Raw genomic sequence first — 57,671 nt, 5'->3', positions numbered from 1 at the left:
CAATGTTGTTGTGGTTGTGGGGCATCAGGCCGAACAGGTAAAGGCTGAGGTGGCCCGGGCATATCAAGTGGCTTTTGCCGTTCAAAAATCACTGCTTGGAACCGGAGATGCGGTAAAGGCAGCTATTCCTCACCTGGCAAAAGCTGTCGGCCATGTGGTTGTCCTCTGTGGTGACGTACCGCTTATTCGGGCGAAAACCGTTGAAAAACTGGTTGATTTTCACCTGAACAATGAAAACAGATTGACAGCCCTTGCAGTTAAGGTTGACGAACCTGCAGGATATGGTAGGATGATTCTGGATGCCCAAAGTAAACTAATGTCCATCTGTGAAGAGGCGGATGCTTCCATGGAAGAGAAAAAAATCAGCTTGGTTAATTCCGGTATTTATTGTATTGAAAGGCAGTTTTTAATCTCGGCCCTGAATCGGTTGAATCGGGACAATGCCCAGAATGAATACTACCTGACAGATCTTGTAAAAATCGGAGCGGCAGATGGGGTCAAAATGGGAGTGCTCACGGCTGAAGACCCAAGGGAGGTTCTTGGCGTTAACACCCTTGTGCAGTTAAAAAAAGCAGATGTGTTGTGCCGGGAACGGGCGGATGTGTGAATTGTCTTGACTTTGTGAAAGGCTATGAATATAAATGAATAAATGTTTGCGAGGAATGGAAATTGGATAATGAACTATTAGATAATAAGTTTGCCGATATAGACGAAAAAGTCGATTTTTTAATTGAACTCTGCCAGACATTTCAGTTGGAAAATACAGAGTTGAAGGTTAAGGTCGAGCGTCTTGAAACGGAACTAAATAAGAAGAATGAAACAGAAGAGCAGTATGCTGAACAACAGGCGGTAGTCAGGTCAAAAATTGATGGGCTTCTTGAAAAACTCAATAATTTTTCCGATACTCCTTAGGGAGGTTTGAGTGACAACGGGGGCTCAGTCTGGTAAAGATACTTCATTGGATGAGATCGTTAAAATTGAGCTTTTTGGTTTGGAGTTTAAGTTCAAGTCTGAAAGTTCAACAGTTGATTCCAAAGAGGTTGCCGAATATTTAAAGCGTCATGTTGTAAAGGCAGAAGATCAATTTGAATTCAAATCCTCGGATAGGAACAAGCTGGCAATACTACTTCTTGCTGCCATGAATATATCCAAGGACTTTCAAGAGTTGAAGTTGGAGCATTCGAAGCTTGAGAACTATGTTTATCAACGGATGACGTCCCTTATCGAAAAGATAGATGAGGGAATCAAATAAAAAGCTCTCTGTCTATGTGTTTAACAAGTTGTACCCCTGCAGTGTTTGTGATTGTATGATGTCCTTTGTCCTAATGCTACAGAACAGGGTATCCACCCTGACACTGTTGTGCAAGTTCCACTTGAATGGAAAAGCCTTAAGGTGTTATTGGAAGCCCATTTTTTTGAACCCTTGGTTCAAAGACTAAAGCAACACGGCATCATGTGGGGGTACTTGAACAACCATCCTTCTTGTCCTTGTCTTTCAATCCTTATCCTTCCCTACATCTCGTAAATATGCGGTTTTCACATCGCTTTTAATCTTCTGTTATTCCCTTTGGTAACGGAGGTCAAAGAGCTGGATTGCTGCGCTATCCCCGGGAGAACAACAGTCCATCGGGTGACTGATACTAATATTTAGGAGATTGTTAAATGGAATTTATTGTGGTTCTTTCATCAGCAGCAGGGCTTGCATCGGGTTTCGGTGCAGCATACTACCTCACTTTGAAGCGTGCCCGGATAAAGGCCGCAGCCGTTTTGAAAGAGCAGGCATTGATCATTGAAAATGCGGAAAGAAAGGCAATGACGCTTCTCAAGGAGGCACAGATAGAGGCCAAGAGCAGGCTTCTTGAAATGAAAAGCGCTTTTGATGTGGAAACAGAGGGAATTAGAGCTGAACTCAAACAGGAAGAAAAGCGTTTGCTCTCAAGGAGCGAAATCATTGATCACCGCCATGAAAAATTCGAGCGGCGGGAAATGGAATTGCAGGCAAAGGAGAATGAACTTAGTGCCAGGGTTGAGGCCCATGCCCAAAAGGAAGCCACCTATGCCAGCTTGGTCGAAGAAACTACGCGTGAGTTGGAACGGGTGGCAAGTCTGACAGCAGATGAGGCAAAGACGATTCTCTTGAAATCCATGGAAAACGAGGCCAACCATGAAGGTGCAAAGCTTGTGAAGCGTATCATGAGTGAGGCTACGGAAAATGCTGACAAAGAGGCCAAAAAGATTATTTCTACGGCTATTCAGCGGTATGCCGGTGATTTTGTGGCTGAGAGAACCGTCTCGGTGGTTCAGCTTCCAGGCGATGAGATGAAGGGCAGGATCATTGGCCGGGAGGGAAGGAATATTCGGGCCCTTGAAGCTGCCACGGGCATAGATCTAATTATCGATGATACCCCCGAAGCGGTCATTCTCTCGGGCTTTAATCCGGTCCGGAGGGAAATTGCAAGGATTGCCTTGACACGGCTCATTGCCGACGGCAGGATCCACCCTGCAAGGATAGAGGATGTTGTGGCAAGGGTGACTGAAGAGGTGGATGTTACGATCAAGGAGGCGGGAGAACAGGCAGCCTTTGATCTTGGGGTTCATGGTGTCGCTCCCGAGTTGATCAAGGTGATCGGTCAGCTCAAGTTCAGAACCAGCTATGCCCAGAACGTTCTCCAGCATTCGGTTGAAGTGGCCTTTCTGGCCGGAGTAATGGCGGCGGAGCTCGGTCTTAACATCAAGCTTGCCAAACGCATGGGGCTTTTGCACGACATCGGCAAGGCTGTTGACCATGAGGTTGACGGACCCCATGCCTTGATTGGCGCCAAGCTTGCAAGAAAGTACGGTGAAACAGATGCCGTTGTTAATGCCATTGCCGCCCACCATGAAGATAAAAGACCTGAAAGTGTTTATGATTACCTTGTCCAGGCTGCAGATGCTCTGTCGGGCGCAAGGCCCGGTGCAAGAAAAGAAACCCTTGAAAATTACGTCAAGCGCCTCGAAGAGCTTGAAAGGGTGGCGAATTCCTTTGATGGTGTTTCCAATACCTATGCCATACAGGCAGGCCGAGAGGTTCGGGTGATTGTTGAGAGTGACAAGATTTCCGATGCCAATGCAGGTATGCTCAGTCGTGATATCGCAGCTAAAATCGAAGAAACACTGACTTTCCCTGGCCAGATCAAGGTTGTGGTTATCCGGGAGACACGTTCGGTGGAATATACAAACAAATAAGGATCAGATGAATAAAATGAGTGTTCTGGACATATTGAATCAGCGTGGATTCGTAGAGGCAGTGACCCATGAGGATGAGCTGAAGGAGTATCTGGATAAAGAAGGGGCCACCTGTTATATCGGGTTTGATCCGACAGGCCCGAGTCTCCACGTTGGGCATCTGGTGACCATCATGGCCCTTGCCCATATGCAGCGGAACGGCCACAGGCCCATTGCCCTCGTGGGCGGGGGGACCGGTTTGATCGGAGATCCCAGTGGTAAAACCGAGATGCGCAAGGTGATAACCCACGACCAGGTCAATGAAAACAAGCAAAGTATCCAAAAGCAGCTTTCAAGGTTTCTTGATTTTGAAGATGGCAAGGCCATGCTCCTTGATAATGCCGACTGGCTTACCGGGCTGGAGTATATCTCTTTTTTAAGGGATATCGGGCGTCATTTCAGTGTGAACAAGATGATCAAGGCTGAAAGTTACAGGGTGCGCATAGAGTCCGATGAGGGATTGAGCTTTATCGAGTTCAACTACATGCTCCTACAGGCCTATGATTTCATGCAGCTTTGCCAGGCCCATGATTGCCGTTTGCAGATGGGGGGCAGCGACCAGTGGGGTAACATTGTTGCCGGAATAGATCTGGTCCGAAGAACCCAGTCAAAGACTGCCTTTGGTATCACCTTTCCCCTGATCACTACCAGTAGCGGCATCAAGATGGGAAAAACCCATAAGGGCGCCGTGTGGCTTGATCCGGAAAAAACGTCTTCCTATGAGTATTACCAGTTCTGGGTCAATACCGATGATGCTGATGTGGCAAAATTCATGGCGCTTTTTACCTTTTTGCCCATGGCAGAGATCGATCAGGTAAAGGGAATTGAGGGGGCCAAAATGAATGCGGCCAAGGCTATTCTTGCCCATGAAGCCACGGCCATTGCCCATGGCCTTGCGGCGGCAAACGAAGCCTTTGATGCAGCTGCCACTGTTTTCGGTGCACCCTCCATTCCTGAAAATCTCTGTCCCTCAAGCCACATACCCAGGGATGGGGATGGGAATCTTCGTGCCGCAAGTAGTATGCCCTCGTCCACCGTTGATATCGAACGTTTAAAGCGCGGGATTGCTGCCGTGGATCTCTTTGTTGAGACGGGTCTGTCAAAATCCAAGGGGGATGCCAGGCGCCTCATCAGTCAAGGCGGCGGTTACCTTAACAATGACCGGATTGAGGCCTTTGATACCCTCATTCTTGATAGTGACTTCAAGGACGGAGAGATCCTTTTACGGGCCGGTAAAAAACGGTATCATAAAATAATTGCATGATCGCTAAAAAAGGTGTTGACAGGGGGGCTTGGTTTTTATATAAACAGTCCCCGTTGCAGTTGTTCATGTGACTGACTCTTTTTTTCAACGGAAAAAAATAATTTGACCAAATGAAAAAAAGAGTTGACAAGCTTCGGTCGAACAGATATAAAGACCGAGTTTGTGCCGCCCCGAAGGGGTGGATGATTTACCAAAAGTGATTGATCTTTGAAAACTGGTTAGTGACAAAAGAGACGAAGCGTGTCTTTTGAGTGCTGTGAAAGCACACAAAAGATATTCAAAGAATTTAACTGGAGAGTTTGATTCTGGCTCAGAATGAACGCTGGCGGCGTGCTTAACACATGCAAGTCGAACGAGAAAGGGACTGCTTGCAGTCCTGAGTAGAGTGGCGCACGGGTGAGTAACACGTGGATAATCTACCTTTGAATCCGGGATAACTGTTCGAAAGAATCGCTAATACCGGATGAAGTCAGTTTTTCCTTGGAAGGATTGATGAAAGACAGCCTCTTCTTGAAAGCTGTTGTTTGAAGATGAGTCCGCGCACCATTAGTTAGTTGGTGGGGTAACGGCCTACCAAGACATTGATGGTTAGCTGGTCTGAGAGGATGATCAGCCACACTGGAACTGACACACGGTCCAGACTCCTACGGGAGGCAGCAGTGAGGAATTTTGCGCAATGGGGGCAACCCTGACGCAGCAACGCCGCGTGAGTGAAGAAGGCCTTTGGGTCGTAAAACTCTGTCAATGGGGAAGAAGTTACTTCATATTAATAGTATGTCGTATTGACGGTACCCATGAAGGAAGCACCGGCTAACTCCGTGCCAGCAGCCGCGGTAATACGGGGGGTGCAAGCGTTATTCGGAATTATTGGGCGTAAAGGGCACGCAGGCGGTCTTGCCAGTCAGATGTGAAAGCCCGGGGCTCAACCCTGGAAGTGCATTTGAAACTACAAGACTTGAGTACGGTAGAGGAAAGGGGAATTCCTGGTGTAGAGGTGAAATTCGTAGATATCAGGAGGAACACCGGTGGCGAAGGCGCCTTTCTGGACCGAAACTGACGCTGAGGTGCGAAGGCGTGGGTAGCGAACAGGATTAGATACCCTGGTAGTCCACGCAGTAAACGTTGTATACTAGGTGTAGCGGGTATTGACCCCTGCTGTGCCGGAGCTAACGCATTAAGTATACCGCCTGGGAAGTACGGTCGCAAGACTAAAACTCAAAGAAATTGACGGGGGCCCGCACAAGCGGTGGAGCATGTGGTTTAATTCGACGCAACGCGCAGAACCTTACCCAGACTTGACATCCTGAGAATCTGTTAGAGATATTAGAGTGCCTTCGGGAACTCAGAGACAGGTGCTGCATGGCTGTCGTCAGCTCGTGTCGTGAGATGTTCGGTTAAGTCCGGCAACGAGCGCAACCCCTATCTTCAGTTGCCAGCACATCATGGTGGGAACTCTGAAGAGACTGCCCCGGTTAACGGGGAGGAAGGTGGGGATGACGTCAAGTCCTCATGGCCCTTATGTCTGGGGCTACACACGTGCTACAATGGTATGTACAACGGGCAGCGAACCTGCGAAGGTGAGCGAATCCCTGAAAGCATATCCCAGTCCGGATTGGAGTCTGCAACTCGACTCCATGAAGTTGGAATCGCTAGTAATCGTGGATCAGCATGCCACGGTGAATACGTTCCCGGGCCTTGTACACACCGCCCGTCACACCATGAGAGTTGATTGTACCCGACGTCATTGGGCCAACCCTTCGGGGGGGCAGGTGCCTAAGGTATGGTTGATAATTAGGGTGAAGTCGTAACAAGGTAGCCGTTGGGGAACCAGCGGCTGGATCACCTCCTTTCTAAGGAAAGAAATACAATACAGAAGACATGCAAGTCTTCGTCACTAACCGGTTTTGAGGGATTAATTCTTTTGGGCCTGTAGCTCAGTTGGTTAGAGCGCACGCCTGATAAGCGTGAGGTCGGTGGTTCGAATCCACCCAGGCCCACCATAGTGGGGGATTAGCTCAGCTGGGAGAGCGCCTGCCTTGCACGCAGGAGGTCAGCGGTTCGATCCCGCTATCCTCCACCACTATTAATTCTTTGTTCTTTGACAATCTGTTGAAAGTTAAAATGAAACAACATGACCCAGAGGAATGGTCGCGTTCGGATAATATCTGGACAAGGGATTCCAATGGTGTTGTATCGTATAACAAACAGGAATAGAAGCTTTTGTAATTTTTTTTACAGGGGTGAAATTTTCTGTGACGTTGTATCTGTATATTTGCATTAAAGCGTTTAAACTTAATTTGTGGTTTTATAGTGGCTAAGCTATAAAGGGCAAACGGTGGATGCCTTGGTGCCGGGAGGCGATGAAAGACGTGGAAAGCTGCGATAAGCTTCGGGGAGTTGCTTAACAAACTTTGATCCGGAGATTTCTGAATGGGGAAACCTGTCATGGTAAATACTGTGACATGTTCAGGTGAATACATAGCCTGATCAGGCCAACGGGGAGAACTGAAACATCTTAGTACCCCCAGGAAGAGAAAGTAAAAACGATTTTCCTAGTAGCGGCGAGCGAACGGGAAACAGCCCAAACCTGCCATGTGTGATAGCCCGAAGGCGTTGCATGTCAGGGGTCGTGGGATCTGAATTGTACCTGTTTCGGAAGGTGCGGAGAGTTACAAAGGTGATGTGTAGTCGAACGGACTGGAAAGTCCGGCCATAGCAGGTGACAGCCCTGTAGACGAAATGTATCGCTCTCTCTTTTCAGACACCCAAGTACTGCGGAACACGAGAAATTCTGTGGGAATTTGTGAGGACCATCTCATAAGGCTAAATACTACCCGGCAACCGATAGTGAACCAGTACCGTGAGGGAAAGGTGAAAAGTACCCCTGTGAGGGGAGTGAAATAGTACCTGAAACCGTTTGCCTACAAGCAGTGGGGGCTATGGCATTAGCCATAGTGACCGCGTGCCTTTTGCATAATGAGTCAGCGAGTTACTTAATGTAGCAAGGTTAAGCCGTGAGGTGTAGCCGCAGGGAAACCGAGTCTTAACAGGGCGGCAAGTTGCATTGAGTAGACCCGAAACCAGGTGATCTAGCCATGGCCAGGTTGAAGCGCGAGTAAAATCGCGTGGAGGACCGAACCCATATAGGTTAAAAACTATTGGGATGAGCTGTGGTTAGGGGTGAAAGGCCAAACAAACCTGGAAATAGCTGGTTCTCTCCGAAATATATTTAGGTATAGCCTCACATGTTTCTCATCGGGGGTAGAGCACTGGATGGGCTAGGGGTCTCACCAGATTACCAAACCTAACCAAACTCCGAATACCGATGATGTAAAGTGTGGGAGTCAGCCCGCGGGAGCTAAGTTCCGCGGACGAGAGGGAAACAACCCAGACCGCCAGCTAAGGTCCCCAAGTCTATGTTAAGTGGGGAAGGATGTGGAAATGCCCAGACAATCAGGAGGTTGGCTTAGAAGCAGCCATCCTTTAAAGAAAGCGTAATAGCTCACTGATCGAGTGGTTCTGCGCCGAAAATGTAACGGGGCTCAAACATAGCACCGAAGCTGCGGATAGAAATTTATTTCTATGGTAGGAGAGCGTTGTGTAAGTATTGAAGCGTGACTGTAAGGTCATGTGGAGTTTACACAAGAGACCATGCTGACATGAGTAGCGATAAAGGGGGTGAGAAACCCCCTCGCCGATAGCCCAAGGATTCCTGAGTAAAGCTAATCTTCTCAGGGTTAGTCGATCCCTAAGCCGAGGCCGAAAGGCGTAGGCGATGGAAAACAGGTTAATATTCCTGTACCACCGAGTTATCGTTTGAGAGAAGGGGGGACGCAGGAGGGCAAGTCATCCGTCTGCTGGAATAGGCGGTTCAAGCTGGTAGGCTTAAGGAGCAGGCAAATCCGTTCCTTTTTAAGGCCGAGAAGCGATGAGGAGGGATCTGATCCCATAAACTGTCTGCACCCATGCTGCCAAGAAAAGCCTCTATCGAGATAACAGGTGATCGTACCAAAACCGACACAGGTAGGCAGGGAGAGTATCCCGAGGCGCTTGAGAGAACCCTGGTTAAGGAACTCGGCAAAATGATACCGTAACTTCGGGATAAGGTATGCCCCCCCGTGTTAGAAGACTTGCTCTTCAAAGCGTGGGAGGGTCGCAGAGAAACGGCGGTAGCGACTGTTTACTAAAAACATAGGACTCTGCAAAGTCGTAAGACGAGGTATAGGGTCTGACGCCTGCCCGGTGCCGGAAGGTTAAGGGGATTTGTTAGCGCAAGCGAAGCTTTGAACCGAAGCCCCGGTAAACGGCGGCCGTAACTATAACGGTCCTAAGGTAGCGAAATTCCTTGTCGGGTAAGTTCCGACCTGCACGAATGGCGTAACGACTTCCGCACTGTCTCAACCAGGGACTCAGCGAAATTGGAATGGCGGTGAAGATACCGTCTACCCGCGAAAAGACGGAAAGACCCCGGCACCTTTACTACAGCTTGACATTGGATTTTGGTACATGATGTGCAGGATAGGTGGGAGACTTTGAAGCGGGCACGCAAGTGTTCGTGGAGTTACCCTTGAAATACCACCCTTCATGTACTATGGTTCTAACGTGGGTCCCTTACCGGGATTACGGACAGTGTCTGGCGGGTAGTTTGACTGGGGCGGTCGCCTCCCAAAGAGTAACGGAGGCGCGCGAAGGTTCCCTCAGGCTGATTGGAAACCAGCTTAAGAGTGTAAAGGCATAAGGGAGCTTGACTGCGAGAGAGACATTTCGAGCAGGTAGGAAACTAGGTCTTAGTGATCCGGCGGTTCTGTATGGAAGGGCCGTCGCTCAACGGATAAAAGGTACGCCGGGGATAACAGGCTTATCGCCCCCAAGAGTTCACATCGACGGGGCGGTTTGGCACCTCGATGTCGGCTCATCACATCCTGGGGCTGGAGCAGGTCCCAAGGGTTTGGCTGTTCGCCAATTAAAGTGGTACGTGAGCTGGGTTTAAAACGTCGTGAGACAGTTTGGTCCCTATCTTTCGTGGGCGTAGGATATTTGAGGAGATCTGTTCCTAGTACGAGAGGACCGGAATGGACGAACCAATGGTGTTCCTGTTGTCGTGCCAACGGCATTGCAGGGTAGCTAAGTTCGGAACGGATAACCGCTGAAAGCATCTAAGCGGGAAGCCAACTTCAAGATTAGATATCCCATCACATAAAGTGACTAAAGACCCCTTGAAGACTACAAGGTTGATAGGCCGGGTGTGTAAGCACAGTAATGTGTTCAGCTAACCGGTACTAACAGGTCGTGAGGCTTAGCCACTAACTACAAACCCTTTTAGGTTTGAACGCTTTAATGCGGATATACAGAAAATACTTTCAACAGATTATAGATTGCCAAGTTTAATCCGGTGGCAATGGCAGAGGTGCCACACCCGTTCCCATCTCGAACACGGAAGTTAAGACCTCTAGCGCTGATGGTACTGCAGGGGAGGCCCTGTGGGAGAGTAGGACGCCGCCGGGTTATTTTTATAAAGCCCTGATCATACGTAAATGTATGATCAGGGCTTTTTTTATTTGAAAAAAGGCTTCTGTTTTTTTGGGGTTTCCTCCGTGGATGACTTCTGTGCTTTGTCTGTGTCAGCTTTGAGAGATGTACCTCTAACCCTTTCATGTCAAAAGGGCAAAGCCGAAGCTCTGCCCTATCTTAAATGGTTAAGTTGATTTGATTTCGTTACAACCTGCACTCTGCTTTTTTCCCTATGCAGGAATTAGAGTAGTATCCAAGAACGAGAATCGTAAGAATTATTCCTATCATATTATACCTCAACTTTGTTTTTATGGTTTGGATTGCTCAGGGGAGTCAGAGCCTGAAAGAGGCCCTTCATCCATTCAGTATCATCCCGCTACATCAATGCCAGGATCACAGCCAAGATTTTTATCCGGTGATTCACATTCAAAGTTCTTGTGTCTGGTATCTAAATGGCCTTCGCTTTTTTCGTTGTCGTTTTCTATATAGTTTTCATCTCGATTGTTCGTCATAATATCACCTCATCTATTCTGATACTTTTCATTTTTAGGAAGTTCATTGCTGTTCATTAATACAAAAGTATGAACTGAAAATATATATTTCAATACAAGAGGAATAGGGGTCTAATGATGGTATAAACCCCTCATTCGCATGTAATCTGATTTTTAATACGAGAATGAAGTTCCCAAGAGAAGGGGATACAGGGGCAAGGCTTTTTTTGAGGTAGTGCGAAGAAGCAGGCCTTTTCTCCACCACGAAAAAATTCTGAAACCGGAATTTCTTGTCCAAGGAGAAAAAATGTTCTAGGCTTTTCTGCAAAAAGGGTCAGCATCAGATTGAATTCTTGTTGTGGATGTTTATTTTGTTTAATCCTACATGATAATCCGACCAATGGATGTGCTGGATTTAAAGAGCGTTTTTCTCACGAATGATTAATAGAACGTGTAAATAAGGAGATGATACGATGAAGAGAATAAAAGTATTTTTGGCATTGGCAGTATTTTTTATATTGCTATCCGCTACCCCAGGATTTTGTGGTCAACCCTATCATCATAAAGGTGGAGGTATGGCATTAAAGACAAATTTCTCTGATATGGACACTGATGGTGATGATTTGCTTAGTTTTATAGAGTTCAAGAGTGCTTTCCCTTCTTCTGAACAAAAGGCCTTTGATTTTTTAGATAGTGACAAAGATGGAATGCTGAACCATGATGAATGGCACACCTTTAAGGAAATGCACAAAGGGATGGGAATGCATGATAAGAAAGATTTTCATGCTGAAGGCTTGCCTGATCCATCCGGTTTCAATGCCCTTTTTTCGGACATGGATAGTGATAAAGATGACCTGGTTAGCCCCATGGAATTCAACGCCCATTTCCCGGACGCATCTGAAAAGACAAAGGTTTTTGCTGCAATTGATCTTGACGGAAGCGGTGCCCTGGACCAAGGCGAATGGTCTAAATTCAAAAAGGCCCACAGTATGAAACTAAATGATTAATGGGCCGTTTTTTTTCCAGGTCGATGAGTCTTTTTTTGATGTTCAGGCCGTGGGCAAATCCGGATTAAACTCCCAACTGTCCTGGATTTCGAATTGTCGGCTGCCCTCACCGGTGTTGAGATGCAAATGGGCCAGTCCCTTTTCATCCCCGGCCAGGGTGATGTTGCAGAACCGGGTTTTGAATATGGTATAATACATGAGTTCTTCTTGTTTATTGGTTCCAAAGACAGAGGGCGGCATATGCCCTGTAAGGCCGCCATTTTTCCGCCTGTTTCAATATCTCTTTTCTCCCGGGTCGTTTGCCGTTTTTTTCCAGGGCCTTGATGATCCCAAGGTCTGCGGCAGGAAAACTATCCACCATACCCAGACTCCTCATGGCCACGTAATTCACTGTCCATTCCCCAATTCCCCGGATGGCAGAAAAATCCTTTTGAAAAGTCTCAAAGGGCTGGTTGGGGTTCAGGGAAAATACATTGTCCAGCAGTCCCTGGGCAATATTGGTGATGGTGGCCTGCCTGACACCGGTGATGCCGATGCCCTCCAAACTGGTTTTTACCAATTCCTCGGGACCCGGGAAAAAATAGTCTAATCCAGGGGGGAAATTTTTTTCCGTCTGAGGTCCTGCTTTTTTTGCAATGCGTGAGGCCAGTGTGGAAGCGGCTTGTACTGAAATCTGTTGGCCCAGAACAGCTCGGATACAAAATTCAAATGAATTAAAGGCAATGGGCAGCCGGGGGACATGACCGTCAGACATCCCTTTGGACAGGAGCTTGTCCTTTATGAATTTTTTATTGATGGGGAAAAAATCGGTATTCAGGTCGAACATCAGGCGGACCCGGTTGTAGATTTCCATATAGCACCGGATATCATCACAGTAAATGGTCAGTTCAATCGCTGATTTTCCGGGGTTATCCCTGACGATGAAGTATCCTTTTGACCGATTTGTTCTGAACGTCCTGGAATATCTTTGATCTTCAATGTCTTCCACGCCCTGTATGGCTCTAAATTTCATGAATTCAATCACTTGGGAAAAATCTAACGGTCTGGCATAGGGCAGCAGCAAGGTAGTGTTTCCGTCTTCGGAATTGTCCCTTTCCTTTTTTATCGCCGACGGCGTAATACCAAAAATTTCTTTGAAACCCTGGTTGAACTGACGGATGGAGCCGTATCCCGAGGCAAAAGCGATGTCGGTAACGGGCTTGTCTGAAAACAGGAGCAATTTTTTTTGCAAAAAGGGCTCGGTGGTACCTGGCAATCTTGACCGGCGGCACACCTAAGTTTTCAATAAACAGTTTCCGCAGGTGACGGTCCGAGACCGCCAGTTCATTTGCCAGATCCGTAATGGTGTTGGTGTTTAAATATCCGTCATAGATCATTTTCAAGGCCGTCTGAACAATAAGGGTGCCCGAAGCATTACCATTGTAATAATCCAGGTGTATATCCGGCCGGCAACGGAGGCAAGGTCGGTAATACTGATCAAGGGCCTCGAATATATCCTTAAAATAGACCACATTCTCCTCTTTAGCCGTGGGGGCGGGGCAGGAGGGACGGCAGAAAATTCCCGTGGTTTTCACCCCGAAAAAGAATTTCCCATCGAAATTTTTATCCTTTGTAATTCTGGCTATTTTGTATGCATCATTCATTTTATTTTTTTTGCCAGCCCGTTTTCCAGAAACAGATCATTTCCATAATTTTATTCATTTCTTAAATTTTTTCAATAGATTATAAACTTAGGGACTCAGAAATAAATAATTTCTCAATCTTGCTTGTCTTTCAGCTCTTCTTCTGCGTTGCATTAAAGGGCACATATTTCAATATGCTCCCTTTGATACGCCTTGAATACGAGCTGAAATCCTGCACCATATTTGTGGAATTATTTACATCTGAGCCCCTTACCTGGTGACGACGACCTGAAACAGGTAATAAATTTATCACGATGGAAAAGGATATGCTGGCGGTTTTCGGAAGTGACTTTAAAAATACACCTGAAACTCAATACTTCAAGTGAAACAATAGAGGGTCGGATTTTTGCAGTACCTGGGCTGCCCTGGTCAGGGTTTTTTATGGGAAAGGCGTTCTTTGCTGGACATGCGACAGTTGACAGTATATGTAAATAGACTTAACCAAGTTATCTGCCTGGGTCTAACGCCTGCGGCAAATGTGACAAAAAACCTTGAGGAGGAATTTAAAATGAAACCGGTACCAACAAGGATCGTTTCCCTGATGCTGGGGGCTTTTCTTCTATCAGCTTTTTCGGTTCTGTCCGGAAGCGCATCGGCTAAGGAGGTCAACCTGACCTACAGTAATTTCTTTCCCCCAAGTCACGTCCAGAGCAAGCTTGCGCAATCATGGTGTGAAGCGGTTGAAAAACGCACTAATGGCGAAGTCAAGATCTCCTATTACGCCGGGAATACCTTGGTCAAAGCAGCTCAGATTTATGATGGGGTTGTTACAGGAAGGACAGATATCGGGATGTCCTGCCTCCTCTATACCCGGGGACGTTTCCCGCTCATGGATGTCATTAACCTCCCCTTTGGAAATCCCAGTGGTCGTTTTGCAACGGCTGTGTTCAATGAACTGTACGATCAATTTAAACCGGCCGAACTTTCAGACACCAAGGTCATGTTCCTCCATGCCCACGGACCCGGATTGATTCATACCCAGAAAAAAGAGGTTAAGACCATGGCAGATCTTAAAGGCCTCAAATTAAGATCTCCCGGTTCCGTTGCCGGAATGATCAAGGCCCTTGGGGCCACACCTGTTTCCATGCCCATGCCCGAAGTGTACCAGGCCTTGCAAAAGGGCGTTGTGGAAGGCGCTGTCTATCCCGAAGAGACCAACAAGGGATGGAAAATGGGCGAGGTTACCGATTATACCATCGCATGCTATCCAACGGCATACTCGGTTGGCTTTTTTGTTGTCATGAACCAGGCCAAATGGGATGCCCTGTCCGATGGTGCAAAAACTGCCATCCAGGCCATTAATCACGAATGGGCTGCAAAACATGGTGCTGCATGGGATGAGAGCGATTACGAGGGGGTGACTTTTTCCCTTGGCCTTGGCAACGCCATGATCGGTATTGCACCGGATGAAGCGCTTCGCTGGAAAGAGGCAGTGACCCCCGTGTTTGATACCTATCTTGAGAAGACTGAAAAACGAGGCGTTCCCGGACAAGAGGCTCTCAAGTTTCTCAATGATCGCCTGGATACTTATAATCAAGGGAATTTTGAGAGTAGTTATCTCTAATTGTCAATTTGTTCGTATTTATTTGTCAGCGTTAATTTGTTTAAAGCGGTTTCAGATCCCCATGGGGGCAGCCCGATCCAATAGGTTTTTATGCTCAGATCAAGGGTGCGGGTCTGAAGCCGTTCGACGGTATGATAGAGGAAAAATAGATGATTAATCGGTTATCTGGATTTATGAAAATGGTTTCCGGCGTCATGCTGATTGCCATGATGCTTGTTACCTGCACGGATGTGGTGGGCAATTTTTTTGACGCTCCGGTGTTGGGATCAGAAGAGATTGTTTCGCTCATGGCAGCACTTCTCATCGCCTTTGTGCTTCCTGCGGCCCATGGAGAAAAAGCCCACATCGGGGTGGATATTTTTTATCTTACGTTTTCTTCCCGGGTGAAGAGAATTCTCAACACCCTGCTTTCTGTTCTGATGGTCGCCTTTTTTGGGCTCATGTCCTGGGAGTGTTTTAATTACGGAGCTGAATTAAAGCGAATTGGCCAGGTGTCGGCCACCCTGGAATTGCCTACTTTCTACGTTCTTTATGCCGTGGCCTTTGGATGTACTGTCCTGACTTTGGTGGTTGCGGCAAAGCTTGCAGGACTTGTGCGGGGGAATTGCTATGAATGAGTACACCCTGGTGGGGCTTTTGGGGGTTGTCGTTCTGTTGATGCTCTTTTTCATACGGCTTGCCGTTGCCTATTCCATGGCTGTTGTCGGGTTTGTCGGGTACTGGTATCTGACCAATTTCAAAGCGGCCGTCTCTCTTTTATCCAGGGACATGTTTGACGTGTTTTCCTCCTATAGCCTTGCCCTGGTTCCCCTTTTTGTATTCATGGGGTTCATTGCCTACTATGCCGGGGTGAGTGCAAAGCTCTACGATGTGGCCAACAAATGCATTGGCCGGGTCAGGGGAGGGCTTGCCATGGCAACGATTGCCGCCTGTACCGCCTTTGGAGCGATCTGCGGTTCCACCACTGCAACTGCAGCTACCATGGGTACGATTGGTTTACCTGAGATGCGGCGTTATAACTACGGCAACAGGCTTGCCACGGGTTCAGTTGCCGCAGGCGGGGGGATTGGTGTTCTCATGCCGCCCAGCGTGGTTCTTATTATCTACGGTATCCTCACCCAGCTTTCCATCGGCAAGCTGTTTATTGCCGGTATTATTCCGGCCTTTCTCATTGCCGGGCTTTTTATCGTGGCCATTGTTGTTTATTGTGCCATCTATCCAGACCAGGGACCCAGGGGTGACGCCTTTCCCATCAAAGAAAGATTCCTTGCCCTTTTTGAGATTTGGGAGACAGCTATAGTCTTTCTTGTGGTCATGGGCGGGATGTTTTTCGGGTTCTTCACCCCGACCAAGGCTGGAGCCGTGGGTTCGTTTGCTCTTCTTGTCATTGCGGTTGTTCAGGGAAAGCTTTCCTGGCGCAATTTTAAAAGTGCCGTCTATGATACCCTGAAGACCTCGGCCATGGTGATCATGCTAGTTGCAGGAGCCACTATCTTTGGTCATTTTCTTGCCCTGACCCGTATTCCCATGGAGGGAGCCAACCTTGTTGCCACCCTTAACTGGCCGGGGTGGGCCATTATTTCGTTGATCTGTTTAATCTATCTGGTGGGCGGTTGTTTTATCGATGCCCTGGCTCTGATTACACTGACCATCCCCATTTTTTATCCCATCGTTTCTGGCCTTGGTTATGATTTAATCTGGTTTGGGGTCATCATCGTGTTGATTACCCAGATGGGAATTATTACCCCGCCCGTGGGTGTTAATGTCTACATCGTAAAGGGGCTCTCCCCGGATGTACCCATGGAAGAGATTTTCATTGGGGTGATTCCTTTTCTGATTGCGCTGATTGTGGGTACGGCGATCATGATTGCCTTTCCCGCCATTGCCACATTCTTGCCGGATATGATCGGGTAGGGCGATTATTGAAATATGTACCCTTTGATGCAACGCAGAAGACGAGCTGAAAGACAAGCAAGATTGAGGATTTATTTATTTCTGAGTCCCTTAGTCCCCTTTCGAGATTGGCTGTTTACATGAGGGTTATCCCTTGCTTTTTTTTGTTAGGCTTGGAAAGGGGGCAAGTTGTTGTGTAAAAGCACAATAACATAAGGGTGACCCTGCCCCCGATTATCAAAGTTAAAACCCGAAAGTTGGGTTATTCATTGGCAATCGCCACGGCCAGAGCAGGACCTTTGCCCTGGCCGAAGTTACTGAACTATTCTTAGAAAATTGATATCAGCATTCGTGTTGCCACCACAAGCAAGAGGATGGCAAATACCCGTTTGAGTTTAGGAACGGGCAGGCTGTGGGCCAGGCGGACACCCAGAGGTGCTGTGAGTACGCTTGCAGATAAAATACCGGCAAGGGCTGGAAGATAGATATAGCCAATGGAATAGGCTGGAAGCCCGACTTCGTGTATGCCGTTGTAGATGTATCCCAGGGTTCCGGCGATGGCAATGGGAAAACCAATGGCTGCCGAAGTACCGATGGCCTCATGGACCGGTATGTTGCACCACATCATAAAAGGCACGGACAGGGTTCCCCCGCCGATCCCCACAAGGCTTGATACCCCGCCAATGATATTGCCCACGCCGAACATGCCTGCCTTGCCAGGGATGTGCCTTGATGGTTTGGGTTTCTTGCTGGTGATCATCTGTATGGCCACATAATAGAGAAACACCACAAACATTCCCCTTAGAAACGATCCTGAAAGTCTTGCTGCAACGCAGGAACCAAGAAAGGTGCCCGTCAGAATGCCGGGTGTGATCTGCCGGACCACCGGCCAGTGGACCGCCCCCCGCCGGTGGTGGGCCATGAAACTTGAGACCGATGTAAAAATAATGGTGGCCATGGATGTGCCAAGGGCAAGATGCATGATAAATTGTTCCGGGATCTGCTGCCAGGTGAGGCTTGCTACCAGCATGGGAACAATTATGAGACCACCGCCTATGCCAAGAAGCCCGGACAGAATCCCGGCACAGGTACCGAGAATGAGGTAGACAACAATAACACTCAACATAACAACTCCTTATCTTTATCTGTTCTAATGGCCTTTTCTCTGAAATGTCCACCCAGGCATCGCCAGTGGAGACGTTTCAACTTTTATTGTGGCCAGGGCAGAGACCTTGCTCCGGCAGGCCGATTAGTAAAAAAATGGAGTTAACTTTTATCATGATTGATGAAATATTGGTAGTATCAATAATTGATTCTGTTCTCACTGTCAGAACAGGAGAAAAATTGTTTACAATTTTGTAATGAATCATAAAATAATGGAAAAAAAATCTTAATTACTTGATCTTGGGTCGATTAAAATGCTATCCAAAGAAGTCATTTGCACTGATGTTAATCTGAATTGGAAAATTAATCCCCATGATGACTGCTCAAAATATTGCTGACTTTAAAATGGATACGTCCAGGGAGATTATTACCATCGATTCCCACACTGCTGGCGAATCCACCCGTCTCATTGTCGGTGGTGTGGGCCCGGTTGCCGGCAACACCCTGTTTGAGAAACTTGTGACATTCAAGCGAGAGTTGGACCCTGTTCGCTGTCTTCTCACCCAGGAACCCAGGGGTGGAAGCGGTGTGCTTGCAGCCCTGGTCACTGAAGGGGTAACCCCGGGGGCTGATTTCGGACTGATCTACATGGATGCAAAACGCTATCCCTACCTTTGCGGTCACGGTACCATCGGCGCCGTTGTTACCCTGGTGAAAACAGGGGCCATCAAGGTCGCAGAAGGGGAAAATCCTATCATCATTGACACCCCTGCTGGCCCCATGACAGCCACGGCAATTGTAAACGGTCAACGCCTTGTATCCGTTGCCATCTCCATGGTGCCGGCCTTTGTTCACAGCACTGGAAATATCGTTGATGTACCGGGCTTTGGATCGCTTTCGGTTGATCTTGTCTATGCCGGCGGGTTCTTTGCCATGGTTTCATCCAGGGATACTGGCATTTCCCTTGGGGTTGAAAACGGTAAACGTCTGGTTGATCTGGGGATGAAGATCATTGATGCCGCAAACGATCAGCTCAGGGTCTTCCACCCTGAACGACCCGACGTCACCACCGTGGATGTTGCCGAGTTCTATGACCCAGACATGCACGAAACCATGGAGGGGCGCAATATCGTTGTCTATGGCGAGTCCCACATGGACAGATCTCCCTGTGGCACAGGTACCACGGCAAAGCTTGCCCTGCTGCACCACCATGGACGAATAAAGCCCCACCAGACACTGACCAACTACAGTCCCCTGAACACCTCATTTGAGGCTGAAATCATCGACCTTAAAAAAGTGGGCTCCTTTGACGCCGTTGGTGTTCAAATAAGGGGGAATGCACACATAACCGGGGTTCACCGTTTTTTCCTTGATCCGGATGACCCTTTTCAACAAGGATTTATGCTCTGATGACCACGTTCGTTGTCCCTGATCTTATTTTCATTAATGCAAATGTCAGAACCCAGGACCCTGACCAACCCGTTGCCCAGGCCGTTGCCGTAAAGGGCCGGAGAATTGTTGCGGTGGGAAACACCCAAACCGTAAAGGCCATGGCCGCTGACCATACAGAAATCATCGACCTTGGCGGACGCCTCATGCTGCCCGGGTTCACAGATGCCCATTTCCACTATTTTGACTGGGCCCTGAACAACGATAGTATTGATCTTTCCACGGCCGCCTCGTTTGGGGAGATGGCCGAGATGGTCCGTCAAAAGGCTGTTGCAGCAGGTCCCGGGGCGTGGGTGACCGGTAATGGATTCAACGAAACCGACTGGCCGGAAAACAAGATCCCCGACCGGGACGATCTTGACCGCCAGGCGCCGGATAATCCCGTATGTATCTGGCGGTGTGATCTTCACTTGGCCGTTGCCAACTCCAAGGCCCTTGCCCTTGCCGGAATTGATGACAAAACCCTGGATCCCCCCATGGGAGTGATTGCCCGGGACAAAAATGGTCGGGTCACCGGGGTACTCCGGGAGCTTGCCCCGAATTTAATTAAAAATGTCATTCCTGAACCCGATGAAAAAAGCCTGCTTGACATCATGGAACAGGGGTTTGGGTTTCTTCATTCCCTCGGTATTACCGGTATCCACGACATCAGACTCATGGGCGGTCTTGACGGACCTGCGTCATTAAGGGCCTGGCAGCGCCTCAGGGAGGAAAACCGCCTCAACATCCGGTGCCATGTGTCCCTGCCCGGTGAGATGACCAATGAGGCCATTGCACTTGGGCTGCGAACGGGCATGGGGGATGATCTTTTACGCATCGGCCATCTCAAGTTTTTTGCCGACGGTGGAATGGGTGCCCGGACTGCATGGATGAACGATGCCTATCTTGATGCTGAATGCGGCATGCCCCTTACCCCGGTTGAGGAGCTGGATGACAAGATTCAACGGGCAGACAAAGCAGGTCTTAGCGTCATGGTTCATGCCATCGGCACCCGTGCTAACCGGGAGATCGTGGCCATATTCAAGCGCATCCACGACCTGGAACAATCGGCCGTACGGGTTCCCCACAGAATAGAACATTTGCAGATGGTTGAGCCGGAAGATATGGACCTGCTTGCCACCCTGGGTAACGTGATTGTCTCCTGTCAGCCAAACAACCTGAGTCTTGACATCTCCATGATTGAGCAGTCCGTGGGGGAAAGAAGTGGTTTCACCTACCCCCTCAAGCGAGTTCTTGATAAAAAAATCCCCCTGATTCTCAGCTCAGATGCACCGGTGTGCAACCCAAAACCGGTCTGCGGTATTTTTTCAGCCGTGAACCGTACCCGCATGAACCGGACGCCTGTGGGCGGTTGGCACATGGAGCACGCCTTGACTGTTGACGAGGCCGTAAGGGGGTATACCATTACCCCTGCTGTTGCCGCATGTCAGGATGACAGCCTTGGGAGCGTTACGGTGGGAAAATTTGCCGATCTCATCGTTCTTGATCAGAATCTCTATGGGATGGACCCCCTTGATATTGCCGATGTCAAGGTTGATATGACCGTTTTTAACGGCAAAATCGTCCATAATCGAGGGAAGAGTAAAAATTAATCGGTACCACATCAAAGGAGTTCGGATAGAAATATTATGAACAATAAAAACTGGAAACCCTGGGCCCTTCTTTCGCCATCCCTTTCGGCAGTTTTTCTCCTTCTGGTGGTTCCTGTCTGTTTTGTGGTGGTGTATAGTTTCTGGTTAAGGGCACCCAACGGCAGTGATATCCCAGCATTTCAGATGGGAAATTACGCCAAATTTTTTGCAGATACCTTTTATCCATCGTTGCTGCTACGTACCATCAGGGTTGCCCTTGAGACGGTGTTTATCTGCCTTGCCATGGGGTATGTGCCGGCCTATTTCTTCTACAGGACAGAATCCCGTTTTAAGCCGGTGCTCATGATTCTCATCATGTTGCCCTTCTGGATCAGTTTTATCATAAGAACCCTGAGCTGGATAAATATTCTTGGGGATTCAGGGTTGATCAACCATCTATTGATGAAGGTGGGAATTATTTCATCGCCCCTGTCCATGCTCTACAACGAGGGAGCCGTGCTCATGGGGCTTCTCCAGTATCTGCTTCCGTTCATGATTCTCAATATCTATGTGAGCCTTGACGGGATCGACAAGAGTCTCACCGAGGCTGCCACAAGCCTTGGCTGTACTGAATGGCAGGCCTTCAGGGAGGTGACCCTTCCCTTAAGTCTTCCCGGGGTGTCTGCCGGATGCCTGCTGGTCTTTGTGCTCACCTGCGGCACCTATCTGCCCCCCATGATTCTTGGCGGGCCGGGAAATGAGATGATCGCAAACCTGATTTTCAAGCGCATTATCGGCACCTTGGACTGGCCCTTTGGATCGGCCATATCCACCATTCTTCTCGGTCTTCTCGGGGTGATTGTCTATACCTACAACCGTTATCTTGGCATCAACCAGATATTTAAAAGCCTGAGGTGATTTGCATGAAAATTTTTTCAGGATGGTCCCTGATCCGGGGCTATACGCTGCTTGTTTATTTATGGATGTTTACCCCCATTGTGGCCGTGGTACTTTTGTCGTTCAACCCCCAGCAGTTTGGATCCTTTCCCATGGACGGCTTCAGCCTCAAATGGTATGGAAAGCTGCTCCACAACCCCACCATTTTAACGGCCTTTAAAAATTCCCTGGTGCTGGGTTCACTTACGGCCGTTTTTGCCACAGCCATTGGTATCCCTGCAGCCATGGCCTTTGTACGGTACGATTTCTGGGGCAAGGAGGGCCTCAACACCCTGTTGCTTGCGCCTATCATGATTCCCGAGGTGGTCCTGGGGGTTGCGCTCCTGCTCTTTATCCGGTGGCTTGAGCAGCCCAAGAGTTTTCTGCTGCTGCTCATCGGCCATGTGGTGCTCACCCTTCCCTATGTGCTGCTGGTGGTCCAGGCAAGGCTTGTGGGCATACGAAGAGAGTACGAGGAGGCAGCCCTTTCCCTGGGTGCAAATCCATTCCAGACCTTTATGGAGATAACCTTTCCATTGCTTGCTCCGGCGGTTTTTGCCGGTATGCTATTTGCCTTTACCATCTCGTTTGACGATGTAACGGCGACACTCTTCTGGGCAACGGCTAGAAACCAGACCGTTCCTGTTCAGATTTTCGGGATGCTGAGAAATTCCATCAGTCCTGAAATTAATGCCCTGGGGGCTGTGATGATTGTTCTCACGGTTTCCCTGCCCCTTGCCGCCGGCTATCTTTCCCGGAAATTTGCCAGGGGCAATTAATCTGTTATGAACTTTGGGGGCGGATATCTCTTCCTCCCCGGCTTGGATCTGAAAGGTCCATTATCAACACCCCAACTAACAAGGAGGTTCTTTTCATGGAAAAAAGGTTAAAGCAAGATCTTGATACGGTTCGTCAGGCATTTGACGAGAAAAAAATTTCACGAAGGGAGTTTGTCAAGTACCTGGGCATGGCAGGCGCTGCAGCAGGGCTTGTTGGCGGCCCCTTTGGTGCGATCAGGAACGCCTTTGCCTCAAAATCCATCACCTTTCACGGCTGGGGCGGAACCGTGGCCGAGGCCTTTGTCAAGTATGCCTTTACTCCCTACACCAAGGCCACGGGCGTGACAGTGGTCAATGCCGCCTTTACAGGCATGGACGCCTTTTTAACCCAGGTTAAGGCCTCTATTCCCCCGGGAGGAGAGTTCAACCTTGCCCATTTGAGTGCCGTATATGATTATGCCCGGTACACGGAGCTGGGATTCGGCGTAGCCCTTGACGAGGCCAAAATTCCAAATCTTGCCAATGTCATGCCCAAAATGGTTAATACCCTCAAGGACATTTCCAATGGCACCCTTTCTGCTGTGCCCTATGATATCGGCCAGACCGGCATTGCCTACAATACGGAAAAAATCTCAAAGGCCGATGCTGAAAAATTAGGAACCAAGCTGTTATGGGACAAGAATCTCAAGGGGAAGATTTCCAGCTGGGGTGCTGATTTCAGGACAAACATGTGGTATGCAGCCCTTTATACCGGTCAGGATCCCAACAATATTACCGATGTCAATGCCGTTTGGGACGCCCTGAGAGAGCAGAGAAAGCTTATTAAAAAGTACTGGGAGTCAGGGGCAGAGCTGATGAGCCTTCTGGCCAATGGTGACATCCATGCCACCACGGCCTATTCCGGACGGGTTGCCACCCTCCAGAAACAGGGACATCCCATTGCCTACATGGCGGTTCCCAATACCTATTCCTGGATGGAGTATATCTACGTGCTCAAGGGGACTGACCTTAATGTGGCCCAGGATTTGCTTAACTTCATGCTGGATCCTGAGTGTTCCATCGCCGTTGCCGAGGCCCAGGGCTATCCATCAAGCCTTGATCCGACCAAGGTTCCCATGCCCGAGGCCGTTCAAAAACTGCCGGCCTATGATCCCACGGGAAAGCTGGACGGCTTTTTGTTTGCCAAGCCTGCCTATTGGAACAGCCACCAGGTCGAGTGGTCTGAAAAATGGGACAGGGTTAGAGCAGGGGCCTGATCCGAGATTAAATTAGAAACAGGGCCCGTATGTACTTGGGATAAATTTTAAATTGTTCCCAAGTACCGGGGGAAATTTTTCCCCCGCGGGTTCTGAAGTTCAACCCTTAGCCTGCAATTTTTTGGAGAAAGATGTCGAAAAAAGAGAAAGATCCCGCATTTGTGAAGTTCAAGGGAATTGTGAAGCGTTTTGGAAAAGTGACTGCTGTTCAAACCATGGATCTTGATATCCCAGAGGGGTCCCTTGTGACCTTGCTTGGCCCGTCCGGTTGCGGCAAGACAACCCTTTTAAGGATGCTTGCAGGCCTTGAGAGTCCCACCGAAGGCGATATCATTATCAAGGGAAAACGGGTCAATGATACACCCATCCACAAACGAAATCTTGGCATGATTTTCCAGAACTATGCCCTCTTTCCCCACAAGACCATTTTTGACAATGTCGCCTTTGGGCTTAAATACAGAGGATTTCCAAAGGATGAGATGAGAACGAAGGTCATCAAGGCCTTGGAGATGGTGCGGCTTCCCGGGGTGGAAAACCGGATGCCCTCCCAGCTTTCAGGCGGTCAGCAGCAACGTATCGCCCTTGCAAGGGCCATCGTCATTGAGCCGGATGTGCTGCTCATGGACGAACCGCTGTCCGCCCTTGACGAGAATTTAAGGGAAGAGATGCGACGGGAGATCGACAATCTTCAACAGGTCCTGGGGGTGACCACCTTGTTTGTCACCCACGACCAGAGGGAAGCCTTATCCATGTCCGACAAGATCATTGTGATGAAGGACGGGAAAAAGCAGCAGGAGGGTACCCCCATTGAGGTGTACAATAATTCGGTCAACCATTTTGTGGCCGACTTTCTGGGCCATTCCAATTTTTTATCCGCCGTTGTTGAGTCCAATGAGGATGAGATGGTAAAGGTCAGGCTCGAGGACAAGACAAGCTTTTTGGCCAGGTCTTCGGAACCCTTCCTTGCCGGTGACAAGGTGGACATCGTGGTCCGTGCCCAGAAGTTTCTCCTAGGGCATCGGTCTGACTATAATGGTGAAGAGAACATGAACCTTCTCTTTGGTCGCATCAGTGATCGAAGCTACATGGGCGGAGAGGTGAGTTACTATGTGGAGCTTCCCAACGGCCAGGTCATCCATGTGATCAACCTTGTGAAACGAAACCCCTTTAAACAGGGTGATGAGGTTCATATTTCGGTTAACCCGGAAAACTGCCGCCTTTTAAGGGCCAGGCCCAAAGCATAGGTTCGGGTGTTGAGCTGGAGATATTGATTCGGCCGGAGCAGATACCCTGCTCCGGCCATGTTGTTTAGTCGATTTTTACCAGGGGAACCGTTGTCACCGGAATCCCATTGTCATTGCAGCAAACGGTTTCAGGCCAGGTGAATTCGGGGTCCATGGCCTTGAAGTAGTCCAGGGAGTAGGGCAGAAGCTCTATCTTCACTGTTTCCCTGTCCGTGGTAAATCGTGTGGAAATACCAAAATCCACCTCACCGATGTCTGTCCTTATAATATAACCCGGGATTTCCCGTCCGGAGCCTTCCCGTCTGACCCGGGTGGCAATATCAAAAATATCGTCGACTTTAACCTTGTTTTCGCCGTTCATCCGGTTTTGGATCTCCAGACCTGCCAAATAAACGTGGTGGAACTGCATGCCGAATCCACGGCTTGTGTATGCAATTTTCTGAATCTCATCTTCATTGTCATTGACCCCTGTGATCAGGGCAACATTAAAGTAGGTGGTGATTCCTCGTCGGTAAAGGGCCTGGGTTATTTGTTGCTGTCGTGGGGTGAGTTCGTCCGCACACACCACCCAGGTTTCAATTTCTACCCTCAACGGATTGGCAACGGAAAGGCAGTTGAGCCTTCCAAGGGTTTCCACAAGTCCAGAGGTGTAGGTGTCTGGATGATGAACAAAGTCAAGGGATCTTATCCTGAGGCTGTTCACATGCTGGACTTCTTTCAAGGTTGTGGCAAGTTGTCGTATCCGGGCGGCGGACTGGACTGGATCCTTGGTTTTTGAGACAAGCACCACATCAAAGATATCCCGCTGGCTTTTGATGTAGTCGATGTCAGCATCGGTGAAGTTAACGTCAAGCTCCACCCTTGTTTTATGAACCCGGGCAAGGGTGGTTGAATTTACGCGAACGATGGAAGAGCCAAGGCCAGAATGCTCAAGGAGCAGGGCTTTTGAAAGATTGTATCTTTCCATGTCAAACACCCTGTCTGTTCCAGATTTGATCCGGGCAGGGCGGGATCCCATGAACAGAGATTCATCCCCGATTTTGGCCATGTATCTTACATCAATGGTCCCCTCGTCGTTCCTGCGGATCACTTCAAGATCGTTTGCAACCGGGGCAAACCGGTTGAAATAATCCGGAGTGTAGGGGGTTCTAAGCCAGATGAAGTCGGGATTTTCCTTGTCCTGTTCAACGGCCCAGCCGCTGGTGTTCCAGTCCATTTTGCCAATGGGGGTTGCCGTGCATATTCTGGGAATGCTCCGGTCTGAGGCATGGGCCCGGAGGTAACGACCCGCCTGAATTCCCTTGGAAAGCGGAGACCAGTATACGCTGTTGCCGTGGATGGGGCTGCATGGGATGTAAATATAGTGGATCTCTGCACCTGCGCCCCTCAATGCCTGGAACAGGGTCACAAGTTCTGGTCCATTGTCGTTGCATCCTTCAAGAAACGGTGTCTGGACATAGACGCCAATGCCGCCCGCCACAAGATCGGAGATGATGGAAAGACTCTGGACCGATACCTCATCTGGATGGATAAAATGGGTGGCCACCTCAATGCGCTTGCCCTTCTGCATCAGTTCCAGGTTTTTCGCTTTCAGGTAGTTGAGCCATCGGCTGTTATCCTTTAAAAAAAGCTGGGGGTAGTAGGCAATAGATCTGGTGGCAAGCCTGAGGGTCTCAACATGGTCTATCTCTTTTAACTCCTGGATGGCCCGTTCCATGTTGTTGCGGTTGATAAAGGGATCCCCGCCGGTGATGACGATCTCCTTGATGGCAGGTGAATTCTTGACATGGGCCACAGCTTTTGAAACATCGTCAACCCCGGGATTCTTTTCGTTTCTTGAGTCCTTGTGCTTTCTGAAACAGAATCGGCAGTAAACCGGGCAGGTCATGTTGAGCAGAAAAATGACCCGATTCTGGTACATCTGTTCGAGCAGCCCCTGGTGGAACTGGCCGATCCAGGTGTTTGTGTGTCCCACGGAGTTGAGTTCCTCCTTAAAGGGTAGGTACTGGCAGGCAACGCTCTTTGAAACCCGCATCTGGCGAACCGTATGCATGGAGAACCGCACAGGGTAGGTCTCAATGACCTGATTGATATCAGCTGTGTCCTCTGGGGGAATGACCTGGTTGGCAAGACGTTCGACCTGAGTTTTATCTTTGACTGTAATGAGCTGTTCGCCTGGAATGATTTTTTCAAGAACAGGCAGAAGAACAATGGCAGGCAGTACAACGCCATTGATGGAGACAGGATTGTCAACGGTTGAGTCGGCCTTTTCAAGCTGTAGGAGCAAGGTTTCGATGAAATCCCGGCTTTTGCCCTTAAATCCGGCAGCATAAAGCAGGTTATTATAGCAAGAAAGTTCTGGTCCCTTGGATACAAGATCAAAAAAAGATCTGCCCAGAAGGTTCTCGGCTGTGAAGTTTTCCAGAAAGTCGATGATGGCCGTTTCGATTTCAACAAAAGAAATCTCTCGTGTTTCACCTGAATTGCTGAAGGTTACACCACAGCACCGGTCAAGTTGTTCCATTCGCGTTGCTCCTTGTCTTAGCTATTAGTTTGATTCTATTGACTAATGGCTCTATACTATTCATCTGCTTAAATCAATACTAAATTGCAGCATTAAAAACCGGATAGAACCGGCTTGGCCAGAGCATGATATCTGCCTTGATTACAACGAAATTTGAAGCTTTTTCTTATGGTGAAGCTTTGGTTGGAATTTTATCTATAAAGGTGTGTAATCTTCGGTTGATCAGGGTGACTTCTGTCGATTATTCGTAGGTCATTCCTTGCTCGGCTGGTCTAAACCATAGATGCTTTGGAGGTGACCCATGCAACAAAAAATCCGCAGTTTTGTTATCGTGTTGGGTGTTTTTATGTTTGTTCCCGGCTGCTTTTTTCAGCCCACTCCTGTTCGCCTTGACCAATCAAAAGTCAATTCAACCTTTGACCATGGTTTGGATCTGCCCTTTGCCCAATATCTGCAACGAACAAGACAGATGGTTGAAAAGACCCGGCAGGACCTTAACGGACCGGACAGGGAAAAGATCGTTGCTGCCAATACGCCGTTTGAGCTCGTTCCTGATCCGGTTCTCTTCCCAAAAGAACCGGACGGAAAGTATGCCAGGGGTGTTCTGCTGATCCATGGGTTGTCTGATTCTCCCTACCACATGCAACCCATTGGTGAACACCTCAGGAACAGTGGTTTTCTGGTCCGGGCTATCCTGCTGCCAGGACATGGTACCGTGCCAGGCGATTTGACCCGTGTCACATTTGAAGCCTGGGTCAAGGCGGTTGACTATGGTGTAGAACGGATGAAGCCCCTGGTGGATCAGATCTTCATCGCAGGCTTTTCCACGGGAGGTTCCCTTGCCGTTTACCACACCCTTGTCCATCAAGACGTTCATGGGTTGCTGCTTTTTTCGCCGGCCTTAAAGGTCAAGAGTTCCATGGCTTGGATGGCGCCCTGGCTCATTTATTTTAGACCCTGGATTGACATTGAACAGGATGAGGATTTTGCAAAGTACGAAAGTTTTGCCACCAATGGTGCGGCGCAGATCTACCGATTGACCCGGGCCATTGACAGGCAGGTGAAAAGGGGTGATGCCGGGTGCAGGATTCCGGTGTTTGCGGCTTTAAGCTATGATGATAATACGGTTGATGCAGGAGCGTTCATTGACTTTTTCAACACCACCATGACCCATCCCCAAAGCAGGGTTATCCTTTATAGCGGCCACCCCCTGGCAGGGTTTGCTGCTAATCCCAGGGTTACCCAGGTCAACAGCCATTTAAATAGCGAGGATGGGACATTGATTGTTGATTTTGCCCACACTTCGATTCCCTTGCCTCCAGAGGATACCCACTATGGGCAAAACGGGACCTACAAAAATTGCCTTCATTACAAGCCCGGATCAACCCAGCGGGATCGCTGTCTGGGGGCCGAAAGTCGGGTAAAGGGAGAAACGAGTGATGACAATCTTAAAAAATATGACATCCTCCAGCGGCTTACCTACAATCCCCTGTACGAGGAAATGCTGATTCAGATGGATAGATTCCTTGATCAGGAATAGGTCAAGATGGTTAATGACAAGAAAAAAAGGGGCAAATCAATCCTTTTGGATCTTTTTTTAAATGGATGGAATGTTGTGATTAAGCCTTGCAACGGTTTTTGTGCTGTTTTTTGTGAAAAGCCTTAAATTGACTCAATTGAAATGGTATTTCAGTTAAATTAGACTGTTGGATAGCTTTACCTGGCCCTTAGAGCCCGGGAAGTTATAAAAAAATGGGGATGATTAAAAAAAACCTTTGACAAGAAGTTCAAACCCATGTAGAACCGCTGAGTCTTTGTGAGACGCGAACGTTTTTCACAACGCTTCTTACAAAGACTTTTTTGTGTTCAGGATCTGGAATACAGTTCCTGGAAGTTGATCTTTGAAAACTGGTTAGTGACAAAAGAGACGAAGCGTGTCTTTTGAGTGCTGTGAAAGCACACAAAAGATATTCAAAGAATTTAACTGGAGAGTTTGATTCTGGCTCAGAATGAACGCTGGCGGCGTGCTTAACACATGCAAGTCGAACGAGAAAGGGATTGCTTGCAATCCTGAGTAGAGTGGCGCACGGGTGAGTAACACGTGGATAATCTACCTTTGAATCCGGGATAACTGTTCGAAAGAATCGCTAATACCGGATGAAGTCAGTCTTTCCTTGGAAGGATTGATGAAAGACAGCCTCTTCTTGAAAGCTGTTGTTTGAAGATGAGTCCGCGCACCATTAGTTAGTTGGTGGGGTAACGGCCTACCAAGACATTGATGGTTAGCTGGTCTGAGAGGATGATCAGCCACACTGGAACTGACACACGGTCCAGACTCCTACGGGAGGCAGCAGTGAGGAATTTTGCGCAATGGGGGCAACCCTGACGCAGCAACGCCGCGTGAGTGAAGAAGGCCTTTGGGTCGTAAAACTCTGTCAATGGGGAAGAAGTTACTTCATATTAATAGTATGTCGTATTGACGGTACCCATGAAGGAAGCACCGGCTAACTCCGTGCCAGCAGCCGCGGTAATACGGGGGGTGCAAGCGTTATTCGGAATTATTGGGCGTAAAGGGCACGCAGGCGGTCTTGCCAGTCAGATGTGAAAGCCCGGGGCTCAACCCTGGAAGTGCATTTGAAACTACAAGACTTGAGTACGGTAGAGGAAAGGGGAATTCCTGGTGTAGAGGTGAAATTCGTAGATATCAGGAGGAACACCGGTGGCGAAGGCGCCTTTCTGGACCGAAACTGACGCTGAGGTGCGAAGGCGTGGGTAGCGAACAGGATTAGATACCCTGGTAGTCCACGCAGTAAACGTTGTATACTAGGTGTAGCGGGTATTGACCCCTGCTGTGCCGGAGCTAACGCATTAAGTATACCGCCTGGGAAGTACGGTCGCAAGACTAAAACTCAAAGAAATTGACGGGGGCCCGCACAAGCGGTGGAGCATGTGGTTTAATTCGACGCAACGCGCAGAACCTTACCCAGACTTGACATCCTGAGAATCTGTTAGAGATATTAGAGTGCCTTCGGGAACTCAGAGACAGGTGCTGCATGGCTGTCGTCAGCTCGTGTCGTGAGATGTTCGGTTAAGTCCGGCAACGAGCGCAACCCCTATCTTCAGTTGCCAGCACATCATGGTGGGAACTCTGAAGAGACTGCCCCGGTTAACGGGGAGGAAGGTGGGGATGACGTCAAGTCCTCATGGCCCTTATGTCTGGGGCTACACACGTGCTACAATGGTATGTACAACGGGCAGCGAACCTGCGAAGGTGAGCGAATCCCTGAAAGCATATCCCAGTCCGGATTGGAGTCTGCAACTCGACTCCATGAAGTTGGAATCGCTAGTAATCGTGGATCAGCATGCCACGGTGAATACGTTCCCGGGCCTTGTACACACCGCCCGTCACACCATGAGAGTTGATTGTACCCGACGTCATTGGGCCAACCCTTCGGGGGGGCAGGTGCCTAAGGTATGGTTGATAATTAGGGTGAAGTCGTAACAAGGTAGCCGTTGGGGAACCAGCGGCTGGATCACCTCCTTTCTAAGGAAAGAAATACAATACAGAAGATACGTTTTATCTCGTCACTAACCGGTTTTGAGGGATCAATTTAATTGATTCTTATGTTCTTTGACAATCTGTTGAAAGTTAAAATGAAACAACATGACCCAGAGGAATGGTCGCGTTCGGATAATATCTGGACAAGGGATTCCAATGGTGTTGTATCGTATAACAAACAGGAATAGAAGCTTTTGTAATTTTTTTTTACAGGGGTGAAATTTTCTGTGACGTTGTATCTGTATATTTGCATTAAAGCGTTTAAACTTAATTTGTGGTTTTATAGTGGCTAAGCTATAAAGGGCAAACGGTGGATGCCTTGGTGCCGGGAGGCGATGAAAGACGTGGAAAGCTGCGATAAGCTTCGGGGAGTTGCTTAACAAACTTTGATCCGGAGATTTCTGAATGGGGAAACCTGTCATGGTAAATACTGTGACATGTTCAGGTGAATACATAGCCTGATCAGGCCAACGGGGAGAACTGAAACATCTTAGTACCCCCAGGAAGAGAAAGTAAAAACGATTTTCCTAGTAGCGGCGAGCGAACGGGAAACAGCCCAAACCTGCCATGTGTGATAGCCCGAAGGCGTTGCATGTCAGGGGTCGTGGGATCTGAATTGTACCTGTTTCGGAAGGTGCGGAGAGTTACAAAGGTGATGTGTAGTCGAACGGACTGGAAAGTCCGGCCATAGCAGGTGACAGCCCTGTAGACGAAATGTATCGCTCTCTCTTTTCAGACACCCAAGTACTGCGGAACACGAGAAATTCTGTGGGAATTTGTGAGGACCATCTCATAAGGCTAAATACTACCCGGCAACCGATAGTGAACCAGTACCGTGAGGGAAAGGTGAAAAGTACCCCTGTGAGGGGAGTGAAATAGTACCTGAAACCGTTTGCCTACAAGCAGTGGGGGCTATGGCATTAGCCATAGTGACCGCGTGCCTTTTGCATAATGAGTCAGCGAGTTACTTAATGTAGCAAGGTTAAGCCGTGAGGTGTAGCCGCAGGGAAACCGAGTCTTAACAGGGCGCCAAGTTGCATTGAGTAGACCCGAAACCAGGTGATCTAGCCATGGCCAGGTTGAAGCGCGAGTAAAATCGCGTGGAGGACCGAACCCATATAGGTTAAAAACTATTGGGATGAGCTGTGGTTAGGGGTGAAAGGCCAAACAAACCTGGAAATAGCTGGTTCTCTCCGAAATATATTTAGGTATAGCCTCACATGTTTCTCATCGGGGGTAGAGCACTGGATGGGCTAGGGGTCTCACCAGATTACCAAACCTAACCAAACTCCGAATACCGATGATGTAAAGTGTGGGAGTCAGCCCGCGGGAGCTAAGTTCCGCGGACGAGAGGGAAACAACCCAGACCGCCAGCTAAGGTCCCCAAGTCTATGTTAAGTGGGGAAGGATGTGGAAATGCCCAGACAATCAGGAGGTTGGCTTAGAAGCAGCCATCCTTTAAAGAAAGCGTAATAGCTCACTGATCGAGTGGTTCTGCGCCGAAAATGTAACGGGGCTCAAACATAGCACCGAAGCTGCGGATAGAAATTTATTTCTATGGTAGGAGAGCGTTGTGTAAGTATTGAAGCGTGACTGTAAGGTCATGTGGAGTTTACACAAGAGACCATGCTGACATGAGTAGCGATAAAGGGGGTGAGAAACCCCCTCGCCGATAGCCCAAGGATTCCTGAGTAAAGCTAATCTTCTCAGGGTTAGTCGATCCCTAAGCCGAGGCCGAAAGGCGTAGGCGATGGAAAACAGGTTAATATTCCTGTACCACCGAGTTATCGTTTGAGAGAAGGGGGGACGCAGGAGGGCAAGTCATCCGTCTGCTGGAATAGGCGGTTCAAGCTGGTAGGCTTAAGGAGCAGGCAAATCCGTTCCTTTTTAAGGCCGAGAAGCGATGAGGAGGGATCTGATCCCATAAACTGACTGCACCCATGCTGCCAAGAAAAGCCTCTATCGAGATAACAGGTGATCGTACCAAAACCGACACAGGTAGGCAGGGAGAGTATCCCGAGGCGCTTGAGAGAACCCTGGTTAAGGAACTCGGCAAAATGATACCGTAACTTCGGGATAAGGTATGCCCCCCCGTGTTAGAAGACTTGCTCTTCAAAGCGTGGGAGGGTCGCAGAGAAACGGCGGTAGCGACTGTTTACTAAAAACATAGGACTCTGCAAAGTCGTAAGACGAGGTATAGGGTCTGACGCCTGCCCGGTGCCGGAAGGTTAAGGGGATTTGTTAGCGCAAGCGAAGCTTTGAACCGAAGCCCCGGTAAACGGCGGCCGTAACTATAACGGTCCTAAGGTAGCGAAATTCCTTGTCGGGTAAGTTCCGACCTGCACGAATGGCGTAACGACTTCCGCACTGTCTCAACCAGGGACTCAGCGAAATTGGAATGGCGGTGAAGATACCGTCTACCCGCGAAAAGACGGAAAGACCCCGGCACCTTTACTACAGCTTGACATTGGATTTTGGTACATGATGTGCAGGATAGGTGGGAGACTTTGAAGCGGGCACGCAAGTGTCAGTGGAGTTACCCTTGAAATACCACCCTTCATGTACTATGGTTCTAACGTGGGTCCCTTACCGGGATTACGGACAGTGTCTGGCGGGTAGTTTGACTGGGGCGGTCGCCTCCCAAAGAGTAACGGAGGCGCGCGAAGGTTCCCTCAGGCTGATTGGAAACCAGCTTAAGAGTGTAAAGGCATAAGGGAGCTTGACTGCGAGAGAGACATTTCGAGCAGGTAGGAAACTAGGTCTTAGTGATCCGGCGGTTCTGTATGGAAGGGCCGTCGCTCAACGGATAAAAGGTACGCCGGGGATAACAGGCTTATCGCCCCCAAGAGTTCACATCGACGGGGCGGTTTGGCACCTCGATGTCGGCTCATCACATCCTGGGGCTGGAGCAGGTCCCAAGGGTTTGGCTGTTCGCCAATTAAAGTGGTACGTGAGCTGGGTTTAAAACGTCGTGAGACAGTTTGGTCCCTATCTTTCGTGGGCGTAGGATATTTGAGGAGATCTGTTCCTAGTACGAGAGGACCGGAATGGACGAACCAATGGTGTTCCTGTTGTCGTGCCAACGGCATTGCAGGGTAGCTAAGTTCGGAACGGATAACCGCTGAAAGCATCTAAGCGGGAAGCCAACTTCAAGATTAGATATCCCATCACATAAAGTGACTAAAGACCCCTTGAAGACTACAAGGTTGATAGGCCGGGTGTGTAAGCACAGTAATGTGTTCAGCTAACCGGTACTAACAGGTCGTGAGGCTTAGCCACTAACTACAAACCCTTTTAGGTTTGAACGCTTTAATGCGGATATACAGAAAATACTTTCAACAGATTATAGATTGCCAAGTTTAATCCGGTGGCAATGGCAGAGGTGCCACACCCGTTCCCATCTCGAACACGGAAGTTAAGACCTCTAGCGCCGATGGTACTGCAGGGGAGGCCCTGTGGGAGAGTAGGACGCCGCCGGGTTATTTTTATATAAGTCCTGATCATCATTTATGATGGTCAGGACTTTTTTTGTTTTGTGGTCAAATTGTATGTGTGGAGGGGGGCATCTATGGTCACCTGGCCACCCCGGAATCAAAGTGCCATTAAAATATTGAGTTCCGTTCAGATTGAGCGCCTGGTTCGGCAAATTTTGCCGTTTGATTTATTGACAAATAGGCTTTTAACCCTCCTTCCTCATTTAGTTATTGTTAATGTTTTCAATGATTATTACCATCGAGACATCGCTACGGCCTGACCCTGATAAGTACGGTTTACAATCCTCTTCAGATCAATAAGATTTTTTGACAATGTACAGACCTTCATCTTCCCAACGATTGACTTCTTTCTTTAAAAAAACTGGTACAGGCTTTTTTGATGCCGATGGTTGTGTGATTTATTTGCTGTGATCAATAAGAAGATATTTGCGAGGACGATCACCTTTACCCCATTTCACGGCTTTCAAAATCACCTTTGATGTGTCCATCAATACTCTGGAGTTGGATAATAATACTTGAGATAATCAAACAAGGATTCTTAAACTTCGGTCACGTTATGTGAGAGTATATAGATGATTCGTTAAAAAAATACACGGGCATTATTAAATTCTCATCATGGGAGGTATTGTATACAATTTGATATCGATTGTGAAAAATATTACCCATAATTATAGAAACATTGTTGTAGCTATTTTCACTTCATCCCTCGGAATATCAAATTTAAAAAAGACCATATCTCACCGTATGTTTAATTTGTAATATCAATATCACAGGCAAATTGTATAGATGATTTTTAAATTCAACCCAATTTTTATCACAAAATGCTGTTTTGCTATGTTCGTAGTCAGAGAAAGATTGAAAATTATCCAAAAAGAATAGCCAGGCCAATATAAGGCTTTTATACCGAGATCTGTACTTAGTTTGTCTGAGGACTTGTCGTTAAGGATTTGAGCTAAAAAATGTATTGGTATGTTTTTTGCTTTAACCTAAAATGAGAAAAAGCAATGCTTTGAACCTTGGAGATTTTTGATGCTTTGCTTAACAAAAATCGTGTTTTTATCCCAAAACTGAGACAGATACCCCTAAAGAAGAAGGCAAAATAGATGATATTGAAAAAACAGAAGCTATTACTGGCCATTGTAATGGCGACAATTTTTGGTTTTGTTCTGCCGGCATTTGCCACCCCTATCAGTACCATATTCCATGATTATGGTACTACCACAGGAAAGGTTGATCCCAACGGTAATGATTCACTTCATAAGAATTATGTTAAGATATCTGACAAGAGCAAAGCACGATTTTCGGATGTTTTTGATTTTTCTACACTGGATTTTGATGCAATCACGTCATTTGATCTGACTCTTGATTTTTCAAAGACTGGGTCAACTTTTTGGGGCTTTCCAACCGAAGACTGGAATGTTCGGCCAGCTGAATCTACTTCATCTGCAACTAGTACACTGTTTAATCTGATCAATTCGCAGGCCCGGGTAAAACAAACTATTACGTTCAATACAGGCAATCTTGATATTTTTGAGAATATTGTTGACAACAAATCATTTTATTTGTGGTTTGATGAAGAAACTTGGTTCAACGACAGTTTCAAATTGTATTCAGCAAAACTGGAGATCTATGGTATGCAAACTGCCCCTACTGCCAATCCAGAACCTGCCACCATGATGCTTCTCGGGCTTGGACTTTTGGGAATTGCTGGTGTGAGCAGAAAAAAAGCATATTTTTGAATTTATATGAAACACTCACCAAAGTATTGTCAATGATGGTGTTTCAAAATTTGTTGAGGCCGAAGCCATACCTCGCTCCGGCCGTGCCGGTTATATAAATTCATTTTTGAAGGCAGGGACTCTCATTTGGCCCCTGCTTTTTTTGGGTTTTTCCCACTATGGGGTGATGAAAAAAATTCGGCATTCCTGGGCCATTTGGGCAAGTGGCTGTAGGACCACCCCCCAGCTCGTTGAGTCTGCCCGTATCTTGCCAAGTTTAATCCGGTGGCAATGGCAGAGGTGCCACACCCATTCCCATCTCGAACACGTAAGTTAAGACCTCTAGCGCCGATGGTACTGCAGGGGAGGCCCTGTGGGAGAGTAGGACGCCGCCGGGTTATTTTTATATAAGTCCTGATCATCATTTATGATGGTCAGGACTTTTTTTGTTTTGTGGTCAGGAAGGGAATTGTATGTGGAGGGGAAGGTACATCTCTGGCAACCCCTAATTCTTTTGCAGGCGCTTCACCGCCTGGACCACAGCAGTTACCGCCTGATCAATGTGGTCACTGGTGGTCATGCGCCCGGTGGAAAACCGAAGTGTGCCCTTGGCCCACTGCTCGGGAATCTGCATGGCCTCAAGCACATGGGACAAGGAGACCGTATTGGCATGACAGGCTGCACCGGCTGAGGCAGCCACCTCAAGGCCGATCTCTTCTAAAATCCGGTTGGCTTCAAGATTTTTGAATGACAGGCTCAGGGTGTTGGGAAGCCGGTCTTTGGGTTGGCCGTTCAGCTGGACGTTATCCAATTGGTCTACTATTCCCTGATGCAGCCGATCCCGCATCTGCTTTAAATGCGTCTGGGCCTGGGGCAGGCTTTGGCCGGCAAGTTCACAGGCCTGGCCCAATCCCACAATCCAGGGGACGTTTTCTGTGCCTGCCCTCCATCCCATTTCCTGGCCTGCCCCGTGGCAGAATTTTTCCGGCAAAATGCCCTCTTTGACAAACAAAGCCCCAATCCCTTTGGGGGCATACAGCTTGTGCCCTGCCATGCTGAGCAGGTCAACCCCCAAATCCTGAACATCTGTGGAGATCTTTCCTGTGCTCTGTGCGGCATCCGTGTGCATCACAATGTCTTTTTCATGGGCCAGGCGGGCGATTTCCCGGATCGGCTGGATCGTACCCACCTCGTTATTAGCATGCATCACTGAGATCATGATGGTGTCCGGCCGGATGGCTGCGCAAATGTCATCGACTTGAACCCGGCCGGTTGGGTCCACCTCGACATAGGTTGTTTCAAACCCCTCGGTTTCAAGATAGCGGCAGACTTCCAATATGGCCGGGTGCTCTATGGTGGTGGTGATGATATGCCAGCCTTTTTCTTTTAATGCCCGGGCCATGCCTTTGATGGCATGATTGTTGGATTCAGTGCCGCCTGAGGTGAAAAAAATTTCATGGGGCTTGCAATTCAGAAAACCAGCCACCTGTCTGCGGGCGGCTTCCACAGCCTGCTTGGGTCGGATTCCGTACCAGTGGGAACTGGAGGGATTCCCGAATAGGGTGTCAATAAAAGGGTGCATGGCCTCAATGACCCTGGGATCATTGGGCGTGGTGCCGTTATAATCAAGATAAACCGGATGTATCATAGATCCGTTCCTTCAGAGTTTTGACAGCAGAGGGTGTCATCCCTGAGCCTTGGTGGGCGGTTTGGGACTGCCGACATGAATTGCAGCGTTTTCAAGATCCCTTACAAGGGCGTCAAGATCAAGGCTGTATTTTGCAGCAGCCGTTTCAAGGGGTTCAAACAGGGTATTTTATCTCATCCTTTTAAAAATAGATAATATAATCGATTAACAAATACTTCGAATGAACCAGTATGTATTGTTTTCCATGCTTAAGCTAATTATTGTTGCAGATTGGGTGAAACAGACTCTGTGTGTGGAAAATGGAGCCAATGACCGAATGATGCTTGAGCAGGCGTGCATCGGCATTGCCGTGTTGCAGGAGGAAAGGCTTGAGACATCTTTCCTGATGCCGGCAGAATGGTTATCAGGGATATCCTTGAGGTTCTATGGTTTTTCCAGACTCCGGAACGGTTGATTGCAACATTGAAAACATAAAGGCTTGATTATGTTTTTATCATCCGCTACCTTGAAAAAAAGTGATCACCCAGTTGTAAAACCAATCAGAACAGGGTAAGTCAATGGGAATTGAAAGGAATATTTTTTAATGAAAGATTCTAAAAAAATAAGGCTCACCGAGTCTGTTGCTGGTGCCGGTTGAGCGTCCAAACTTTCTCCGGGGGACCTGGATAAAGCATTGTGCGGGATGGTATTCCCGACAAATGAACATGTCATGGTCGGGCTTGAAAGAGCCGATGATGCCGGTGTCTACAAAGTATCCGATGATCTGGCCCTGATCCAGACCGTTGATTTTTTTACGCCCATTGTGGATGACCCATACTGGTTCGGACAGATTGCAGCCGCTAATGCACTCAGCGATGTCTATGCCATGGGCGGCACTCCGAAAACCGCCATGAACCTGGTAGCGTTTCCGGTCAAAGAAATGGATATATCGGTGCTGCGCCAGATCATCCAGGGGGGAATCGATAAGCTGGTCGAGGCCGAGGTGGTGCTACTCGGCGGTCACAGCATCGAGGACAAGGAATTGAAATACGGGCTGTCCGTTACCGGTTTTGTACACCCCCAAAAGGTGCTGATTAAAGGGAACCTGAATCCGGGGAACCAGCTGATTCTTACCAAACCGCTGGGAACGGGAATTATCAACACCGCCATAAAAGCGGCTATGGCTTCCCAGGCACTCACGGATACGGTCACCCGGCTGATGGCCACACTCAATCGGCAGGCTGCCGATATCATGTCTGGTTTTGATGTCACCGCCTGCACGGATGTGACCGGTTTCGGACTGATCGGACACCTGGCTGAAATGATTCTGGGATCGGGCATGACTGTCCGTCTGTTTTCAAAAAATGTACCTGTAATCCAGGAAGCTCTGACCTTTGCTTCCATGGGGCTGATCCCGGCCGGTGCTTATAAAAACAGAGAGTTCCGTGAAACAATGACCCAGTTTTCCGGAAACGTGGACCAATCTCTCCAGGCTGTTCTGGTGGATCCCCAGACCTCTGGCGGACTGTTGATCAGTGTGAAGGCGTCCCAGGCATCTCAATTGCTTTCAGCCCTAAAGAATGCCGGAATCAGTGATGCGGCTCTGATCGGGGAAGTAATTGACGGGCTGGGAGAAAAAATATTGATTGAATGATAACAACGTCCGTTTTGTCGGCCGAGTTTACAGATTCCCTGTAAGCGGTTGTATACGGGATACTTTTCCAAGCCCGTACGGCCGTCAGTAACATTACCGCTACAATCATTCATTCAGTGTTTTTTTATAAGAAACACCGAAACATCATCAGTGAAGGCGTTTCAAACTTCGTTGTGGCCAGGGCAGATCCCCCGCTCCGGCCGTGCCGGTTTATATGAAACTCTCGTCGGACCGGTAGACGGGAACGGGTATTACCCTCCGCTCATTCTCGCAGCCCGTCCTGGGCTGCTCCGAGGGAAACGGCAGCTCCTTCAACGTCCATGCTGACCGCTGCCGTTTAATCCGCTGCAGGCAATACCCGTTCCCGCCCACCTCTGGTGTCGAGTTTCAAAATTCGTTGTGGCCAGAGCAGATATCATGCTCCGGCCATGCCGGTTCATATAAAGTCCTGACCATCATTTATGATGGTCAGGACTTTTTTTGTTTTGTGGTCAGGATGGGAATTGTATGGGGTGGTGCAACTCTGACAGCTTAATATTTACTATCAATCTTACCAAAGATAATCTCGACCTTTTTTCTTCTGCTAACTCCTGCAAGACTTAAAAGGCCAATTCCAAAAAGCATCATTGTGGCTGGTTCAGGGACTGGGGCGCTTTGAGAACTACCACCGACAGCAATATTATCTAAAGAAAAGCCATCATTAGCACTGTTTCTGAAAAGAATACTGGTGACAAGTTCCGTTGAAATAAAACCGAATGGCTCGGTGGTATTACCAGTGCCGGGTACGGTTAGTAGATCCTTTGTAGAAAGCTCTAAAGTTAACTGTGTGGTATTACCAGCATTCAAGAAGTCGCCAAAAAAGCTATAAACACCGGTATTGAATGCCAAGGTTACTTGTTGTACTCCTTCCACGTACATATCGGCAGCCACATTACCAAAACTATCCGGAAATTTGGGATCAACATTAATCTTATTAGCTGTCGTCAAACTATTAACACTGCTCAGACTGAACTGACCGAAATCAACAGTCGTGTTAGTAAACGTGGTGTCCATGGTATAAGATTCAAAATTCTCAGAATATGCAATGCCACCGGCTTCTGTTTCCCAGGTTGTTCTATCAGTATAGGTAATGACAGAAGCTGATACAGATTCAATAAACACAAAAAATATGCCATATCCTAATAAAAATAATAATTTCATTTTCATTTTCCTCTTTTTTAAAATATTATTTTTGGCTTTTTTTAAATAAGTTAATATGTTTTTGTTCAAATCCTGTGAATAAAGCCTATGTAACTCCCCTATTAAAAATTAATCATGATATAATTAGGGGACCTACACACTTAATAGTTAAAAGCAATCTATATGCCACATGGTGGTATATAGATTGCAAAAAAATATTAAATCCAGAAGTGATTGCTATTATGATATTTTATAGAAAATAAAATTTTTAGAATAGTGAATTGCCAATGAATGGGAAATCATACATTGTGAAAAAAAACTATCACAACGTAGCGCTCTATACCACAATGTGATATTTATTTACACATTTCAAATAATCATTACTGATGAATACTCAAAGCCTTGGATTCACTTAATAGTAGAATGTACAAGAAATGATCCATCATGGTTATGCATTCTATACGTATTAAATCACGATATAACATATTTATTTGATATGATATTTGTCTTTATTGGAATAATTGCGACAAGTTGAATCCGAAGCATTGGGAAAGGAGAGAATTGGGAAGGTGGGAAAGTGATGTCCAAGCGATCCACTGTAGGGAAGGTGAATCCGGGCATAACGTGAATATGGAAGTAATTATGGGAGATACACCGAGGCCACAAACCATATCAACACAAAACTGTAGAATTGTGGAACAGACCACTTATAATGGACCCCATAATTTGAACCAGTTGCTAAGAGACACAACAAGTGCTAAAGCCAGGTTCAAATTTATACCGAAACAGGAGGTCCATGAGAAAGAGTTACAGCGGAAAACTTAAGGCAAAAATGGCAATTGATATGATTCGAGAACAAGAAACCGTGGCTGAATTATCATCCAGATATCAAGTTCATCGCTCAATGCTTACCAAATGGAAAAAAGAGGCAATAGAAGGGTTGCCAGAACTTCTTTCAAAGACAAAAAAGAACAAAAATGATGATGAAAATTTGATTGCAGGCTTATACATGAAGATCGGTCAACTCGAAGTAGAGAATGACTATCTAAAAAAAAAGGTTGAGGCAATTAGTAGCTGATAGAAGGCACCTGATAGATATAACCCACTCAGATATCAGCATTAACCGGCAATGTGAATTGCTGCAAGTTTCAAAAGGAGCCCTTTATTACCAACCAAGGCCAATAGATCCTTACACGCTTTTATTAATGGATCTAATTGACAAACAGCATACAATAACCCCTTTTTATGGGAGCCGAAGGCTAGTGGCCTGGTTGAAGCAGGAAGGACATCCAGTAAATCGCAAGCGGGTTCAAGGACTGATGAAAAAGATGAGGATTGAAGCCATCTATCCCAAGCCCAAATTAACCAGGAGGAATGAAGCACATAAAGTCTATCCATATTTATTGAGGGGTGTAAACATTGCAAGAATCAATCATGTGTGGAGTACAGACATAACTTACATTCGAATTGGTAATGGTTTCGTATACTTAACGGCGGTTATAGACTGGTTCAGCAGATATGTCTTGTCCTGGCGACTCAGTAACACCCTTGAAAACACCTTTTGTGTGGAAGTCCTGGAAGAAGCCTTAAGTATCGCTGAACCTGAGATTTTCAACACAGACCAAGGCTGCCAGTACACAGCGACAAATTTTTTGAAGGTTCTGACAGACCACAAAATCAAGGTCAGTATGGATTCAAAGGGCAGAGCACTCGATAATATTTTTGTGGAGCGCCTTTGGCGAACGGTTAAATATGAAGAGGTTTATTTAAAAAGCTACCAGAGCATGAAAGACGCACAAAGCTCATTAAAAACTTATTTGAATTTTTATAACAAAAAGAGGCTTCACCAGGCATTAGAATACAAGACCCCTGAGTCAATCTATTGTATGGCTAATGAAATGAAATAAAAGGAATTCTATCTGATTAGATTTGGGAGGCCAGCCCCCCAAGCCCCCCGGGATTTAACGCTTAAAGGACCAAAGTATGGAAAGGGCAGTGCGTGGTGTAACCTCACTGCCCCTATACTTCAGTCACCAACTGCGGCGCTCAGGTTGCTTCCCAGCATGGCCTTATCCTCCGAGCTGGCAGGGAAAGATACCAGGGAAAAATAAAAATTTAAAGACTTCTTTTAAAATGGTCAAAGGAGGTCAAAGCTCACGCATAAAAAAGGCATTTGGGTTGGCAAATTAAATTTTAAATGTAGCTTAAAAAAAGGGAGAATCGGTCTTGACATGGGGTCCACTTTAACTTGCAAGGCCAATCGTGCAGAATTAATGCAGAATAACGAGTGGAAAACCACCTTTATTGGTGGGAGAAGTGTCACTATCTACCACACTGATGATAGATCATTTGGTTCATAGTGAAGCTACTTCTATTATCGTCCTATTTCCTCAATTCGATCGAGCACCTCGTTCAACTCTGCAGATGAGAATGAGGCAATGCGCTTGTTTTTGATCGCCGCCTCCAATGCATGATGCTGCACAACTCTCCCCTGCTGCAAGAGCAAAGATAGTTCTGAGGGAAGACCTTCACGGAGCATTCCATAATGAATATTAATTGCTAAATTCGTGAGAGAAGCCAGTTTAGCAGCGGAAATCAAAGAACTTATCAACAAACGTTCGATACCTGTTTCTCCTATCAAAAAAGCGACATCTTCCTCAGTTAATTCTGAAAAAGGAAGTCCCTCCAGTAATGGAATTAACTCTGCGGTAAGTTGTTCATATTCCGGTGGAGCCGGCACCTCTATGTCAATTACTTCTATAGGCTGAGCATTAAAAATTACAGATGATGAAGATAGAACGTTTCCATCCGGTCCCAGTACTCGCACGATCAGATCGGCATTTTCTTTCTCAGCACGTCGGAACTGGACCTGAGTGTAGGAGAGGGTGTATTGCCCCTGACGATTGGAGAAGGTTTCACCTATAAATTGTTCATGGCGCAGATCCCTGTCAAAGACACGAATCAAGGTACCACTCAGTGGGATTACGTTAGCTTTCTGAATTCTGCTGGCCTGATAGATACAACCTTTGACCTGGTACTTTTGATCTTCAGGTTCGGTGGGTTCATCGAGTACTCCCCATTCTTTCAAGAGCAGGTTGACGGCATCGGCGGTCTGTTTGCCCACGACACCGTCGGGTCGAAGCTGCCGCTCTTCTTGTATCGCCCTTACCAGTTTAAAGGTGGTGGTGTCGTAGGTTCTGGTTTGGCGTTCTGATGGCAGTTTCGCCAATAAAGCAGCTCGGGCGCGAGGATTGCCGGGGAATATCGCTTCTCGTTCAAGCATCAGTTTCAGGGCATCTTGGAGGTTGGCTACTTCAATACCCTTATCGCGTTGTTTCAATGGGAAGGTTACCGTTTTCATCGTTTGTTCCCCTTTCCTTAGGCTGTGTGATGGCCATCGGTATGTATTATCCAGTTTGCCGGCTAGCGCCTTTGGGAGGCTACCACATGGCTACATTCCCGCCTGGTTCGATGTCTTTTGGTTTTATGTTTTCCCCAAAGGGAATAAACATCTACACAGGATAAGTAAATCTAAAAATAATACCTTCTTGTTTGGATGTTGTAAAACTCATTTGTCCTCTGAGAATTTTTTCTCCTAAAAAAATCAACCAAGATCTTAATCATCTTGGTCTTATGAACAATGTCTGTATACTATTGCCAACACTTCCATTGTTATCAAAGATAGTGGCGGTTGTCTGGCCGATTCCTTCGTTTCCCATTGTCGTCCGGGCTGCCATGCCGACCCACGGCCCTACGGGCTGGCGATAGAGTCCCACGGTCATGTCAATCGGTACAAATGTCCAGTCACGTATATCAAGCTCTGCACTGACTCCGTTGGCAGAGTCCACCATTAAAATAAGGGCTTCGAGCCCATCTGTTTTACAACCTTCTATTAATGGAATTCTGCTTTTTGTCCATACCGTAGCAGGTCCCGTTTTATCAAAGCCACCTTTAGTAAAACGCCATTCCAACGCTTGAATATATGGGAAATAATCCACTCCAGGGAATAACTTTTGAGTCTGCGGACCGGGAAGCCGGGGTATATCGAAGCTATCTGACACGGGACCGGATATGCCTGATTCCGATTGGATTCGCCATGCATGTGCAAGTAAAAACGTCTTTCCCCCAGATATGTATTCTCCCCTGAGAAGTTCAACCTTTTTGCCGGGGCGCACGACCTCAATTCTGATTTCACAAGGCTCTACCGGAACAGCACTGAAGAACTCAATCGTTATTCTGGCAATTTTCAAATCATCCTGGGATGGAAAAACACGCAAAGCATTTGTTAACAATGCCGAAGGAGGACCGCCATGCTGCAACGCTGATGACCATGGACCGATTGTGGCTTCTGTTGGTTCATACTTTGTTTCATCGGTTTGTCGAAAAAACGAATTTGGAAGATTAAAATCAATCATCAACATTCCTTTATCTGCCGGATCAATTTTTGTTGTCAGTATTTTTTTTCATGCTGTAATCCGCTTAGAATTATCAGGCGGATTAACTTGGGTTAAGTGTAGACCTTAAAGCCTTTGACCACAACAAGAACCATGGCCTCCCTCCCATTAAGGGGCACAGAAACAAATAAATTCCAGAACTTGCTTGTCTTTTAACTTGTCTTTTGTGTTGCTTCAAGGGATAGGTGTTTCAGGAACCAAAACATGATTTACTCTTTCAAGAAAGCAGGATAGGGCCTGCCAATCTTTAAATCCGGCAGGCCCTTCCACATGGGGGAGGGCAATTTGCACCAGGATCATAATTGGGACAAATATACTCCCCGTTGCATAAATCTACAATGGTTAGAGTCGTGTAAAACTGGATGGTCTAAATTTAAACATAATGGCATATATCAAGTTATACGCCATTATGTTTAAGATATATTTATTTTATGCGTTTCATCATTCGTTGTGGCCGGAGCAGATATCACGCTCCGGCCGTGCCGGTTATACAAAGAGTTCTTTTACAAATGCTTTGGCATTGCCCACATCTTCCTGGTTAGGACGGCCTGTCATCTTTTTGACCATATCGGCCCACTGATTATCATCCATATTCAATTTGTTTTGAACTGGCCCATGCATGGCTTCATCCAGAAAACCCTGGCAGTCAAAACAACCCTTGTATTCGATACCTTTTTCCTTGCATGCAGCTTTCATGGGTTCTGTAAAGGCTTCCATATCCTGTTCCGGGTAAGCCGGGGCCATATGGGTAATAAAACCAGCCATCTGTTGACCGGTCGTTGACTTAAGAACAGCTAAACATTCTTTTACCGGGGCTGCGAGACTGCCGGAGTGCAGGGGCGAACCCATGAAGATGCAATCGTATTCGGCGACCATATCAGGGGTGAGTTCGTCAAGTTTTTTCAAGTCGGCATCACTTGCCTTTGCTGCTTCTTCATAGATGGCTTTGGCAATTTTTTCCGTGTTTCCACTCTGGCTGAAATAAGTGACTAATACTTTCATGATCTCTTCTCCTTATAATTGATTAATATGGTGGTATCGTTCAATCTGCTTCGATTCTCATAATATGAATATTTTATAACCCTGTCTGTAGCATCTGCTACATTTTTGAAATTAATTCGTTGTATGCCAATTTCGTCCCCTGAATACGCGCTTTTATTTTCGCAAAGGCGGTATCCCGGCTTGTGGCCACATCATCACTGAAAGGGGAAAACCCACAGTCGTCGGTGGTGCCAAGCTGATCTATGGGAATATATTCTGCCGCCTGCAAAACACGGTCACGTACTGTTTCTGCGGATTCGACCGTTTCATTTACCACATCAATGACGCCCACATATATCCGCTGGTTGGGGCGAAGATGATCTCCTATGATTTTTAATGACGCTTCAGGATTTTTTTCCCCTGCCATCTGCATATAGAAATTACCTGCGTTCAGGGTCAGCAGCATGGGGATCAACTCGCCATAATCAATATCTGCGCTGTGGGTTGAATCATGGTCTCCGCCGGGACAGGTATGGATTCCGATTCTTTGGTGTTCTTTTTCTGAAAAATGGGACAACACCTGGTTGTTGAGATCCAAAAACTGCTGCAACAGCTGTTTTGAAGGATCAAGCTTGACGGCAAGCCGCCCTTCTGTGAAATCGATCTGAACCTGGTACGCACCGTTTTCAAAGCAGCTCCGGATATCCGCAACAGCTTCCTTAACCAGATCCGACAAGAAGTGTTCCCGGGAATAATCGGGAACCCCATCCTCTGGATAGAGAAGGCTCATGGCTGAAACGGAGATAACCGCCTGTTTTACCGGGCGTTTTGCAAATTTTTTAGCCCGGGGCAAATAGGAACCGGCATATACCCCATATTTAAATGGTCCCTTTGTCAGGCGGGGCAACCTGCGTATATGTCCGTCCTCAAAAGGAATAATCATTCCATCCGGAGCAATATTGTCCAGGCCGTCCAGGGTATAGGTGGCAAAACTTGATTTCGCCTGCTCCCCGTCACTGACAACAGGAGATCCTGTGGCTTCAAATCGTGTGATGGTTTCACTGACTGCCTCATCAAACAAAGGCTCAAGTTCTTCAGCCGTTAAATTTCCCTGTTCATGGGATAGCAATGCCTCCTGCAACTCGCGAGGGCGGGGTATACTGCCCACTGGCTCTGTGGGAATTCCCACAAGGATCGGGGTATATGTATCGTTTTGATTCTTCATAGTCAGACCACCCTTTCAAGCGCCTTTGCCAGGCCTTCTTCGTTGATATATCCGATCAGCCATCACACTGGTATCGGCAAAACACTGGTAATTATTTCACCAGTGTTTTAAGCACGTTCACAACATCAGACGGTTCTGCCCGCAACTTATAATCAGCCTCAACAAACGCACAGGCAATGGTTCCATCGGTATCAACAACAAAGGTTGCGGCAAGGGGAAGGTCAAATTGCCCTTTTCCATTATGCTTTTCAACCTTGATGCCAAAGCTTTCATAGATGGAGCGCAGTTCTTCGGAGAGGGTAAAGACAATGCCTATTTCCCTGGCATAATCTGAGTTGGTATCGGTAAGAACTTCAAATTTCAGGCCATGTCTTTCTGAGGTTGTCAGGGATTCATCAGGCAGTTCCGGGGTAATGGCAACAAGCGTTGCTCCCGCATCCTTAATATCCTGAAGAACCGCCTGGTAGGCATGGAGCTCAAGGTTACAATAGGGGCACCATCCGCCCCGGTAAAAGGTTACGACAACAGGCCCTTTTTTTCTCAGCTCAGAAAGGCTTTTGTTTTCACCCAGGTGATTTGACAGTGTAAAATCTTTTAATTTCTCCCCTGTCTTTGGCGCACCTTCTATAATGCCTGATTCACCGAGTTTTTTCAGGTCATCAAACATTGTTTTCTGGATGTCTTCCGGAATCTGGGATTGGCTTTTTGATTTTAATGTGGTTAGTTGTTCTTTAAGGGACATAATATTTACCTTGTAGTTGAATTCGTTTCATTGTTTTGTCAGGTTCTCTATTTTGAACACTCATTCAAATTAAGCAGTTAAAGGCCCTTGTCAATATTATTCTTTGAATGTTTGTTCAAAAAGATTGAGTGATATGATTATCCAATGAAAAGAGTGTTAACGATTAATAACCAATAATTTGCCATCGGCATCTGATGCATCCCCCAAGGGGACGACCACCAGGAGTCTGTCTAAAGTTTCAGGCACAGACAAACCCGCTGTCTCAATGGTGCCGGGACAATTTCTGGCAGCAGTTACAGCTTTTCAACAATCATGGCAGTGGCCCCTCCACCACCGATACAGATTGCTCCCATTCCATCTCTGGCATTCTTTTTTTTCAGAGCCACACACCTTGTATATTTCATCAATTGTAGTCGTTGCTACAAAAAAAATATCAAAAAGATTATATAGTGAAAATTAGTTTACGAATAATCAGCATGGACGGTGCATGGTATTTGCCTATGGCCACAATGAACGATGAAACGCCATGGGTGCAATGCATCAGTGGGATTTTCATATAACCCACATGTCCTAGCGGACACAACGAAGCATGAAACACTTGCAAAAAATGAAAAATGGTCATAACTATCCAATTTTTTTTATCTTCCCAAACAAAAGCGAAAGGATAGTCATGACCAAGAGATCAAATAGCACATTAATCCAAATCGTTCACCCTATTTGTTGTGGTTTGGATGTTCATAAAGACAAAATTTCAGCTTGTTTAATCACTTTGAATAATGCAGGAGGTGAGCACCATGAGATTCGAGAGTTTTCAACATTCACTCACGATCTGCAAGAAATGAAAAAATGGCTGCTTGATAATAATTGCCCAATTATAGCAATGGAAAGTACCGGGGTATACTGGCATCCGGTTTATAATACCATTGAAGATAAAATTGAAGTCGTTTTGGTGAATGCCAGACATATTAAAAACGTTCCTGGCCGAAAAACTGATATCTGTGACAGCAAGTGGCTTGCCGGACTGCTTCGACACGGTTTAGTAAGAGGTAGTTTCATCCCTCCGGGGAATGTCCGGGAATGGCGAGAATTAAGCCGATTGAGAAAAACATACACCGAATCCCTTGCCGATTATAAAAGACGTGTTCACAAGCTGTTCATTACTGCAAATATAAAAATTGATTCAATAGTTTCGGATTTGTTTGGTTTGACAGGCACGAACCTGATCAATTTATTATGCAATAATAGTGAACTAAGCTTGGAAAAGGTCCAGGAGTGCACCAAAGGCGGCCTTAAGAAAAAAACGCAGGAACTGCATAAAAGCCTTAATGGATATTTCAAAGATCACCATCGTTTTCAACTTGTTGAGATGATGGAAATTATCAATATTTTTAAAAAAATGATTGAACAAGTTAATACTCGATTGGAATCTCTTACACGTGAGCACAAAGATTTATTGGAGCGTTTAGACGAAATTCCAGGTGTTGATAAAAAATCGGCACAATCCATTATAGGAGAAGTCGGGGTTACGCTAAATGAATTCAAAACTATGTCAGCATTTGTTTCATGGGCAGGCCTGTGCCCCGGGAATAATGAAAGTGCAGGAAAACGGAAAAGTGGCAGAAATGCAGTTAGAAATCATCCATTCAAAACGATTTTAGTCCAGGTTGCATGGGCAGCAATCAAGAAAAAAGGCTCTTATTACAAGGCCAAATATTACAAACTGAAATCCAGGAGAGGTGCCAGAAAGGCCATTGTTGCTATAGCCCATAGAATTGCAAAAGCCATTTACAGCATCATTAAAAATGCAGACACGTATAAAGATCTTGGCGAAGAGTACCTGAGCAAGCCCAACAAGCAAAGAGTATTAAAAAATTTAGCAAAAAAGGCTGATGAATTAGGCATGAAACTTGTGCCTTGTGGAAATTAATCGAATTGACAGCACGTTTTTAACAGGTATTGTTTAGAGAAGGACAGCAGACAAAGAAATTATTGATTCGGTAAACAAACGTCGGATGATCAAATGAAGCCTTAGAGCGCGAATATAACATGACGGGTCGGTTTTTTGCACAACAAACTGTTAGTCCTCCATCGGGGGAACTACGCATATAAAACTTATCTAAAATAAACCGACCACTACTGATGATTTAAAAACTTGTCTTCCGTGCCTGAATTATTAACCCGACAGGAAGAATTCTATCGATTTGATATTTTCAATCTGTAGCGTCAATCAAAGTGTTCTTGGGACAAGACCCAAAAACCAACAGGATACTATTCCCTTTTTCGAGGGGAGTGTTACATATAAACCGGCACGGCCGGAGCGAGTTATGGTTCCGGCCCAACGAATTTTGAAACGCCTTCATTGACAATGCTTTGGCAAGTGTTTCATATAAACCCACATGTCCTGGCGGGCACAACGAAGCATGAAACTCGACAGTAGTAGGCGGGCGGGAACGGGTGTTGCCCTGAACGGGTTAAATGGCAACGGTGGACACGAGGTCCAAGGAGTTGCCATTTCCCTCGGAGCAGGCCATGGACGGCCTGCGAGAATGAGTGAAGGGCAACACCCGTTCCCGCCCGCCGGTCGAAGCGAGTTTCATATAAAAACCCAGCAAAGGAGATTAAAAAATGCACCCTCAAATTTTAGGAGTTTCAGGAAGCCCCATTAAAAACAGTAACACAGACCGACTGGTTCAGGCTGTTCTCAACAGCAGTGGGCTGCGATCGGAATTTGTGAAACTGAGTAAAATCAATGTGCGGCCATGCATTGCCTGTCTTGGATGCACAAAGGATAATATTTGCAAGCCCCAGGACGATTTCCAGGAACTGGCTGAGAAAGTTAAAAAAGCAGATGCAATTGTTGTTGGTGGATATGCACCCTATGGTTCTGTTGACGGTTTTACAAAGGCGTTTCTTGAAAGATTGTTTTCTTTAAGGCATCAAAATGGCCTTAATCGTGGGAAGCTTGCTGTTGTTATCGCCTCTGGAATTGGCAGGGGGGCACCCGGCCTCGAAGAGGCAAGCAAGCAGATTGAGCATGCTTTGACGGTCGAGGGAATGGAAATATTGGGTAATTTGAAAATTACCGGTAATACAGAATGTCTGGTTTGTGGCTATGGTCCAACATGCCCGATGAGTTCCTTGCCATGGGTGTTTGGGGATGACCTAACAGTCACCCCGGATAAATTTTGTAAAGTTGAAGACCAGTCCGATGTTTGGGATAAAGCCAATCAATTAGGCTTGGAAATTGCCCAGAAAATAAAGAACCGTGTCTTAATGTAGTGAATCTTGAAACAGGCACCGTGCTATTGTTCTGCTGCAGTGCAGTGCAGTGCCTGTTTTATTCTTGGAATTCAATCAGGAAACGCCAGGGGAGGATATATGTCACAAAAAAATCATATTGACGGAATAAAAGCCTGTGTGTTCGATGCTTATGGGACTCTTTTTGATGTTCATTCGGCAGTTGGGAAATACCGTAAACAATTGGGGGACGTGGCAGATCAGATATCTTTGCTCTGGCGAACAAAACAGTTGGAATATACCTGGTTACGCAGCCTGATGAAACATCATGTTGATTTTTGGCAGGTAACCCAGGATGCACTTGATTTTACTTTTGACATGCATCAGATAACCGATCAGGGTCTGAGGAAAGATCTAATGAATGCTTATTTGAGTCTTAAGTGTTATCCTGAAGTGCCGGAAGCGTTGTCTCTATTGAAATCCCGGGGGTTTAAACTGGCCATTTTATCCAATGGTACGCCTGAAATGCTTGACTCGGCCGTTAAGAATTCAGGAATTACTGATTTGATAGATGTTAATCTTTCTGTTGAAGAAATTGGAATTTTCAAGCCTGATTCCCGTGTATATCAACTTGCTGTTGATCGGTTGCAGGTTCATCCCCAAGAGATCATATTTCAGTCCTCTAATGCCTGGGATGCTTCAGGGGCTTCAGCTTTTGGATTTAATGTTGCCTGGATTAATCGGTTTGGTCAAAGTAAAGAAAGACTTCCTGGTAAGCCCGATTTTGAAATTAAAAAGCTTATGGAATTACCAGGTCTTCTCAATTAAGGGACTCGGAAATAAATAATTACACAAAATATGGCGTAGGATTTCAGCTCGTGTTCAAGGCGTATCAAAGGGAGCATATTGAAATATGTGCGCTTTGATGCAACGCAGAAAACGAGCTGAAAGACAAGCAAGATGGAGTAATTATTTGTTTCCGAGTCCCTAACATTGTAAGGAGGATATGATGACAAAACTTTTAGAAATTCTGGGTTGCAAGTATCCAATAATTCAGGGTCCCATAGGTCAGCTTAATGATCCTGAAATGGTAGCCGCTGTGTCAGAAGCGGGGGCTTTTGGTGTTCTGGCCCTGGGTTTTATTACTGATATTGAAAAGGTCAGGCAAATGGTAAACCAGGTTAGGGAAATTACAGATAAACCCTTTGGGGCTAATCTTATGATTTCCATGAATCCCCAAAACGAGGCCATTCTTGAAGTCCTTGCCAAAGAAGGCATTAAGGTTGTTACAACATCGGGGGGATCACCAAAAAGAATCTATCCAAAGATCAAAGAACTGGGTCTTAAAGGTTTCCACGTGGCTCTGTCGGCAAAACTTGCAGGAAAGGCCGCAGCCGCAGACGGGATTATTGTTTCGGGAATGGAATCTGGCGGATTGCGTACCAATGGCCCGGAATCCACTAATTTGATTCTTATCCCTGTGGTCTGCGACATGGTTGACGTGCCAGTCGTTGCTGCAGGCGGCATCGCAGACCGCCGTGGGTATAGGGCAGCACTTGCCCTTGGTGCCCAGGGGGTACAAATAGGGACGGCTTTTCTCGCTTCCCAGGAGAGTCCGGCTTCAAAGGCATGGAAAGAGGCAATCCTCAACTGTGGTGATGCAGGGACAACATTATTACCCCTCAGCGGCATGTCCATGCGAACGATTATTAATCCGAAACTGGCAGAACTTTTGGTTTCCGGTGCGGATTTCAGTCAGGAATACAATCTGATGAATGCAGATAAAGCATGGTCTACAGGGGATTTCGATCTTTTTCCGGCGGGTGCGGGTCAAATCAGTGCCTTGATTAAAGAGATAAGGCCGGTAAAAGATATCATCGAAGAAATGGTTTCCTGACGTTCGGTAAGGGGCTCAGGTGTAAATAATTCCACAAATAATATCTGAAAGATAAGGATTCAGGTCAACCAGGAACAAATAAATCTGGAAATTTACGTCCGTCTTGTCGTTGGGGAAATTTTCAGGTTTTGCCAAGCCACTAAGAGGCTGAATATTTAAAAAAACGCTTAAAGGCATTAAAAACCCAATCAAATAAGGATAATAGCAATGAGTATAGATGTATTAGGAATCTCCGGAAGCCCCACAAAAAACAGCAACACAGATCGCCTCGTCAAAGCAGTGCTGGATGCAACCGGCGCAGAAACTGAATTTGTGAAACTCAGTTCAATTAATGTAAGACCCTGCCTTGCCTGTTATAAATGCGTCCATGATAACGTTTGCAAACAAAACGATGATTTTCCTGCCCTTGCAGAAAAAATAAAAACTGCCAAGGCACTTGTTATCGGTGGATATATTCCCTATTCACAAATTGACGGATTCACAAAGGCGCTTTTAGAAAGATTCTGGTCGTTCAGACACCAGAAAAATCTCTTAAAAGGCAAAATGGTTGCAACCGTCCTAACCGGACTTGCGCCGGAGGCACTGACCGCTGTCAATAAAGCATTGGCTACCGAGTTCAAAGAATATGAGAATATGGATCTTATCGGGCAAGTAACGGTTCAGGGAAATATTGTCTGTGCGTTCTGTGGTGTGGGGGATCAGTGTGAGATGAGTGCATTCAGAAGTGATCTGATTGAGACCAGCGCAAAGGCAGCTGATTTTAAATATACCAAGGTTGAGGACCAAAAAGACGTATGGGACGAAGCCGTGAGAATTGGAAGTTTAATGGGTGAGCGGTTAAAATAGATAAGCAGGTCATCATTTCAAACCGGGAAATAAATAGGGTGGCAACAATACCAATTGTCAGCATCATGAAGGAGGTATGGTAGACTATTTGCTCGGTGCAGGGACAACAAAATTTCGACCTGGTGTTTATGATTCCCCTGCATCATGAACACCTAAACACTCTTTTACCGGTGTGGCCAGGCTACCGGAGTGTAGTGGTGGCTCAATGAAAATAAGGTCATATCCAGCGATCCCATTCGGTCAGTTATTCATATTTTTTTTATTGAATTTGCGACCGTAATCGATTTTTAGTTTTTTCATTCTCCCCCGCAGGGTGCCCGGGTTGATCTTGAGTAAGCTTGCAGCTCCGTTTTTGCCTTCCACTTTGCCGTTCGTTTGATCCAGGACTTTTTGGATATGATTTGCCATTACTTCATCCAAGGGACGGATGATTTTCCCATCTTCTCTTTTTAAGGTCATATTCTCTTTTGGAATCGGATTTATCAGCTGAGGATCAAATGTCAATTGACTTTCATCGTTCTTCATTTGATTGAAAATAAGCGCTCGTTCCACAAGGTTTTGCAGTTCACGTACATTCCCAGGCCATTCATAGGCCTGCATTTTTTCCATAGTACCTGGTGCCAGGGAAGGGCGTTTTCGAATTTTTAATTCCATGGATTTTTTTTCAAGGAAATAGTCTGTTAATGCAGGTAGATCAATGGTTCGGTGACGTAATGGGGGAATATGAATGGGAAATACATTGAGCCGGAACCACAAATCTGCGCGAAATTGACCGGTGCGAACCATCTCCTCCAGGTTTTTGTGTGTTGCCGCAACAATACGCACATCTACCGGGATCGTTTCAGAACCACCTACGCGTTCAATTTCATGCTGCTGCAAAACCCGAAGGAGTCTTACCTGTGCCTGAAGAGGAAGTTCCCCAACCTCGTCAAGGAAGATCGTTCCGTTATGCGCCCTTTCAAAACGGCCTCTTTTTCTGGAAACGGCCCCGGTGAAAGCGCCCTTTTCATGTCCGAACAATTCACTGTCGATCAGGTTGTCGGGTATTGCACCACAGTTGATTTTGATAAAAGCACTGTCTTTTCGTCTTGATGAGAGGTGGATGGCGTTGGCGATTACTTCCTTGCCCGTGCCGGTTTCACCCATGATCATCACGGGACTGTCCGTCGGCGCCACATGTTCCACCATACGCATGACGTCTTTAAGCCCGAATTTGGAGCCGATGATCGTATCTCCGGTCAAATGCATCATTTCCCTGTGCAGGTAACGATTATCATCGGATAAAATCTTGTTGAGTCTCTGTATCTCCTGGTGCTGTAAAATATTGGATATGGCAACAGCAAAAGGCTCATGTACCAAAGTGATGAGGTGCGAATGGAACTCTGAATAGCGATGCTTGCCCTCCGATAAAACGCCAAACAGGCCAATCCTTGTTCCGTCTAACTTCAAATGCATCTCTAATAATGAGCATTCAAATGGAAATACTAAATTTACTATCTTCTGTAGGGGTTCAGGTTCATCGTTGAGGTCGTTAATAATTTTTATTTGTGATTCTTCACTAAATCGTTTCTTTAAATCATCCTGGTATTCTGCAGGTATAGAGATCCTTCTGGCCGAACCTTGTATCTTCTTTGGCATGATTGAAGCCAGGATGTTGATTATATTCAGACCCGGCTCGTACACAACAAAATACATGCCCGAAGCAGGTATGTGCTGTTTCAGATAATTCATGCAGTTTCGCATTGCTTTATTGATATCCAGGCTGCTGGATATCCGAAGCGCTGTCTGCCGAAAAAAATCATTTTCATCTATTTTCATGGTGATGCATTCCCCTTTTATTCTCCTTGGTCATGCCTGGCGGGCGAAGCAACTGGTAAATATGTCAGAAATAACACGTATCTGACAAATATGATAGATTGAGCTTGCACATTTGTCAGAAAGTATATTATGAAATTATAACCTACTGATAATGCAGGTGATTAAACTTTGGCACGCATTTAGCTATAGGATCAGTCAAGATTAGACCGGACAGATCAAAAACTTAAACGGGGTAAATATGAACTGGATTGAAATAATACAACTTAAATCATACTCAGGCCAGGACAGGGAAAATGCTGTGGCAGCGTTTCATCACCTTTCCGAACCATTACCGGATGATAGACTCAGGCATATTGATCTGTTCAAAAGTGCGAATCTGGAAAACGAACTGAGCATCCTGATCAACTGGTCCGGTGATGTGCCTCACAATGGCAAAAGCGGACTGGGCCTGCAGCTGAGTCGTGCGTTTTCTGATTTCGGGTACATTGATCATTCAGGCTGGCAGTATAGCAGCAGCCTTTTCCAGAAACAAGAGCGTTAAAAAAACTGCGCATAATTTGCTTTATGTTGGAGATGTGCTGGTACTTTCGTCCTTTTGGGGTCCCGGTTTTTCTGAGTCCCTTAATCAACACTTACATAAACATCAATTTAATGGACAAGACCATGAACTCAGCAAATATTTTATGTATTATTCTGTCAGGCCTTTGTATGTCAATTTTTGGTATATTCCTCTTTTTTTCCCACGGTCGGATATTGATGGTACCATTGCGATATTTCCTTCCTATTCCACCCATTGCAGTGGCCAGTTATGTATTTGCATACAATTTGATTAAAGATTTTGATGGCGTACCCCAGGGAAACCCTTTTTTAATGCTTGAGCTTGTTAAAAGTACAGTCGCAGCCGGTATGATTTTTGGCCTTATTACAGCAGTCATTATTTTCGCTATTAAGTTGCTGGGGAACTAGAGAGCGGAAAGTATTCATGGCTGTATCGAATGCGGTGCGGCCCTTGGTGAGGTTACTGCTTTTCTTTAGCCATGTTTTAACCGGAAAACTGCGACTGATATTTAATCTGCTTCTCCAGCGAGACGACCTGTCTGCTCACCACGGGTGGTTCATGCCTCTGCAGAAGAAATTCCGGAGGCGGATCATCGTGTGGATCTTGTGGTATCAATGCAGGCACTACACTTTTTTAATGTAGAGAAACATTGTGTGGCGGCTGCACGTGTTTTGCCGGAAGGCGGGGGCTTTGCAGCACCTGCCTGGTGGGGTATGAAATTGCCTCGGGTAGTATCCTCTGCCTGCAATCCGGTGTTCAAGTCATTGAATCCCTGTTTAAAAAACTGGCGTTGACCTATGGATAGTTTTTTAAAATAATGATACTTGTTTGCACCAGTTGAGTAAAAAAACAAACAAGGAGTTCATATGAAACAAGCACCGGTTTTCGATGAAATTTACCGGCAATACCTTGCCGATGTTTCAGCCATTGATCTGAAAGGTATCGGCAATAGCCTGGGCATTAAGGTTGACGGTGATGGGGCAACGATTCCTTTTTACGGCATTGCCCATCGCGTCTCAGGTATGGGAGTCATGGACGAAAAAGGGAAACGACCTATTCATGCGGTTAGTGTCATTCTGTTTAAGTATTTGTTTTTATGCCCTGGGCAGGCGCCTCCTGTTGCCGGTGAATGGGTCAAGTAC

At 46.7% G+C, this 57,671-nt stretch carries 45 protein-coding genes, 2 tRNA genes, 7 rRNA genes, 1 other RNA gene and 2 pseudogenes (2 of these 57 running past the window's edge); 41 read left to right on the top strand and 16 right to left on the bottom strand.

Going from position 1 to position 57,671, the window contains the following annotated elements; genetic code table 11:
• The 11 genes from HRM2_RS17355 to rrf (HRM2_RS17310) form a co-directional block, all read left to right on the top strand.
• Positions 1-607: the 3' portion of a sugar phosphate nucleotidyltransferase gene (locus HRM2_RS17355; protein WP_148214662.1), read on the top strand. It extends 149 nt beyond the left edge of the window; only the last 607 of its 756 coding nucleotides appear in the window; its start codon lies off the left edge, out of view; it ends in the stop codon at positions 605-607.
• A gap of 62 nt (positions 608-669) precedes the next feature.
• Positions 670-912 carry a cell division protein ZapB gene (locus tag HRM2_RS17350; protein WP_041273347.1) on the top strand — a complete coding sequence of 81 codons (243 nt, stop codon included), beginning with the start codon at positions 670-672 and terminating at the stop codon, positions 910-912.
• 10 nt (positions 913-922) lie between these two features.
• Positions 923-1,252: a cell division protein ZapA gene (locus tag HRM2_RS17345; RefSeq protein ID WP_015905330.1), complete on the top strand. Its 330-nt coding sequence runs from the start codon at positions 923-925 to the stop codon at positions 1,250-1,252.
• A gap of 30 nt (positions 1,253-1,282) precedes the next feature.
• Positions 1,283-1,466, top strand: a non-coding RNA gene (ssrS, locus tag HRM2_RS26160) — 6S RNA.
• Positions 1,467-1,662: 196 nt separating this feature from the next.
• The gene (gene rny / locus HRM2_RS17340; RefSeq protein WP_015905329.1) at positions 1,663-3,225 is read left to right on the top strand and encodes a ribonuclease Y; all 1,563 of its coding nucleotides are present in this window, start codon (positions 1,663-1,665) and stop codon (positions 3,223-3,225) included.
• Positions 3,226-3,241: 16 nt separating this feature from the next.
• Positions 3,242-4,528 (top strand): tyrosine--tRNA ligase, encoded by a 1,287-nt coding sequence (tyrS, locus tag HRM2_RS17335; protein WP_041274084.1) that lies wholly within the window; start codon positions 3,242-3,244, stop codon positions 4,526-4,528.
• Between the two features lie 287 nt (positions 4,529-4,815).
• Positions 4,816-6,378 (top strand): 16S ribosomal RNA (locus HRM2_RS17330).
• Positions 6,379-6,451: 73 nt separating this feature from the next.
• A tRNA-Ile gene (locus HRM2_RS17325) sits at positions 6,452-6,528 on the top strand.
• Positions 6,529-6,532: 4 nt separating this feature from the next.
• Positions 6,533-6,608: transfer RNA gene (locus HRM2_RS17320), tRNA-Ala, on the top strand.
• A 232-nt stretch (positions 6,609-6,840) separates the two neighbouring features.
• A 23S ribosomal RNA gene (locus HRM2_RS17315) occupies positions 6,841-9,832 on the top strand.
• An 84-nt stretch (positions 9,833-9,916) separates the two neighbouring features.
• Positions 9,917-10,033, top strand: a 5S ribosomal RNA gene (rrf, locus tag HRM2_RS17310).
• Together the 16S, 23S and 5S rRNA genes with 2 tRNA genes alongside form the textbook arrangement of a ribosomal RNA operon.
• Positions 10,034-10,407: 374 nt before the next feature.
• On the opposite strand, the gene HRM2_RS27160 is transcribed toward rrf (HRM2_RS17310), so the two are convergent.
• Together HRM2_RS27160 and HRM2_RS27765 are read right to left on the bottom strand one after the other, a co-directional pair.
• The gene (locus tag HRM2_RS27160; RefSeq protein WP_187149274.1) at positions 10,408-10,551 is read right to left on the bottom strand and encodes a hypothetical protein; all 144 of its coding nucleotides are present in this window, start codon (positions 10,549-10,551) and stop codon (positions 10,408-10,410) included.
• 131 nt (positions 10,552-10,682) lie between these two features.
• Positions 10,683-10,871 (bottom strand): hypothetical protein, encoded by a 189-nt coding sequence (locus HRM2_RS27765; protein WP_232364068.1) that lies wholly within the window; start codon positions 10,869-10,871, stop codon positions 10,683-10,685.
• A gap of 132 nt (positions 10,872-11,003) precedes the next feature.
• Between HRM2_RS27765 and HRM2_RS25465 the strand changes: the two genes are divergently transcribed.
• On the top strand, positions 11,004-11,537 hold the full coding sequence (locus HRM2_RS25465; RefSeq protein ID WP_015905327.1) for an EF-hand domain-containing protein: 534 nt from the start codon (positions 11,004-11,006) through the stop codon (positions 11,535-11,537).
• A gap of 42 nt (positions 11,538-11,579) precedes the next feature.
• Here the strand turns inward: HRM2_RS25465 and HRM2_RS26155 are convergent, their stop codons facing one another.
• The 4 genes and pseudogenes from HRM2_RS26155 to HRM2_RS28385 form a co-directional block, all read right to left on the bottom strand.
• Positions 11,580-11,735, bottom strand: a complete 156-nt coding sequence (locus tag HRM2_RS26155) for a hypothetical protein (RefSeq protein ID WP_015905326.1) — start codon at positions 11,733-11,735, stop codon at positions 11,580-11,582.
• A gap of 13 nt (positions 11,736-11,748) precedes the next feature.
• Positions 11,749-12,549, bottom strand: a complete 801-nt coding sequence (locus HRM2_RS17300; RefSeq protein ID WP_232364067.1) for a DNA-3-methyladenine glycosylase family protein — start codon at positions 12,547-12,549, stop codon at positions 11,749-11,751.
• 138 nt (positions 12,550-12,687) lie between these two features.
• A pseudogene (locus HRM2_RS28390) lies at positions 12,688-12,810 on the bottom strand (hypothetical protein); the annotation flags it as partial.
• A 178-nt stretch (positions 12,811-12,988) separates the two neighbouring features.
• A pseudogene (locus tag HRM2_RS28385) lies at positions 12,989-13,180 on the bottom strand (Ada metal-binding domain-containing protein); the annotation flags it as partial.
• A gap of 547 nt (positions 13,181-13,727) precedes the next feature.
• Between HRM2_RS28385 and HRM2_RS17290 the strand changes: the two are divergent.
• From HRM2_RS17290 to HRM2_RS17280, 3 genes are all read left to right on the top strand, one after another.
• Positions 13,728-14,783, top strand: coding sequence for a TRAP transporter substrate-binding protein (locus tag HRM2_RS17290; protein ID WP_049770468.1), 1,056 nt, complete (start codon positions 13,728-13,730; stop codon positions 14,781-14,783).
• A gap of 149 nt (positions 14,784-14,932) precedes the next feature.
• On the top strand, positions 14,933-15,400 hold the full coding sequence (locus tag HRM2_RS17285; protein WP_015905322.1) for a TRAP transporter small permease: 468 nt from the start codon (positions 14,933-14,935) through the stop codon (positions 15,398-15,400).
• Positions 15,393-16,697: a TRAP transporter large permease gene (locus HRM2_RS17280; protein ID WP_015905321.1), complete on the top strand. Its 1,305-nt coding sequence runs from the start codon at positions 15,393-15,395 to the stop codon at positions 16,695-16,697. The genes HRM2_RS17285 and HRM2_RS17280 overlap by 8 nt, the downstream gene beginning before the upstream one ends.
• A gap of 307 nt (positions 16,698-17,004) precedes the next feature.
• Here HRM2_RS17280 and HRM2_RS17275 read toward each other — a convergent pair whose 3' ends face one another.
• Positions 17,005-17,802, bottom strand: coding sequence for a sulfite exporter TauE/SafE family protein (locus HRM2_RS17275; protein ID WP_015905320.1), 798 nt, complete (start codon positions 17,800-17,802; stop codon positions 17,005-17,007).
• Positions 17,803-18,152: 350 nt separating this feature from the next.
• Here HRM2_RS17275 and HRM2_RS17270 point away from each other — a divergent pair, with 350 nt between their 5' ends.
• From HRM2_RS17270 to HRM2_RS17245, 6 genes are all read left to right on the top strand, one after another.
• Entirely contained in the window at positions 18,153-19,190 is a 1,038-nt protein-coding gene (locus tag HRM2_RS17270; RefSeq protein WP_015905319.1) for a proline racemase family protein, read from the top strand.
• On the top strand, positions 19,190-20,821 hold the full coding sequence (locus tag HRM2_RS17265) for an amidohydrolase (protein WP_015905318.1): 1,632 nt from the start codon (positions 19,190-19,192) through the stop codon (positions 20,819-20,821). Before HRM2_RS17270 ends, HRM2_RS17265 begins: the two co-directional genes overlap by 1 nt.
• Positions 20,822-20,857: 36 nt before the next feature.
• Positions 20,858-21,718, top strand: coding sequence for an ABC transporter permease (locus HRM2_RS17260; protein WP_015905317.1), 861 nt, complete (start codon positions 20,858-20,860; stop codon positions 21,716-21,718).
• A gap of 5 nt (positions 21,719-21,723) precedes the next feature.
• Positions 21,724-22,515 (top strand): ABC transporter permease, encoded by a 792-nt coding sequence (locus HRM2_RS17255; RefSeq protein ID WP_015905316.1) that lies wholly within the window; start codon positions 21,724-21,726, stop codon positions 22,513-22,515.
• 95 nt (positions 22,516-22,610) lie between these two features.
• Positions 22,611-23,771: an ABC transporter substrate-binding protein gene (locus HRM2_RS17250; RefSeq protein ID WP_015905315.1), complete on the top strand. Its 1,161-nt coding sequence runs from the start codon at positions 22,611-22,613 to the stop codon at positions 23,769-23,771.
• Between the two features lie 131 nt (positions 23,772-23,902).
• Positions 23,903-25,015, top strand: coding sequence for an ABC transporter ATP-binding protein (locus tag HRM2_RS17245; protein ID WP_015905314.1), 1,113 nt, complete (start codon positions 23,903-23,905; stop codon positions 25,013-25,015).
• Between the two features lie 64 nt (positions 25,016-25,079).
• On the opposite strand, the gene HRM2_RS17240 is transcribed toward HRM2_RS17245, so the two are convergent.
• Entirely contained in the window at positions 25,080-27,539 is a 2,460-nt protein-coding gene (locus HRM2_RS17240; RefSeq protein WP_015905313.1) for a radical SAM protein, read from the bottom strand.
• A gap of 301 nt (positions 27,540-27,840) precedes the next feature.
• Here HRM2_RS17240 and HRM2_RS17235 point away from each other — a divergent pair, with 301 nt between their 5' ends.
• From HRM2_RS17235 to rrf (HRM2_RS17205), 6 genes are all read left to right on the top strand, one after another.
• Entirely contained in the window at positions 27,841-29,079 is a 1,239-nt protein-coding gene (locus tag HRM2_RS17235) for an alpha/beta hydrolase (RefSeq protein WP_041273344.1), read from the top strand.
• 441 nt (positions 29,080-29,520) lie between these two features.
• Positions 29,521-31,083: ribosomal RNA gene (locus tag HRM2_RS17230) — 16S ribosomal RNA — on the top strand.
• Positions 31,084-31,385: 302 nt separating this feature from the next.
• A 23S ribosomal RNA gene (locus HRM2_RS17220) occupies positions 31,386-34,377 on the top strand.
• A gap of 84 nt (positions 34,378-34,461) precedes the next feature.
• Positions 34,462-34,578, top strand: a 5S ribosomal RNA gene (rrf, locus tag HRM2_RS17215).
• Between the two features lie 1,117 nt (positions 34,579-35,695).
• Positions 35,696-36,331, top strand: a complete 636-nt coding sequence (locus HRM2_RS17210; RefSeq protein WP_041273342.1) for a PEP-CTERM sorting domain-containing protein — start codon at positions 35,696-35,698, stop codon at positions 36,329-36,331.
• A 260-nt stretch (positions 36,332-36,591) separates the two neighbouring features.
• Positions 36,592-36,708: ribosomal RNA gene (gene rrf / locus HRM2_RS17205) — 5S ribosomal RNA — on the top strand.
• Between the two features lie 107 nt (positions 36,709-36,815).
• Here the strand turns inward: rrf (HRM2_RS17205) and HRM2_RS17200 are convergent.
• Complete coding sequence (locus HRM2_RS17200; RefSeq protein WP_015905310.1) at positions 36,816-37,958, bottom strand: cysteine desulfurase family protein; 1,143 nt, start codon at positions 37,956-37,958, stop codon at positions 36,816-36,818.
• 244 nt (positions 37,959-38,202) lie between these two features.
• On the opposite strand from HRM2_RS17200, the gene HRM2_RS17195 reads away from it, so the two are divergent.
• Positions 38,203-38,412 carry a hypothetical protein gene (locus HRM2_RS17195; protein WP_232364066.1) on the top strand — a complete coding sequence of 70 codons (210 nt, stop codon included), beginning with the start codon at positions 38,203-38,205 and terminating at the stop codon, positions 38,410-38,412.
• 129 nt (positions 38,413-38,541) lie between these two features.
• Complete coding sequence (gene selD, locus HRM2_RS17190; RefSeq protein WP_015905308.1) at positions 38,542-39,591, top strand: selenide, water dikinase SelD; 1,050 nt, start codon at positions 38,542-38,544, stop codon at positions 39,589-39,591.
• A gap of 531 nt (positions 39,592-40,122) precedes the next feature.
• Here the strand turns inward: selD and HRM2_RS17185 are convergent.
• Positions 40,123-40,791, bottom strand: a complete 669-nt coding sequence (locus tag HRM2_RS17185) for a PEP-CTERM sorting domain-containing protein (protein ID WP_187149272.1) — start codon at positions 40,789-40,791, stop codon at positions 40,123-40,125.
• Between the two features lie 775 nt (positions 40,792-41,566).
• Here HRM2_RS17185 and HRM2_RS17180 point away from each other — a divergent pair.
• A complete protein-coding gene (locus HRM2_RS17180; protein WP_015903890.1) occupies positions 41,567-41,848 on the top strand; it encodes a transposase in 282 nt (93 codons plus the stop codon).
• Positions 41,829-42,677, top strand: coding sequence for an IS3 family transposase (locus HRM2_RS17175; RefSeq protein ID WP_015903891.1), 849 nt, complete (start codon positions 41,829-41,831; stop codon positions 42,675-42,677). Before HRM2_RS17180 ends, HRM2_RS17175 begins: the two co-directional genes overlap by 20 nt.
• Positions 42,678-43,144: 467 nt before the next feature.
• On the opposite strand, the gene HRM2_RS17170 is transcribed toward HRM2_RS17175, so the two are convergent.
• The 5 genes from HRM2_RS17170 to HRM2_RS17150 form a co-directional block, all read right to left on the bottom strand.
• Positions 43,145-44,131, bottom strand: coding sequence for a hypothetical protein (locus tag HRM2_RS17170; protein ID WP_015905306.1), 987 nt, complete (start codon positions 44,129-44,131; stop codon positions 43,145-43,147).
• A 259-nt stretch (positions 44,132-44,390) separates the two neighbouring features.
• Positions 44,391-45,185: a thioesterase family protein gene (locus HRM2_RS17165; protein WP_015905305.1), complete on the bottom strand. Its 795-nt coding sequence runs from the start codon at positions 45,183-45,185 to the stop codon at positions 44,391-44,393.
• 525 nt (positions 45,186-45,710) lie between these two features.
• Positions 45,711-46,226 (bottom strand): flavodoxin family protein, encoded by a 516-nt coding sequence (locus tag HRM2_RS17160; protein ID WP_015905304.1) that lies wholly within the window; start codon positions 46,224-46,226, stop codon positions 45,711-45,713.
• A gap of 97 nt (positions 46,227-46,323) precedes the next feature.
• Positions 46,324-47,430: a cobalamin-independent methionine synthase II family protein gene (locus tag HRM2_RS17155; RefSeq protein WP_015905303.1), complete on the bottom strand. Its 1,107-nt coding sequence runs from the start codon at positions 47,428-47,430 to the stop codon at positions 46,324-46,326.
• Between the two features lie 91 nt (positions 47,431-47,521).
• A complete protein-coding gene (locus HRM2_RS17150) occupies positions 47,522-48,172 on the bottom strand; it encodes a peroxiredoxin-like family protein (protein ID WP_015905302.1) in 651 nt (216 codons plus the stop codon).
• A 670-nt stretch (positions 48,173-48,842) separates the two neighbouring features.
• Here HRM2_RS17150 and HRM2_RS17145 point away from each other — a divergent pair.
• From HRM2_RS17145 to HRM2_RS17125, 6 genes are all read left to right on the top strand, one after another.
• Positions 48,843-50,099, top strand: coding sequence for an IS110 family RNA-guided transposase (locus tag HRM2_RS17145; RefSeq protein ID WP_015903451.1), 1,257 nt, complete (start codon positions 48,843-48,845; stop codon positions 50,097-50,099).
• A 493-nt stretch (positions 50,100-50,592) separates the two neighbouring features.
• Positions 50,593-50,838: a hypothetical protein gene (locus HRM2_RS27755; RefSeq protein ID WP_232364065.1), complete on the top strand. Its 246-nt coding sequence runs from the start codon at positions 50,593-50,595 to the stop codon at positions 50,836-50,838.
• Positions 50,798-51,451, top strand: coding sequence for a flavodoxin family protein (locus tag HRM2_RS17140; RefSeq protein ID WP_015905300.1), 654 nt, complete (start codon positions 50,798-50,800; stop codon positions 51,449-51,451). Before HRM2_RS27755 ends, HRM2_RS17140 begins: the two co-directional genes overlap by 41 nt.
• A 99-nt stretch (positions 51,452-51,550) precedes the next feature.
• Positions 51,551-52,237, top strand: a complete 687-nt coding sequence (locus tag HRM2_RS17135) for a haloacid dehalogenase type II (RefSeq protein ID WP_015905299.1) — start codon at positions 51,551-51,553, stop codon at positions 52,235-52,237.
• Between the two features lie 178 nt (positions 52,238-52,415).
• Positions 52,416-53,306 (top strand): NAD(P)H-dependent flavin oxidoreductase, encoded by an 891-nt coding sequence (locus HRM2_RS17130; RefSeq protein WP_232364064.1) that lies wholly within the window; start codon positions 52,416-52,418, stop codon positions 53,304-53,306.
• A gap of 207 nt (positions 53,307-53,513) precedes the next feature.
• Positions 53,514-54,152, top strand: coding sequence for a flavodoxin family protein (locus tag HRM2_RS17125; RefSeq protein ID WP_015905297.1), 639 nt, complete (start codon positions 53,514-53,516; stop codon positions 54,150-54,152).
• Positions 54,153-54,392: 240 nt separating this feature from the next.
• Here HRM2_RS17125 and HRM2_RS17120 read toward each other — a convergent pair whose 3' ends face one another.
• Positions 54,393-55,970, bottom strand: coding sequence for a sigma-54 interaction domain-containing protein (locus HRM2_RS17120; protein ID WP_015905296.1), 1,578 nt, complete (start codon positions 55,968-55,970; stop codon positions 54,393-54,395).
• Between the two features lie 238 nt (positions 55,971-56,208).
• Here HRM2_RS17120 and HRM2_RS17115 point away from each other — a divergent pair, with 238 nt between their 5' ends.
• The 4 genes from HRM2_RS17115 to HRM2_RS17105 all read left to right on the top strand — a co-directional run.
• Positions 56,209-56,511, top strand: coding sequence for a hypothetical protein (locus HRM2_RS17115; RefSeq protein WP_015905295.1), 303 nt, complete (start codon positions 56,209-56,211; stop codon positions 56,509-56,511).
• 122 nt (positions 56,512-56,633) lie between these two features.
• Positions 56,634-56,936, top strand: a complete 303-nt coding sequence (locus HRM2_RS17110) for a hypothetical protein (protein WP_148214658.1) — start codon at positions 56,634-56,636, stop codon at positions 56,934-56,936.
• A 144-nt stretch (positions 56,937-57,080) separates the two neighbouring features.
• Complete coding sequence (locus HRM2_RS28380; protein ID WP_083776609.1) at positions 57,081-57,323, top strand: class I SAM-dependent methyltransferase; 243 nt, start codon at positions 57,081-57,083, stop codon at positions 57,321-57,323.
• A gap of 72 nt (positions 57,324-57,395) precedes the next feature.
• Positions 57,396-57,671, top strand: partial view of a DUF3786 domain-containing protein gene (locus HRM2_RS17105; protein ID WP_015905292.1) — the 5' portion only. It continues 357 nt past the right edge of the window; 276 of the gene's 633 nt are visible here — the first part of the coding sequence; it begins with the start codon at positions 57,396-57,398; the stop codon falls past the right edge of the window.

Origin of the sequence: Desulforapulum autotrophicum HRM2, from assembly GCF_000020365.1 — a bacterium.
Classification (GTDB): Bacteria; Desulfobacterota; Desulfobacteria; order Desulfobacterales; family Desulfobacteraceae; genus Desulforapulum; species Desulforapulum autotrophicum.
This window is presented reverse-complemented; position numbering and strand designations above follow the sequence as displayed.

Excerpts from the sequence above, each read along its gene's own strand:
- HRM2_RS17170 (WP_015905306.1), bottom strand. The coding sequence starts at position 44,131 with ATGAAAACGGTAACCTTCCCATTGAAACAACGCGATAAGGGTATTGAA.
- HRM2_RS17130 (WP_232364064.1), top strand. The coding sequence starts at position 52,416 with ATGATGACAAAACTTTTAGAAATTCTGGGTTGCAAGTATCCAATAATT.
- HRM2_RS17290 (WP_049770468.1), top strand. The coding sequence starts at position 13,728 with ATGAAACCGGTACCAACAAGGATCGTTTCCCTGATGCTGGGGGCTTTT.
- HRM2_RS25465 (WP_015905327.1), top strand. The coding sequence starts at position 11,004 with ATGAAGAGAATAAAAGTATTTTTGGCATTGGCAGTATTTTTTATATTG.
- HRM2_RS17110 (WP_148214658.1), top strand. The coding sequence starts at position 56,634 with ATGAACTCAGCAAATATTTTATGTATTATTCTGTCAGGCCTTTGTATG.
- HRM2_RS17275 (WP_015905320.1), bottom strand. The coding sequence starts at position 17,802 with ATGTTGAGTGTTATTGTTGTCTACCTCATTCTCGGTACCTGTGCCGGG.
- HRM2_RS17285 (WP_015905322.1), top strand. The coding sequence starts at position 14,933 with ATGATTAATCGGTTATCTGGATTTATGAAAATGGTTTCCGGCGTCATG.
- HRM2_RS17145 (WP_015903451.1), top strand. The coding sequence starts at position 48,843 with ATGACCAAGAGATCAAATAGCACATTAATCCAAATCGTTCACCCTATT.
- HRM2_RS17265 (WP_015905318.1), top strand. The coding sequence starts at position 19,190 with ATGACCACGTTCGTTGTCCCTGATCTTATTTTCATTAATGCAAATGTC.
- HRM2_RS27755 (WP_232364065.1), top strand. The coding sequence starts at position 50,593 with ATGAAACTCGACAGTAGTAGGCGGGCGGGAACGGGTGTTGCCCTGAAC.
- HRM2_RS17255 (WP_015905316.1), top strand. The coding sequence starts at position 21,724 with ATGAAAATTTTTTCAGGATGGTCCCTGATCCGGGGCTATACGCTGCTT.
- HRM2_RS17210 (WP_041273342.1), top strand. The coding sequence starts at position 35,696 with ATGATATTGAAAAAACAGAAGCTATTACTGGCCATTGTAATGGCGACA.
- HRM2_RS17195 (WP_232364066.1), top strand. The coding sequence starts at position 38,203 with ATGCTTAAGCTAATTATTGTTGCAGATTGGGTGAAACAGACTCTGTGT.
- HRM2_RS17120 (WP_015905296.1), bottom strand. The coding sequence starts at position 55,970 with ATGAAAATAGATGAAAATGATTTTTTTCGGCAGACAGCGCTTCGGATA.
- HRM2_RS17260 (WP_015905317.1), top strand. The coding sequence starts at position 20,858 with ATGAACAATAAAAACTGGAAACCCTGGGCCCTTCTTTCGCCATCCCTT.
- HRM2_RS17140 (WP_015905300.1), top strand. The coding sequence starts at position 50,798 with ATGCACCCTCAAATTTTAGGAGTTTCAGGAAGCCCCATTAAAAACAGT.
- HRM2_RS27160 (WP_187149274.1), bottom strand. The coding sequence starts at position 10,551 with ATGACGAACAATCGAGATGAAAACTATATAGAAAACGACAACGAAAAA.
- HRM2_RS17180 (WP_015903890.1), top strand. The coding sequence starts at position 41,567 with ATGAGAAAGAGTTACAGCGGAAAACTTAAGGCAAAAATGGCAATTGAT.
- HRM2_RS17160 (WP_015905304.1), bottom strand. The coding sequence starts at position 46,226 with ATGAAAGTATTAGTCACTTATTTCAGCCAGAGTGGAAACACGGAAAAA.
- HRM2_RS17240 (WP_015905313.1), bottom strand. The coding sequence starts at position 27,539 with ATGGAACAACTTGACCGGTGCTGTGGTGTAACCTTCAGCAATTCAGGT.
- HRM2_RS17250 (WP_015905315.1), top strand. The coding sequence starts at position 22,611 with ATGGAAAAAAGGTTAAAGCAAGATCTTGATACGGTTCGTCAGGCATTT.
- HRM2_RS27765 (WP_232364068.1), bottom strand. The coding sequence starts at position 10,871 with ATGCTGACCCTTTTTGCAGAAAAGCCTAGAACATTTTTTCTCCTTGGA.
- HRM2_RS17125 (WP_015905297.1), top strand. The coding sequence starts at position 53,514 with ATGAGTATAGATGTATTAGGAATCTCCGGAAGCCCCACAAAAAACAGC.
- HRM2_RS17270 (WP_015905319.1), top strand. The coding sequence starts at position 18,153 with ATGATGACTGCTCAAAATATTGCTGACTTTAAAATGGATACGTCCAGG.
- HRM2_RS26155 (WP_015905326.1), bottom strand. The coding sequence starts at position 11,735 with ATGTATTATACCATATTCAAAACCCGGTTCTGCAACATCACCCTGGCC.
- HRM2_RS17235 (WP_041273344.1), top strand. The coding sequence starts at position 27,841 with ATGCAACAAAAAATCCGCAGTTTTGTTATCGTGTTGGGTGTTTTTATG.
- HRM2_RS17200 (WP_015905310.1), bottom strand. The coding sequence starts at position 37,958 with ATGATACATCCGGTTTATCTTGATTATAACGGCACCACGCCCAATGAT.
- HRM2_RS17165 (WP_015905305.1), bottom strand. The coding sequence starts at position 45,185 with ATGATTGATTTTAATCTTCCAAATTCGTTTTTTCGACAAACCGATGAA.
- HRM2_RS17150 (WP_015905302.1), bottom strand. The coding sequence starts at position 48,172 with ATGTCCCTTAAAGAACAACTAACCACATTAAAATCAAAAAGCCAATCC.
- tyrS (WP_041274084.1), top strand. The coding sequence starts at position 3,242 with ATGAGTGTTCTGGACATATTGAATCAGCGTGGATTCGTAGAGGCAGTG.
- HRM2_RS17300 (WP_232364067.1), bottom strand. The coding sequence starts at position 12,549 with ATGAAATTTAGAGCCATACAGGGCGTGGAAGACATTGAAGATCAAAGA.
- HRM2_RS17280 (WP_015905321.1), top strand. The coding sequence starts at position 15,393 with ATGAATGAGTACACCCTGGTGGGGCTTTTGGGGGTTGTCGTTCTGTTG.
- rny (WP_015905329.1), top strand. The coding sequence starts at position 1,663 with ATGGAATTTATTGTGGTTCTTTCATCAGCAGCAGGGCTTGCATCGGGT.
- HRM2_RS17185 (WP_187149272.1), bottom strand. The coding sequence starts at position 40,791 with ATGAAATTATTATTTTTATTAGGATATGGCATATTTTTTGTGTTTATT.
- HRM2_RS17245 (WP_015905314.1), top strand. The coding sequence starts at position 23,903 with ATGTCGAAAAAAGAGAAAGATCCCGCATTTGTGAAGTTCAAGGGAATT.
- HRM2_RS17135 (WP_015905299.1), top strand. The coding sequence starts at position 51,551 with ATGTCACAAAAAAATCATATTGACGGAATAAAAGCCTGTGTGTTCGAT.
- HRM2_RS17115 (WP_015905295.1), top strand. The coding sequence starts at position 56,209 with ATGAACTGGATTGAAATAATACAACTTAAATCATACTCAGGCCAGGAC.
- HRM2_RS17155 (WP_015905303.1), bottom strand. The coding sequence starts at position 47,430 with ATGAAGAATCAAAACGATACATATACCCCGATCCTTGTGGGAATTCCC.